Origin of the sequence: Leminorella grimontii ATCC 33999 = DSM 5078, assembly GCF_000439085.1 — a bacterium.
In the GTDB taxonomy this organism is placed as follows: domain Bacteria; phylum Pseudomonadota; class Gammaproteobacteria; order Enterobacterales; family Enterobacteriaceae; genus Leminorella; species Leminorella grimontii.
Genome location: NZ_AUUA01000021.1, coordinates 1 through 41,753 on the forward strand (window position 1 = coordinate 1; position 41,753 = coordinate 41,753).

The following is a 41,753-nucleotide window of genomic DNA, read 5'->3' on the forward strand; positions in this document are numbered from 1 at the left end:
AGTGTATCGGGCTTTATGGGATATCTGAAAGGTAAAAGCAGCCTGATGCTTTATGAGCAGTTTGGAGATCTAAAGTTCAAATATCGCAATCGAGAGTTTTGGTGCCGAGGGTACTATGTAGATACGGTGGGGAAAAATACATCCCGAATACAAGAGTACATAAAGCATCAATTGAAAGAGGATAAAATGGGGGAACAGTTATCGATCCCATATCCAGGCAGCCCGTTTACGGGCCGTAAGTAACCCATAGATGCAAATGTCAGATCGCGATGCGCCTGTTAGGGCGCGGCTGGTAGGAGAGCCTTATAGGCGCATATGAAAAACCTCCGGCTATGCCGGAGGATATTTATTTTTCCTTAAAATAGCGCCTGCCATTTATATAATTAGGAATGAAATAAACGGTAGGCCTGACTATTTACTCTTTGAATGAGAATGATTCTTCATTCTTTTTATTTTTTAGAAAATAGCCTATGCCTATAATAGGTACATACTATCTGAAAGATTTTTTATGAGTGCTATACTGTATGCATATTAAATAACACGCCAACGTTAAATGACAGCGAGGACACGGATAATGAGCACGGTTAAATCATTAAAATCAAAAGACTCCAAATTGGCATTCACTCGTAACGATGTGGCTGACAGCGTAAAAATTTCTTCAATCAAAGCGTTGAACCATATGGTTGCTCAGCTGGCCGATCTGGCGCTGGTTACCAAGCAGGCACACTGGAACATGAAGGGCGCTAACTTCATCAGCGTGCATGAGATGATCGACGGCTTCCGCGATACGCTGTTGGAGCATCAGGATACCTTTGCCGAGCGCGTCGTGCAGTTTGGCGGTACGGCCATGGGTACCCTGCAGGCGGTTGCGGTAGCGACCACGCTGAAGGCCTATCCGACCGATATCTATACCGTTGAAGAACACCTGAAGGCGCTGGCCGATCGCTACGCGGTCGTGGCTAATGAAATGCGCAAGGCGATCACCGAAGCGGAAGATGAGGACGTAGCGGACATGTTTACTGCGGCTTCGCGAGATCTTGATAAGTTCCTGTGGTTCCTTGAGGCACACCTGGCATAATAACCTGCTATCACCACATTGAAGGCTCCGACAATATTTTATTGCCGGAGCCTTTCTTTTATATGGGGCATCCAATCGATTCCTTAATCGTTTCCGTATTTTTTAGTTTTTCTTTTAATTTTGCGAAGTTAGGTAATATCGGCAGATATCTCAATTTATTTCTTTAGGGTAACTCCTTATTTCTTAATATTTGATCGCTTATTTCTCCCGTTATTTTGTAATGGCCTGATTTATTGTCTGATTTTTGCATATGGGATATTGTAGATCCACTATGCCTGTCGCCTATTTTCTTACGCTAACCTCCGATAAATAAGCTGCCTGAAAGCTTCATTTTCTTTTTACATTCATTTTTAATCCAAGAGAATAATATTATGGCCATATTCGATATTAAGGGGTACGACAGCGATACCTCTATTGACTTAATCAGACAGTCATTAATCATCAATAACTATACGTTTCGCAACCTGTATGAAGGGCTGCAGGAAGGCTATAGCCAGTACGGCATGACGCCTTCCGGGATTATACCGATGATATGGACCGGCGTTTTTGGCTCTCGCGATTCTCAAGGGCTGCTTACCTGGAGCGGTAAACCGGGCGCCGAAACCCGCAGCTATCAGGCCGTACAGGAGGCCGGATGGAAAAGAATTTCCGCCGACGACTTGCACTACTCAGGAAAAGAGGACAAGTGGAACGCCTTTGTCGGAGAGCATCCTCTATTTCGCGCCGCGCAGGCTGACGTGCTGGGGCAGTGGGATGCCGATGGCAATCTGACCAGGATTACCGTTGGGTTTCGCGGCGTCACCGGCGAGCGCGAAAATCTGATAGCCGACACGGTGATGGATATCGTCAACATCTATAACACCATTTTGAAAGATGACCCTGACTATATCCCCAAGGCGTTTGGCCAGCTTTTGGACGCCGTTGCGCAGTTTGCGAAAGAAAACGGGCTTGAAGGAAAAGACGTCACGTTTACCGGCCACAGCATGGGCGGTTCACTGGTCAGCAATATGGCCTCTCTGAGCGCTTCCGGCTGGGGCGGCTTTTTTAAGGACTCTCTGTATCTCGCCTCTGCGTCATCGCGCATTAACGATGAGGACAAGAGCGTGTTCAATATGGGGCTTGAAAACGACCCCGTCTATCGGGCGACGGACGGCGGCAGGCTGATGCTGTTTGATTCTCTGTTTGTGCACGATAAAGAATACGCTACCGCGATGGACAACGTCGTCAGCTTTCACGACCTCTATGCAGGCAAGGCGGGCCTGCTTAATCTGCTTCCATACAGCATTGCCAACTTTGCCCACTGGGTCGCGCATATGTCATTTTCCTATGAGGGGATGTTTAATGCGATCGTGAAATCCCGGTTCTATGACCTGACGGAGCAGGACTCCGTTATCGTCGTTTCCGCGCTGTCTAACGCAACGCGGGGCAACACGTGGGTAGAAGATCTTGCGGCAGCCTCTTCCAGCCATTACGGGCAAAGCGCGTTTATTCTGGGAAGTGAGTATAACGACCTGCTAAAAGGCGGCGCGTCCGGAGACAGGCTGGAGGGCTTTGGCGGCAACGATCGCATTCAGCCGGGCGAGGGCAACAACATCGTCGACGGCGGAGAGGGGCATGACGAAGTTATGCTGTCCTCTTCGCTGGCTTCCTACTCCGTGAGCCGGGACAGCGAAGGAACGGTCTATCTCTACGATGAAGAGCTGGGAACGATGAATACGCTGTATAACGTAGAGCTCTTGACCGACATGACGAGCGGTGACAGCTGGAAGGTAACCGGAAACGGACTGCTGAGCCAGGAAAAAGGGGCGAAGTTCAACTACTACGCCAATACGGCAAAGGGAACGGAGCAGGATGACGTCCTGACGCTGTCCGAAAAGGGGTGGATGTTTGGCGGTGATGGAAACGACAGGCTAACCGGCAGCAGCGAGGGCACGCTGTTCTACGGCGGCAAGGGAGATGACGAGATTTTCAGCCACGGTCACGATCGCTTCATATTTAATGAAGGCGACGGCAACGACGTCATTCATGGGTTTAGCGGAGGCGATCTCATTCAGCTGGTCGGTCTGAAGTCGGTGAAAAATGTCGATAGCCTGTTTGATAATGTGACCAGCGATGAACGCGGAGTGACGCTGCGCTACGGCGAAGGCAGTTCTCTGTTGTTAGTCAACGTGCAAAGCGATATGTTGATGCCGGAACAGTTCGTTTTTGTTTAACGAGCGCCGTATGGCGTAGCCTGTTGTTATCGGTGGCTTAAAGCCTCGGCGGCGGACGTGATGCCGGGGCTTTTTATAAGGAGAAACGTTGTGCAACAGCACTTTTATCGGCGGGCCAAGCCGCCGCATTTACGCCTGTCTATTCAGGAAGAGCGCGATGCGCCAGCCGTATTTGCCTTGGTTCAGGCCGAGCGGGAACGCTTGAGGAAAACGCTGCCGTGGCCTGATTCGGTGACGTCCGTCGAAGATTCTCTAAGAACCATCCGGCAAAACCGCATTCTGTTTGGTCAGCGGAAATCCGCCGTTTACCTGATCTTTTGGGATGACGAGCTGGCGGGCCTGGTATCGTTCAATACCATCGTTGGCAAAGAGGGCACGATAGGCTATTGGATAGCCTCGCCGTTTGAGGGCAGGAGCATAGCCTATGCCGCCGTTTCCTGCCTGATTGAATGGTACGCCGAGGCGGGCGCTATTGATTCGTTCATCATCCGCTGTTCGACGGAAAATGAGCGCAGCGCCAGGCTTGCCGAGAGGCTGGGCTTTCAGTTCCAAGACATCATGCCCAATGCGGAAAAGATCGGCGATCGCTGTCTGGACCACCGGGTATATCGTTTGCGCGTCGGCGCTGGGGTATAGCCAGAAAAGCGCTATTCCCCTTTAGCCAGCTTGGCTTCGACTTTAGCTATCAGATAGTCCTTAAACAGGGACAGGCGGGCGGGGTAGTGTTCGCGGCGTTTGTAAAACAGGTTAATGTCGAACGTGCTGGCCATATAGTTTTCCAACATGCTAACCAGCCGGCCCGAGGCGATATCTTCTGAAACCATTGACAGCGGCAGATAGGCGATGCCCGCGTGGTTGAGCGCCAGGCGCTTTAAGATTTCCGAGTTATCGCACTCAAAAAAGTTGGGGATGTTATAGATGCTCATCTTACCGTTAAAGAAAAACTGCCACTTGTTGCCGCCGACCAGGCTCTTTGAATATAGGCAGCGGTGGTTGAGCAGATCCTCGGGAGTATCCGGCTGAGGGTGCTTGCTAAGGTAGATTGGCGAAGCGACGGTAACCAGCGGTTCGCTGATAAGGCGTTTGCGCACGTCGGAAGAGTCGTGATCGATTTTTCCTTTATAGCTGGCGACGGCGCGAATGGAAAAGTCGACTTCGTCCACCAGGTTGACCGGGAACGGATTGATAAACAGCTTTACCTTTATTTTAGGATATTCGATCAAGAATTCGGAAATAATATCAACCAGATAGTCGGTAGCGAACAGCGGCGTAGAGGCAATGCGGATAAGCCCCACATAGTCGTTGCCGGTGCTGACGACCTCTTCAATCATTTCCCTGGCTTCGCGCGCCAGCGGTTCGAACTTTTCATACAGGTGCATCCCCGTCTGCGAGGGGGATACGCGTCGCGTTGAACGCTTGAGCAGGCTTACGCCCATCTCTTTTTCCAGTTCGGCCACCCAGCGGCTGGCAGCGGAAACGGAAATGTTGAACTCTTCGGCCGCCTTGCTTAATGAGCCGGATTTGACCACGGCGCAAAAGAAGATGATTTTATCGAACACGAAGGCTCTCCTATTTTATTGTTATTAGATGTATACACGTCACGTTTCCAAATTGCAGGCGCGTTGGCTGCGTTCGCTCACTTGAATTATTTAGTGTATAGATAGCGTTGCCGCCGAGTTATTAAGGGTACAAATTTTACATTCGATTTACTTTTAGTACATTTTGGTACATCACAAAATAAGGATAAAGGCCGATTGGCCAATGTCAATTGCGCAAAAAAACGGCCGCGTAGCGCGGCCGAAAGAACTAACGTTAAAGGTAATGTTTTGATCAGACGTTTTTAATAACGATTGCAACGCCCATGCCGCCGCCGATACACAGTGAAGCCAGGCCGAACTGATTGCCTCGGCGCTTCATCTCGTGGATCAGGCTAACGACGATGCGGCCGCCGCTGGCGCCCAGCGGGTGCCCCAGAGCGATGGCGCCGCCGTTAACGTTGGTATGCTCCATGATCTCTTCGATAGTGGTGTCGTGCTCAGCGGCCAGTTCGCGCAGAACGCCAAGAGACTGTGCTGCGAACGCTTCATTCAGCTCGATAAGCTCCATATCCTGCAGGCGCTTGCCGGCTTTCTTCAGCGCTTTAGAGATAGCCGGAACCGGGCCCAGACCCATCACTTTCGGATCGACGCCCGCCTGAGCATAGCCGACGATCTCGGCGATAGGCTTCAGGCCGTACTTCTCTACGGCTTCTTCGCTGGCGACGATAACTGCACAGGCGCTGTCGTTAAGGCCGGAAGCGTTGGCCGCCGTAACGGTGCCGCCCTCTTTCTTAAACGCCGGCTTCAGCCTTTCGATATCTTCAAGCGTCGTAAACGGCTTGATGTACTCGTCGGAATCAAACGTCACCGGGCCTTTGCGGGTTTCAAGCACGACCGGGACGATTTCGTCGCGGAACTTGCCCTGCTCCTGAGCGGCGGCGGCTTTTTGCTGGCTGGCCAGCGCAAAGGCATCCTGCTCCTGACGGCTGATAGAATGCTTTTCGGCAATGTTTTCAGCGGTCACGCCCATGTGGATGTGGTGAACGGAGTCGGTCAGGCCGTCAAGCAGCATGGAGTCTTCCATCATCATGCCGCCCATCTTCACGCCCTGGCGCACTTTGCTCGGCATCAGAAACGGCGCGGAGGACATGTTTTCCATGCCGGCCGCCATCACCATCTCGGCGTCGCCCGCTTTGATGTGTGAAGCCGCGTCCATAATGGTTTTCATACCGCTGCCGCACAGCATGTTAAGCGTGTAGGCAGGAACCTCATCGGGGATCCCGGCTCTGAGCGCCGCGTTGCGGCCCGGGCTTTGGCCCTGACCGGCCGTCAGTACGTTACCCACGATGGCTTCGTCCAGCCACTCAGGCTTGATGGCCGCTTTTTCCATGGTTTTACGCATGACCTGGCTTGCGATGTCGTAAGCCGGCATGGAAGACAGTGAGCCGCAGAAGTTACCGATAGCCGCCCGCTTGGCGGCAACGATGTATACTTTTCTCGTCATAAGTCACCTCGGTGTACGAATTACAGCGTCAGGCCGCCGTCGATTTTCAGGACTTGGCCAGTGATGAACTTGGCTTTTTCTGACGCCAGGAACAGTACGCCTTCGGCGATGTCTTCTGCTGTCGCCATGCGGCCCAGAGGCGTCTTCGCGTTGATGGCTTCCAGCACTTTTTCCGGCAGATCTTTAGTCATCGGGGTTTCGGTGAAGCCCGGCGCTACGCAGTTAGCGCGGATCTGTGCGCCCTTGCGAGCAAATTCTTTAGACCAGCCTTTGGTCATCGCGATAACGCCGCCCTTGGTTGCCGCGTAGTTGCTTTGGCCAACGTTGCCGTCGGTGCCGACCACAGAGGACATGGTGATGATGGAGCCTTTGCCGTTTTCAGTCATCAGCGCAACGATTGCCTGAGTCATGTTGAACACGCCCTTCAGGTTTACGTTGATAACGGCGTCCCAGTCTTCTTCGGTCATTTTGCCGATCATATTGTCGCGGGTGATGCCGGCGTTGTTAACCAGCACGTCGATGCGGCCGAACTCGGCTTTAACCTGTTCAACGAAGGCAGCGATGCCTGCGCGATCGCAGACGTTCAGCTTAGCCGGGCGCACGTTAGGGAATTGGCCTTCCAGATTTTTTAAATCCTGCTCGCTCATGTCGACGGCGAAAATCATGCCAGCGCCGGCTTCAGAGAACTTCTTGACGATTTCCAGACCAATGCCGCGGCCTGCGCCGGTAACCACACAAATTTTGTTTAACATCGCACTTCTCCTGTTAAAAATAAAAAGTAAGTCGGTTAGCGCCGCTTTCGCGATGGGCAAAAGCGGCGATTTCGGTTTATTTCAGCTGCAGGCCGATAGGACGGTCGTGGAACAGCGCTTCGTCCATCACTTTTAGATCAGGACTAATGGTGGGAACGAAATCCATCTTCGCCAGAACGTCGTTCTCGAGCGAAACGCCCGGAGCGATTTCAATCAGCTCTAGCCCCTGAGGGATAAGGCGGAATACCGCGCGCTCGGTAATGTACAGCACGGGCTTCTTGTTTTCGTTCGCCGTTTTGGCAGAGAAGGTGATCTGCTGAACCTTGTCGATAAACTTGTTGATTTCACCGTCTTTGTTGATAGAAAGCTTGCCGTCGGCAACCTGAATATCGAACTTGCCGGCGGTGAAGGTTCCGCAGAAGAACACCTCTTTGGCGTTCTGAGTAATATTGATAAAGCCGCCGCAGCCGGGGATTTTAGTGCCAAAGCGGGAGACGTTGAGGTCGCCGGTTTTGTCACATTCGGCCAAGCCTAAGAACGCCTGATCGATGCCGCCGCCGTCGTAGAAGTCAAACTGCTGGTCCTGAGTGACGATGGCTTCCGGATTGGCCGATGCGCCGAAGCTAAGGCCTCCAGCCGGCGTTCCGCCGATGGCGCCAGGCTCTACCGTCAGGTTCAGCTCGGAGGCAAGGCCTTCTTCCGCCACCACGGCAGAAATGTATTCCGGCAGGCCTATACCTAAGTTGAGGACGGCCCCGCGCTTAAGCTCTTGCGCAGCGCGGCGTGCAACCACCTTTTTAGCGTCCAGCTTGATAGGCTGAACTTCTTGTTCGACCTTCGGCGTCAGGCGGCAGTAAGCGTCATTTTGCTGTTCGGCAAAGGTCTGCATGTGGTCGGCTTCGTTTTCTACGACAACTACCATGTCTACCAAAATGCCAGGAATGCGTACGCTTTGCGGTTCCAGCGTACCGGCTTTAACTTTGCGCTTCACCTGAACGATGACGCGCCCGCCGTTGTTTTTCACCATTTGAGCGGCCGCCAGGTTCTCTACGAACAGGCATTCGTCTTCCATAGATATGTTGCCGTTTTCATCGGCGGTCGTGCCGCGAAGCAGGGCAACGTTGGCGTCCAGGCGCTTATAGAACAGATACTCTTTGCCGTGGATAGTGATAACTTCAACCCAGTCTTCTTTGGTTTCCTTGTTGATTTTCCCGCCTTCAATGCGCGGATCGACAAAGGTGCCCAAGCCTACGTGGCTAAGCGTTCCGGGCTTGCCGGCGGCGGTATCGCGCATCAGGTGTGCGATAACGCCCTGCGGCAGGTTATAACCGGTAATTTTCCCTTCGTTGGCCAGCTTTTGCAGCCTGGGGATCAGCCCCCAGTGGCCGCCGATGGCGAACGAGACTAAACCTTCTTCAGCCAGGTTGTTAACCGCTCTTTCAGCAGAGTCGCCTTGGCCGGCAGCAAAGTAGAGGGAAAGATTGCGTGGGTGGCCTTCGCTTCTAAAGCGGGAACCGATCGCCTTTTCCAATGCTTCCGGCACCACGGCGCCGATGAAGCCGCCGAGCACCAGCCGGTCACCGTCCTGAATGGAGCGGGAGAACTCGTCAAGTGAAACAAATTGAACTGCCATATCGTTATCCTTTTAGCCTTATGTCCTGAAAATCAAACCAGTCCGGTCATGTAGTAGACGGCGATGATGAAGAACACTGCCATCGTCTTGATGCAGGTAACGGCAAAGATGTCTTTATAAGATTCTTTGTGGGTCAAACCGGTAACGGCCAGCAGCGTGATAACCGCGCCGTTGTGCGGCAGGGTGTCCATACCGCCGGACGCCATGGCGACTACGCGGTGCAGCACTTCAGGGCTGATGCCTGCGGCGTGAGTGGCCGCCAGCAGCTGATCGCCCATTGCGGCAAGCGCGATGCTCATACCGCCGGAAGCGGAACCGGTGACGCCGGCCAGTGAGGTAACGGTAATTGCGGCGTTGACCAGCGGGTTCGGGATGCTGGTCAGCGCGTCGCGGATCAGCATAAAGCCAGGCAGCGCGGCGATAACGGCGCCGAAGCCGTATTCGGATGCGGTATTGACTGACGCCAGCATGGCGCCGCCGATAGCGGTCTTGGTGCCTTCAGCAAAGTTTTTCTTAACGACTTTAAACGCGGTGATCAGTACAAAAATGATGCCCAGGATCAGCGCGGCCTCAACGGCCCAGATGCCGACGACGGAAGGCACTTTTGTTACCAGCGGCTCTTTCAGACCGGGCAGATCGACAACGTGCTGAGCGCCGTACCACATCGGGATAAGCTTGGTAAACGCCATGTTGGCTACGCCGATAAGAATAAGCGGCGTGATGGCCAGCCATGGAGACGGCAGATCGCTGGTGTCGACCGGAGCGGGTTCGTTCAGCAGGTTGGTGCCGTAGCCTTCGCCTTTACGGATGGCAGTACGCAGACGCCAATTGAGGTAAAGCATACCGACGCAGAAAACGAACACCGCACCGAGGCAGCCCAGAATAGGCGCGGCCAGCGTAGTGGTACCGAAGAACGTGGTCGGGATAATGTTTTGAATCTGAGGCGTACCGGGCAGGGCGTCCATGGTGAATGAGAACGCGCCGAGGGCTACTGCGCCGGGGATCAGGCGCTTGGGCAGATTTCCCTGACGGAACATTTCTGCGGCAAACGGGTAAACGGCGAATACGACCACAAACAGCGATACGCCGCCGTAGGTCAGCAGGGCGCAGACGATAACGATAACCATGATGGCGCGTTCACGTCCAACCCACTTAATAACCGCGGCAACGATGGACTTGGAGAAGCCCGACAGCTCGATGACTTTACCGAAAACGGCGCCGAGCAGGAATACGGGGAAGTAAAGCTTGATAAAGCCGACCATCTTATCCATGAACAGGCCGGAGAATACCGGCGCTACGGCGGCGGGCTGGGTCAGTAAAACGGCGGCGAGGGCGGCAATGGGTGCAAACAGGATGACGCTATAACCGCGGTAGGCGGCAAACATCAAAAAGCACAGTGCGCCGAGAACAATGATGAACTCCATCGATACGTTTCTCCTCAAACAAAATAGGGTAAGGTTTTAAATTTTTTCTGACGAGAAGATGAGAAATAGAGGGATATTTCTTTCCGCTTGGCTTTATTTGTTCTTTCTTCGTCAGAAAGATAAATAGTCTTTTGACCTGTGTTAAATATTTTTCAGGGAAAAAGGTGACTCCCTGTGGATGCGGATATTAATCAGCGTTCTTCCATCAGTAAACAACCATTACTGCAATAAAGCTACAGAAAGGGTTTTGTTAACAATTAAAATAAATGTTAAATATCAATTGGTTGATTGTATTTTTGATAATGCTGAATCGTTTTTATTTTCCAGCTATGGAAAATCATTTTTGCATAAATGGAATTGCATAACTGGGAAATAGATTTTTGCCAACGAGCAAGAATCTAATATTTCAATGAGATAGATGAATTCATGTTATTTATCTATTTTATATTATTAATGGTGGAAAATAATAGCTTATAGAATTTAAATTTCTTTATTTTTTTATGGTTTTTATTTTTGGTTTTTTTATAGAGAAGTGAGCGTTTTTTTATATAACGGACATTATATGTGATCTTTATCACGTAAAAGTCATATTTAAGCGGCGAATTGAAGTCGGCGAAAGAGGCCGATGCGAGATGAACCCTGTTGATAAAAATAATGCGCCGCGGGCGCATTTCTGGCTTTACTCCTCTTGAATGAGAGGATTATAATTTTCCCGCTTCAGTAAGCCTACCTGCTGCGGGTGTAGTTCAATGGTAGAACGAGAGCTTCCCAAGCTCTATACGAGGGTTCGATTCCCTTCACCCGCTCCATAAAATATTCAATAAAATAAAATGATTATGTAACTTACTGGTTAAAAAATAACTAAAAAAAACACCGTGCATGCACCACAAATACGCTAAATGACACGTTTTTCGGCTCGTGACATTATCAAAAAGGTCGCGTGCCATTTTTTTTAGCAACTATAAAATAGTTAACTTTTTCTGAGTCTGGCCGTCTTACTCTTTCAGATAGCGGCCATAGTGTTTGAAAAGCATTTCGGGCACTATGGCCCGTTTGAGACGAAAGCCAAAACGGGTTTAGGCTGCGTTAATGTGCATAGTCGCGAACGTATGGCGGGTTTGGTATTGATTCCTAACCCATTATTCCATGGCACGCAATTGGATGAATAGTCGAAGGACATACTGAAGATCCTGTATGGGAACTCAATTTCATCAAGCCGCCTTGTCTCAAAATTATCGTTTATGATGTAGAACCGTTTTTCGCTGAGGTAGCCAAGTCTTCAGTACGTAAAGAGCTGTGGCAATCGCAAGAATACTTTGGCGAAATTGCATAACGTGGATGTATTTACTTAATGTTGAAAATATAAGGAGTTTTAGCGTGTTGATAAAGGGAAAAACAATAAGAACTGCGTTCCTCATGACTATAGTTGTTTCCGGTCTTTATGGGTGTACGAACGGCATACCAAATTATGCTTTTAGATCAAGATACGAAATCAAGGAAATAGAACAGAAGGATGTAGCCAATGCGGAGATCCAAGGGCGACTCGCTTTAAGTTATAAAAATTTGCCCGGAGAAGAATTACAAATAGATTCATTAAGGCTAACGCAAAAATTTGTGAATGGGGGAAATACAGCAATTTATGCATTTCCCGTAACGCTCACTAACGGCGAAACGATTATAAAGATACCTGTTTATAATGATTATACATTAGAGAGCATCTCCATAACATTTAACTATAGGAAAATAAAAGATAATTCTATCAATTCCGCGCAGGCCGACATTTATATTAAGAATGATTCGTCTTGTCAGAAACCGGGATGCACGGACATAACCTGGTGGAATAAGGATAAATTTCACAATAATGAAAAAATTATTTTCCAGAAAGGCCTGATCGCGAAAGCTAATTTTAAAAGGAAAGATACTTTTTTTATCAGGGCGTCCAGTGTGGGTGTTATAACCAAGTAATAGGATCATTTTTTTAACCGCCACTTTGCCGGCTTGATCATTAGGCGACGTTGGGGGTTGTAGATGAGTGATAGTGGCTCCGGTGATAATAGGCCATAGCTTCATAGAATTTCCTTTTATATGTGCGTGTTATATGTGTGTAGGAATTTAAGTGCAGCGTACTTGACTGACTCTTCGTTTAATAACGAAATACAGATAGATTCGTACTTATTGGGTGAGCTATTCGCGAGAGAATCTCCCCGCCCTCAAGGGCGGGGAGACGGTGAAATGCGGGCCGTCGTTAAACTTTCCGCCCTACAAGCTGGATTATATTGAAATAGTCACCGGCCCCGGCCTCCATAATGGGCACCATCATTTCCTGCGCCATTTCGCACTCCATAAACTCATCCCACGACTGTTGGCATGAATCCATTTCACGAAGTTCGATAAGCTCGATGCCGGTCTCTTTTTCCCACAGCGTTCTCCACCAGTCGCAGGAGTAGAAATACCAGTCCGGCGTCCAGAAGGGTTTAACCACTTCAGGCAGATTGCCCTCCGAGTAGTCTCCAATAAACCCCGGCACGGCGACGGATATCAGGCCGCCTTTCTTCACGAAGGGCAGCAGCTTTGCCAGCATCTCGTCGTTACCGCCAAAGTACTGATAGGCATCCACGCTGACAATCATGTCAAAGTACTCGTGGGCAAACGGGATCTCCTTGGTGGCGTCCACCAGCAGGGGAAAAATTTTCGTATCCAGCCCCAGGCCTGCGAATCTTTCCGCATTTTCCGTCGGAGAGATCCACAGGTCGGCGGCGAATACCGTAACGTCGTATTTTTCCGCCAGCATAATGGAAGAGATGCCCTTCCCACAGCCCAGATCCAGAATGCGCATGCCTGAGGTCATGGGGAGCCGGTTTGCCATTTCTTCCGCAATGCGCATGGCGTTCGGGCCCATCATTGTGTCCAGAAGAAAAGCTTTGTCATAGCCGTCGGTAAAAGGGGTACTGATAGTCATATTTATCACCTGCTCCTTAGCGGTTGTCCGGTTGGGCGCGAACGTTGTTCAGCCCGGTGGTATTGATGCGATACGGCTGGCCGTTGACGGACTTAATAAGCTTCTTGGTTTTGAGTTTTTTAAAAACGGCGAGCGTGCAGTCGCTGAGCAAGAGCCCCTCGCGGCTGTAGCACTCAACGGATGTGACGCGGCCTGAAGCGTCGCGAACGTGAACGATGCGTCCACCTTTGGCGAGAACGTGTAAGGTACGCTGTTCCTGACGGGATAAATTCATACTGGAAAACCTGTTAATCATCATGTGCAAAAACGTGCCAACGCCCGCAGGCGTTTGCGTAAGGTTTAAGCGCAGCGATAACCAGTCCGGCCTGAAAGGTCGGCAAACTGATTATCTGATGATTACATTTTCCAGCATCAAAGCCTCGATGAGGGTTGAAAGGGTTTTACGGGGCGCATGGTAACACACGTTTCTTATGGGGGAATAGTTAAAGCTGAAAAGTGTGATCTCACACGGAATGCGGGCAACAAAGGCCACTTGAAGGATGACGCCATATTGCGATCTCCTTTCTCAAGGGGCCTTATGTTTTTGGTCTATGGTTTTATTTGTTCATACAGCAGTAGCGTTGAAATGAATATCATCATTCCCCCCGACGTCATGCTGACTATCCGGGCGGCCTGAGGGCGCGTAGATAATACCGCTCTGGAACCGTAGCCAACGCATAAATAGACCAGTGTACAGGTTATCAGATGCATTAATCCGAGAGCGGCCATTTGTATCGTAACGGGCCATTTCCCGTTTGGATCGGTAAACTGCGGCAGCAGGGCAAGAAACAGGAGGAACACTTTAGGGTTCAGACCGCTAATACATAAACCTTTAACTGCCCATACGTTCCAATTGCCGCTCTGCTGTTTCGCCGCGGATACGCTTGCCGGATGGCGTAGCAGGCTGACGCCCAGCCACAGCAGGTAGGCCGCTCCCAGAAGCGTAATCGCCGACAGGAGCAACGGGTAGCCCGCGATCAGCACGCCAACGCCCGCGACGACGATAATTGTGGCAAGCAAATGCCCGGACATCAGCCCCATTACAGCAGGGATAATCGTTCGTCCATGGATCCCCGCGCTGATAGCGTAAGCCCAGTCGGCCCCCGGAGTAACGATCAGCAGGAAGGAAACGATCCAAAAGCCTGCTATGTAACTTACTTCCACTGTTATCGCCTCCTCTCGTTTTGCAGTCGCCGGTTCATGTGCTCTCTTTCTTGAAAAGTGAGTTTATTAGAACAGAAAGAATATCGTCACTACACCGAAATAGGTTTTCAATGTTATGCTTCAAGCCGTGTCTAAGAGAGAGAATTTTCCAAATGGACGGCTTTGATCGAAAAATTCTTGCACAGCTGCAGTCGGATGGCCGCCTTTCGATAACCGAATTGGCGGAGCGGGTGAATTTAAGCCTTTCGTCTTGCCATCGGCGCCTGCGTGCGCTGGAGCAGGATGGTGTGATTACCGGCTATCGTGCTAACCTGGATCCGGGGAAAATGGGGTTCAATTTTGTCGCTATCGTTTTTGCGACTCTGAAAGAGGGCGACAGGCGAGCGGTGAGCGCCTTTGAAGAGGCAGTTGAAGGCATTCCCCAGATTGTGCTTGCGCAGCGCCTGTTTGGCGATCCCGACTATTTGATGCACGTCGTGACGCGCGATCTTGATGCGTTTCAAAAGTTGTACGATCAAAAGCTATCGGCCATGCCCGGCGTTCAGCATCTTCGCTCTACGCTAGTGATGAAGACCGTTGTGCAGGATCGCCCGTTTCATCTGGATACATTAAAGTAGGCGCGCTTGGCGTTCACCGCCTTGCGTGACCTTTCGTTATGGGTTAGCCATATACTTATATCACCTACTGGGATAGGCTCTTAATAACCTCGGTTTCGTATAAGTCGAAAAATGCCTTATTTCTTTTATTCAATATCTAAAAAATAGGGAAAACTTATTTTAAATAAAGACGACCGTAAGCAATGGATTTGATGGTTAAGGCTATCTCTTATTAATTAATAAATAGAGATATAAAAAGTCTAATTTTTATAAAAACAACTTTATCATTTTTTATCTTTATATATTTTGAAATGGGAAATGAGTCTTCATTTCTTTTTGAAAATATACCTTAACTTAAGGACTAGAAAATGAGAGAGCTTTCCTCTAAAGAAATTGAGTGCGTCAACGGCGGAGGAGTTGTTACCGACGCTATATGGAGTGCGGTATATGCCGTCGTTGATTTTCCGTCTCGCTCAGCGGGTAAATTTATCGGTGATAAAATTGGCGGAGCGATTGGTTCAATTGTCGCTGCGCCTATCAACTGGATTTACTCCTTATTTAATAAATAGTGATTAATTAACCGACACTGAGGGTAAAAAAGTGAGAGAGTTAAGCTCAGCTGAAATCGAACAGGTTAACGGGGCCGGCTTCGTTCAGGACGCTTTTGCTTCCGTAGGTGAAGTTGCGGGAAGCGTTTTTGGCGGCGTCGGCTTAAGCGTGGTTCAGGGTATCGCCAACAAGTTTTCTCCTGCGTTAGGGGAAGGTATTAAGCTTCTCAGTTCCGCAGGCAGCGCATCGGGCTCAACGGTTGGTCGTTTAGCCGGCTATGCGTTGGGTGGCTTTGTTGAAGGGACTTTTTCTGGCCTGTTTTCGGGGTTTAAAAATCAGTTTACCTTTTGGAAATAATAACGAGCCGCTGGCGATATTATAGATAAAAGCGAGGAGCGGCTAAGGCTCCATCAGGCGGTTACCGGTTGCTGATTCTGGTAACCGCCCGACCGTGGCTTTGCCGTTGGCGCTTTCGATTTAGAGATCGGTCTGGCAGACCGCGCCAAATCGATAGCCCGGCGCATTATCGTAAATATGGCCGCTATAGAGGAACATATAGTAGCGCGAGTAACGCCCGGTTTCTGATGCCCAGACGGCCTGATAACTATTGCTGCTCTGCAGGCTGTCTGACCATTCGCTCCACAGGCTGCCGACCCGGGTTGTTCCGTAATCGGTGTAGTCCAACAGGTCTTTTGACGGCACCACCTGCCCTATACTGGAGCAATAGCCGTCGGCATCCGCTGGCGTCATCGTTCCGGCGCTGAACGTAAACCAGTGCGACGGGCTGAATGACCAGGTGAGCGTTCCCGTACCTATTTTCGGCACGGCAGTAATAGTCACGTTTTTCGTTCCCGACGTCGGCGTCCCTGAAAGCGTAACAACGCCGTCGCCGTTGACGGTTGCCCATCCCTGACTGCTGCTCCAGATATAGTCGCTGCCGGGCGTTGTTCCGCTATCGATCGTTAGCATGAATGAAGCGCCGATGAACCCCGTTTCCGGGAATCCGCTGTTCGGCTCGAAAACGCGGGGATATGCTTGCGTCGAATTCTTCACGTTAATATGAGTAATGCGGCTTTCTACGAACGTCAGCGTTACCGTTTTCCCCATGTCGACGTCGCTTTTCTGCGCTTTTGCCGTAATGGTGACGGTTTCCCCCATCCTGTCGGTGGCGGAAACTTGCGCCGTTCCGTTACTGTCGGTAGTGGCGGTTACGGAACTCAGCGTGGCGCTGCCGGTTACGCTAAACGTGACGGGCGTGTTCTTTACGGATTGTCCGCTGCTGGTCGTTACCGTGGCCGTTATGGTCGCGCTGTTAACGCCGTTGGCCTTCACGTTGTCCGTATTTACCGTCAGGTTGGTCACGCTAAAGGCAAGGAACGCCACTTCTGCCGTCGCCTGCTTGCCGCTACTGATGGCGGCGGTGACCGTTACCGTTTCTACAACGCTATCCGTCAGCGTGACGACAACCTGCCCGCTGCCGTTTGTGGTGCCGGAAGCGGCGGACAGCGCAGCGCTGCCGGTCACGGTAAGCGTGATCGGTTCTCCCACTATCGCTCTGCCCGCGTTGTCTTTCAACGTGACGGTAACCGTACTGGTAGAACTGCCGTCCGCCGGCGTGCCGGTGGTGGACTGTACGGTCAGCGTCGCGCTGTTCAGGTCGGCAATAAAGCTGCTGTCTTTCGTCATGCTGCTGCCGGAGGGGAGCTTGGCCGTCACTTGAACGGTCTCAGCCAGCGTGTCGGTCAGGGTTATCTGTGCCTGGCCGCTGCCGTTGGTACTTATGCTCGTTGCGCTTAATCTTGCGCTACCCGTTACGGTGAAGGTGACCGTCGCGTTTGCCAGAGGATTGCCGCTGGCGTCGGTGACGGTCACGGTGGCCGTATTGGCATCGCTTCCGTTAGCGGTTGCGCCGCTGGTGACGACAAAATCTTTTAGCCGAGCGGAATTTTGATCCGCCACGAACAGGCTGGAGGCCGTCGCGCTATTGCCGTTTGCCAGCGTCGCCGTAAGCGTTAATGATTCCGCTAACGTATCGGTATACGTTACGGTAGCTATCCCGCTGCTGTCGGTTACGGTCGACGGGCCGAAGGCGACCGTGGGTTTGTCGCGGCGCCAGGTGACGGCCTGGCCGCTCAGCGCGTTGCCGTTGATGTCGGTAACGGTCACCTGCGCCACGTTGGCCGTTGTTCCATCTGCCGGGCTGCCGTCTGTGGTTACCCTCAGATTAGCGATTTTCGCGCTGGCGATGTCTCCCGTGAAGTGCATCGTGCCGTTAGCGGTTTGGTTGCCGGCAGTGGCGCTGATGGCGATATCGCCGGCCGTCGTGGACGTCAGATGCACGGTGACCTTGCCGCTGCCGTCAGAAAGGCTTTGATCTTCCTTAACCGTGACGCCTTGAGGAACCTTCCACGTCACTTTCTGGCCGGTGACCGGGCGATTATTGCCGTCAGTCAGCGTCGCTAACGCCGCATTGGTGCTACTGCCGTCGGCGACGGCGTTATCCTCCGTAATCGAGAGAGCAATGTGGCTTACGGCCACGGCAATAAAATGGCTGTCCTGTGAGGCGCTGACGCCGCCGCTTTGCGCCGTAACCGGAACCGTCAGCGCCTTTGCGCTGGTCAGCGTGACGGTAGCCAGCCCGCTGCTATCGGTTTGAGCGGCAGACGCAGTCAGATTTACGCCGCTGTCCGTTGGGACGCTCCAGTTTATGGGCGCGTTGCCTACCGGTTGGCCGTCGCGGTTGGTCGCCAGCACCTGAAGCACGTTTTGAGTCGCGTCGTCGGCCGGGCTGTTATCCGTTACCACGGCAAGCGCCAGATGCGCTACGCCTTGCTCCGGCTTTTTGCGATACTGAAGCACAATTTCATTATTACGATCGACCAGGTCATAGCGGCTTCCCGCCAGCGTACGTGTGGTCTGCACGTTTTCTGGGTTGGTTTGCCAGCCCCAGCTGCTGCCAAAGCGCCAGCTAACGCCCAGCGCGAGCTGAGTATCGTGCTCGCCTTTTCCCTGCTTCTGGTTAACGCCCAGCGAAATCAGCGGTATTGGCGTGTATTCCAGCCCGACGGTTGCCGCATAGGGATTGCGCTGAAGATTGTCTTTGTTAAAGAGCGCGACCTGATTGCCGTAATACTGCTCCCAGCTCAGCTTGGCGCCCAGCTGCGGGTAGGCGGGGAGCCATCCTTCCGCCCGAATGTCGTATCCGTCGGCGGGCTTCTCCTGCCAGGTACCGTCAAAGTCGCGCGACTTATGCCAATCCGTAGTTCCCAGATAAATATTGGTAGACAGGCGCAGGTAGTCGCGCCACGCTTCCGCCCCCATGCCAACCCGGCGGTTGCCGCCGGTAAAGTCTTTGTCCATAAAGACGTTGCCGCCGTACATCCAGCCGTTTTGCCAGAAAGTGCGAACGCCGAATCCCAGGTTTCCCGTCAGGCGATCGGACGGGTTGCGCATGCCGCCCTGCACAAATAACAGGGACTTCTTGTTGTCGTAAATGGGGGCCAGCAGATCCGCGCTGCTGCTGCTCCAACTGCCGTGCCTGTCCATATTCAGCTGGATGCGGGCCGTGCCGAACTGGCTAAACCACTGCTGTAGTTCTCCCGATGCGGCGCCGACCGCAAGAGAGCGGGCCGAATCAGAGGCGTTACCGGATGCCAGCATGCGAGCCGCCTGGCCCATTTCAGCCGCGTAAGGGAGCATTGCGGCATCGTTAGCGCTTTGGCGAGCAGCGGCAAGCGATGACTGCGGCGCTACGTTTTGTTCGCTGCGTTTTTCAGAATGCTGAACGTTACTGGCGGTAGATGAGGCGAAAGCACCGTTTTCCATACGGGTACAGCCAGAAATAGGCAAAAAAGCCTGTAGCAGGATCTGTGACCAAATCACTCCTGAAATATACTTTTTCATTTGGTTAACTTTAGAAAAGAAAGAGTGTTACAAAAAAGCAGAATATCCATGTTCTGAGATCCTATTGCTTCCAATAGCCACTAAATAGCCTCGGATCAACCGCGGCGAGTTGCTGGCTCTCTACACCACCGTTACCAGCGACAATGGCCATTTCTGGGGGGCGGATGTGAGTTTTCTTGAGGATTAAACGAAGCGATGTTTGCTAAGTAAATGTTTATTTATATAGTTTATTAATTATGTTGCTAATATATATTAAATATTCGCTTAATCGTGTTTATGGTTTGAATGATACCAGAGTCTTAATGAGGGGTGTTATTAAGAAATATTGGTGAATTGCCTATTTTTTGTAAAGGTTTGCTTCTTTTGAAAATTTAGTTATAAGGTCATTTCTTAGTTTGAGAATGATGAATTTTCCCTTGATTGGGCTATTTTTCTCGGTGGCTACGTTCCCTCCAATGGCAACTGCTGCGCTAGAGGATGCCGTTGGATATTGATGACTTGTCCTGCCTGCCGCACGGGGAGTTTTCCCCGTGCGGAACGTTAAATTACGCGTTGCGGCCCGCCATTACGCCGCCGTCGACGTCCCAAACTGCGCCGGTGACCCAGCTGGCCCTATCGGAAAGTAAAAAAGCTACTGCCTGTGCGACGTCTGTCGGCGCGCCTACGCGGCCAATCGGGTGGAAAGCGTCGAAGCTGTTCATCACATTTTTAACTTCATCTTTCGGAATAAACCCTTCATAGATAGGCGTATGGACGACCGCAGGAGAAACGGCGTTAACGCGAATACCCTTTGAACCCAGCTCAATGGCCAGATTTTTGGTCAGCGCGTGAAGGCCGGCCTTGGCCATGGAATAGGCGGAGGAGGGCGTAGCGCCAATAGCCTGCTGCGCCCACATCGAGCCGATATTGACGATAGCGCCTTTGATTCCCGCAGCGGTCATATTGCGCACCACGTCTCGGGTAATGAAGAAGGCGGCCCGGTTGAGGTTCATATAAAGATCGTAGTCGGCTTCTTCATGCTCGATAAACGCTTTGGGGAAAAACACGCCGGCGGCGTTAACCAGCAGGCTGATGTCTTTATGCTCTGCGTTGACGTTATCCATCGCGCTTTTCATCCCTTGGGCCGTCGTCAGGTCCGCAACGATAACGGAGACCTGACCGTGAGCAGCCAGCGCCTGGCGGGCGCTTTCGGCCTTGTCTTTGCGGTTGCCGACCAGCACGACGCTGCCGCCGCCGTCGAGAACCATTTTGGCAGTTTCAAATCCCATGCCGCTGGTGCCGCCGACGACTAATAATTTTTTTCCTGTAAACAGAGCGCCCATTTTTCCACCTCTTTAACGTAATGAATTTTATGAGGCCCGTCTCCCCGGAAACCCCATTGCATAGGCGCATAGTGTCATCCAGAGAGGGCGTTGACGACTCAGAAGAAATAGCGATACGAGAAAGAAAATCTTTCTCGTGATGGGTATACTGTACGCAACGTGCGGAAAGTAGGAGGCAGTGACGGGTGCGATCGCTCAACAGATTAAAATGGCTTCATGCCTTTGAGGCTACGGCGCGCCACGGCAGCTTTACCGGCGCGGCCAGAGAGCTGGACGTCACGCCCGCGGCCGTAGGGCAGCTGGTCAGGGCGCTGGAGGACTGGGTAGGGCATCCTCTTTTTCAGCGCAGCCGCTCGGGCAGGGCGCGCCTGACGTTGGTTAGCGACGCTCGGGATGCGCTTGAGGACATCACTCAGGGGCTGGACGACCTGGAGGCCGGATTGAACAAGCTTCGTGGACGAAGAGCGCGCTCCGTCGTCGTGCTGACGGCGTCTCAGGTTCTTGTCATGAACTGGCTCATGGAGCGCCTTAACCGCTTTGCCGAAGCTTATGAAAATATCGATCTGCGCCTGAACGTCACCGAAAGGCTGATGGACGTCTCTCACGGAGAGGCCGATCTGGGGATCCGCTGCGGTAACGGGAACTGGCCCAACCTGGATAAAACCTGGCTGATGGATGAAGAGGCGGTGCTGGTGTGCAGCCCGCTGCTTCTGCCGCCGGAGCAAGAGAGCTGCGCGGAGTGGTTGTCTTCGCAAAAGCTCATCCACGATGATACGCCGCATCCGGGAGCGAATTTTCCCTCATGGGATGACGTGCTGGCGTCGATCGGCGCGCCAAAGGCGAAAGAACGCGGGCTGCACATCAACTCGACGTCGGCCGTTATTCTGGCGGCGCTCAGCGGGCGCGGCGTGGCCATCGTGCGAAGGGCGCTGGTCAAGCAGGCGATTGAGTTAGGCCAGCTTCGGCAGCTTCACCCCGACCGCCGCTGGCTGCTGTCGTGGTCTTACTATATCGTTACGCCGCAGCAGTCCAGAATGCGACCGGAGGTAAAGCTGTTTCACGACTGGCTGGTGCAGGACGTTTTGTCGTCGACTCTTCAGAAAGACCTTTGATAGCGCTTTTTAGACAGCGCGCGGGCATTTTGCTTTATGATTGGTTCGCCTTTTGAGAAGAAATAAATAATGGAGATAGCTAATGAATAAGTTAGGGAAGACGTTTTTTTCTCTTTTTTGCCTTTGTCTTATTCCGCTCCTGTCTGCCTGTGGTGTGATAGAAAATTCGCACAACGTTCAGATAGTTCAGATTAAAGATTTTTACCCTATCCGCAGTCATTCAGAAAGGAACGGCCCTGACGTTTATAACGTTGTGGATCTATCGGTAAAAACCAAATGCGGCCCCGCTCGCGCCATGCTGTCCCCCGCCTCTTTAGGCATCACCGAAGGCGAATTCGACAAAAAGTGGTTGGAACTTCGTAAGAATACCGGCCAGGAGTGGTTTTATAAGTTTACCTACGGCGAGTGCGTCGACGATGGCGTGTTTGTCACTAAGATTGTCGACTGTGCAGAAGGCGCCTGCGGCAAAGACTATAAGACCGACACGGGCAAGCTGTGGCTTAACACCTGGGCCTGGGCCGGTGACGACATACCGATGACCCGCAATGGTCAATATACGTCGGCAAGCGAAAAAAGTCTGGCGCAGTACTTTATAGAGGTACCGCTGAAGGAGGTTCCGGAAAAAGGAGCCTGGAAAGCGGAAATCCGCTATGCCGAAAATCCGGACGTTATCGCAATGGACGCCTACGTCGATAGTCCGGACTTTCTGCTGGGGAAGTTTATTCTTGACTATAAGGCGCGCTATCTCAGCGGCAACCTCTATAGGGAAGGCGCTTTCGACCGGCAGGGTAAGGAGCAGGGAAAGGTCGTTCATTACTATGATTCGCCCGAGAAAATCAGCAGCGTAAGCCACTACCTGAACGGCAGGCTGGACGGAGAGTACGTCTCCTACAATAAAAACGGCATTCTGGCGGAGAAGAGCCTGTTTCAGGATGGCAAGGACGTCACTAAAAACGGCGTGGTTTACGGCCCAAATGGCGAAGTTCTTAAGCGATATAACTATAACGACAAGGGCAATAAGGATGGCCCGCAGGTTAGCTATTATCCAGACGGAAAGGTTAAATCGCGGGAAAACTATGTCGACGGTTCGGCCGCAGGGCAAGAACACTATTGGCCCAACGGTAAAATCAAGCTGAGAGAGGCCTATAAAAACGGCCACCGAATAGCAGAAGAAAACTGGTATGAAAGCGGCCAGAAAGAATCGGAATCTTTTTATAACGAACGCTATCAAAGCATCGGGACGCACAAAAAGTGGTATGAAAACGGTAAGCAGAACAGCGAATCCCGTTACCGTGCCAACGGCGTCAGAGTAACTATGACGCATTGGAATAAGGACGGGAACCTCTCATACCGTGAAACGTACGATAGCAAAGGCAGACAGCTCAGCAGTGAAAACTGGTTTGACAACGGCAAGCGGAAGAGCCGGAAAACGTATAACGGCGGACAGAAGGCCAAAGAGGAAACCTGGTACGACAATGGAAAACTGAGGGAAAGGGCGACTTTTGTCAACGACAGCTGGAAAGAGCGTGAGACGTGGCGCCAGAACGGCACGCGAGAAGAGCGGGTTGTTTATACCAACGGCGGCGATATTTCTCTCATTGAGAAGTTTGATAAAACCGGAAAATTGGAAAAAAGGTACAGCTACAGGCGCTGACCCTCATGCATTTGCAATGCCGACGTATTCGCCCGCGCCTTAGCGCGGGCCTTTCCCACCGCTACTGCGCCAGCTCTCTCATCACTTTAATCAGATCTGATTTGCCCTCAAAGCCGATGCCGGGCAGCTCCGGCATGACGATGTGCCCGTCCTCAACCTTCACCGAATCGGGGAAGCCGCCGTAGGGCTGGAACAGGTCCGGATAGCTTTCGTTGCCGCCTAGCCCCAAGCCCGCCGCGATGTTCAGCGACATCTGATGCCCGCCGTGGGGAATACAGCGCGACGGCGACCAGCCGAACTGTTCAAGAACGTCCAGCGTGCGCAGGTACTCCACCAGGCCGTAGGAGAGCGCGCAGTCAAACTGAAGATAGTCGCGGTCCGGTCGCATGCCGCCGTAGCGCAGCAGGTTGCGGGCGTCCTGATGGGAGAACAGGTTTTCCCCGGTCGCCATCGGCCCCGGATAGAATTCGGACAGCGACGCCTGCAGGGCGTAGTCCAGCGGATCGCCGACTTCCTCGTACCAAAACAGCGGGTATTCACGCAGCATTTTGGCGTAGGCGATGGCGGTTTCCAGATTAAAGCGACCGTTGGCATCCACTGCCAGCCGGGCTTCTCCGCCAATTTCGTCCAGCACCGCTTCGATGCGCCGCTGGTCTTCCTCAAGCGTCGCGCCGCCAATCTTCATTTTTACCACGTTATAGCCGCGATCCAGATAGCTGCGCATCTCTTTGCGCAGCGCGCCGAGGTCCTTTCCGGGGTAGTAATAGCCGCCCGCCGCATAGACGAAAACGCGCGGGTTGGCTTCAATGCCCTTCATGTCGGCCAGCAGGCGAAACAGCGGCTTGCCTGCGATTTTCGCCACCGCGTCCCAAATCGCCATATCCAGCGTGCCGACGGCCACCGAGCGCTCGCCGTGGCCTCCGGGCTTTTCGTTAGACATCATGACGTCCCAGATGCGGTGGGGATCGAGGTTGTCGCCGCGATCGTTTTGCAGGCGTTCAGGATCTGCCTGGAGAATGCGGTCGCGAAAGCGCTCGCGGATAAGCCCGCCCTGGCCGTAGCGGCCGTTGGAGTTGAAGCCGTAGCCCACGACGCGCTTACCGTCGACCACTACGTCGGTCACGACGGCCACCAGGCTGGTGGTCATCTTGCTAAAGTCGATATAGGCGTTTCTGATGGGTGAGGCGATGGGTTTAGTAATTTCGAGTACGTCAACGATGCGCATGGTTATCTCCTGTTATGCCGTTTTCTTTGGTAACGACAGCGTTGAAAAGTTTTATAGAGCCTTGCTAACCCCCACTCTATGCGTTTAAAGTTTGTTCATCTAATGCCAATGCGGATTGCTGTAATGCAAGATATGCATCGTTTCGAACTGACGTGGCTTGAGGACTGCGTTGCGCTTGCGGACACGCTCAACTTCTCCAAGGCGGCGGCGCTGCGTTATGTGACGCAGCCCGCGTTTAGTCGACGCATTCAGTCGCTGGAGGAGTGGGTGGGAACGGCGCTGTTTGCCAGAAATCGCCGGGGCGTTCAGCTGACGGACGCGGGCCAGCTGTTTTGTAAGCAGGCGCCGGACTTGCTAAGAACGCTGTTCGCCCTGAGAGACGAAGCGCGGGACGCCGCAGGAAAAGGGCAGTCCAGCGTTGTCTTTTGCGCCACTCATGCGCTGTCATTTTCTTTCTTCCCCCAGCTTATGAGGCGCAATGAACACATCGCCAGGTTCGGCGCCTTCCGCCTGCTGTCGGACACCATGCGGGCGTGCGAAAGAATGCTGATGCAGGGAGAGGCGCAGTTTCTGCTTTGCCATCGCCACGCCCACATGCACAGCGAACTCGATCCCGAACGCTTTACCAGCATACGCATGGGGCAGGACGTGCTTATCCCCTACAGCGCCGCACGGCCCGGCTCAATCGAGCCCGTTTGGCCGCTCGACGGCAAAACCAGGTTTCCCTACCTGTCGTTCAGCAATGCGTCGGGGCTGGGGCGCATTATCGCCAACAGCCCGGCGGTTAGCCGCCTGCGAAAAAGCATGGACGTCGCCTTCACTTCGGATTTAGCCGCCACGCTGCTCGCTATGGTCAGAGCCGGAGACGGTGTCGCCTGGCTGCCGCAAACGCTGGCCGAGCCGGACGCCGAAAGCGGCAAAATTGTCGCTGCGGCCGGGCAGGAAAGCGGGCTGTGGATCCCGGTTGAGATTCACCTGTATCGGCCAGTAAATAAGATGTCTTTAGCGGTGGAGGGGCTGTGGGGGAGTTTTGTCGATGAGAACGATTGACCGGCGAGGCCTTTTCTCTCATTGCTTCAGTATTTTCGTACCGCTAAGGCCCTGTGGGGGAAACATTATTAACGCATTCAATAATAAAGAATTACATTTTTACATTTCCCCCCGCCCGCGGCATCTTTTACGATGCCTCAAGAGCACCATCGTAAAGCGCAGCTTTTGGCGTTAAACAATAGGGATAACGATTGGCTACTTCAATGGAAAATCGCGCCGTGGGCGCGCCCGTCGCGGCGATAAAGATCGTTGCGACCGGCATCGCTCTGCCGGGCGAAAAGATTGTCTCTTCCGAGCTGGATGCAAGGCTCGGCAAGCCGCAGGGCTACGTTGAAAGACGTTCCGGCATTGCCTGGCGCTACCACGCGGCGCACGACGCCAGCCAGGCAGAGCTGGCCGCTGGGGCGTTGCATGATGCGCTAAAGGCGGGCGCGCTCTCGCCGTCTTCCATCGACCTCCTGATTTGCGCTTCGGCTATTGCCGTACAGGCTCTGCCGTGCAGCGCGGTCCACATTCTTAAAGCGGCGAAGATGCCCGCCGGCGTGGCCGGTTTTGATATCAACAGCAGCTGCGTAAGCTTTATCTCCGCGCTGGAAGTGGCCGCCGGGCTGCTCAGTACCGGCGCTTATCGGCGTATCGCCATCGTTTCGGCGGACATCGCGTCGCGCGGCATCGACTGGAACCACGAAGAGTCGTCGCTGATTTTCGGCGACGGCGCGGCGTGCGCCATCGTTGAGCGGGGCGACGGCAAAAGCGGCATTCTGGCAAGCCTGATAGAGATGTACCCCGACGGCAGCGAGCTGTGCGAGATCCGCGCGGGCGGAACCCGCCGCAACCCCAGAGCGGGCATGAACGACAGCGACTTCCTGTTCCACATGCAGGGAAAACCGCTGTTTCGCTACGCCTCCTCTCTGATAGAGGACTACTTTGCCCGCCTGCTAAAAAAAAGCGGCCTGCGGCTTGCGGATATCGGCACGGTGGTGCCGCATCAGGCCAGCCATCTCTCGCTTGAACACATGCGAAAGCGCCTGCGGGTGCCGGAGTCGGCGCTGATTGACGTTTATCGCCATTACGGCAACCAGGTGGCGGCGTCTATTCCGACCGCGCTGCACGAAGCGGTCATCAGCGGCCGGTTCACGCCGGAAAAGCCCGCGATGCTTATCGGCACCGCCGCAGGCTTAACGCTGGCCGGCATGGTGCTTTTGCCATGAAGATCCTGGTGACGGGCGCGACCAGCGGCCTTGGGCGCAACGCCGCCCAACGCCTTCTGGAGTGCGGATTTGACGTAGTCGCCACCGGCCGCAATCGGGCGGAAGGGGTGCGGCTAAAAAACGCGGGCGCGGCCTTTATTCCTCTCGATTTGGCCGAGGCGACCCTTGACGACTGCGTCAGGCTGATGGACGGGTGCGATGCGGTGTGGCACTGCGCCGCGAAGTCTTCCCCATGGGGAGATAGAGCGTCGTTCTGGCGGGCTAACGTCAAGGCGACGCAGACGCTGGCTCTGGCGGCCGGCAGCGCCGGGATACCGCGCTTTGTTCATATCTCGACCCCTGCGGTCTATTTTGACTTTCAACACCACTATGATCTGCCGGAAACCTATCTGGCGCGGGCGTTCTCCAGCCATTACGCCAGCAGTAAGCATGAGGCCGAACGGGCGATTGCCGACGCGGTTGCCCGCTTTGATTCAACGACCTTCGTTATGCTACGCCCGCGCGGGCTGTTCGGCCCGCACGATAACGTCATCATCCCCCGCCTGATGCAGCAGCTTCATCGAGACGGCGGCGTGCTACGCCTGCCGCGCGGCGGCGAAGCGCTGCTGGATCTGACCTTCGTGCAAAACGTGGTCTACGCGATGGAACTGGCGACGTACGGTAAAGGGCTGCGTTCCGGCAGCGTTTATAACGTGACCAACCACCAGCCGCAGCGGCTGGCCGACATGCTCGACGCGCTGCTGCGTCAACAGCTGGGGCTGAGCTATAAAATCAGGTCTGTCCCTTGGTCTGTGCTGTCGCTGGCGGCGCGCGGCATGGAGCTTGTGGGCAAGTGCGTTGGTAAGGAACCGCCGGTCACTCGCTACAGTGCGGGGACGGTCTGCTTTGACATGACGTTAAGCGCCAAAAGGGCCGTTGAGGAGCTGGGCTACAGCCCTCGTTTCTCCATGGAGGAAGGGATTGCGCTGACGGGAGAATGGCTGAGGGCAAATGGCAAAGATCACCGCGTTTGAAGTAGGGTACTGTACCCATATCGGCTGCATGGCGCTTAAGGGGTCTGGGCTTAGGGTGTGTAAGTTTCCTTCCCGAGCCTATTTGTTGGAAGCCGGCTCCCGAAAGTGGCTGTGGGACACCGGCTATTCCTCCTGGTTTGAGCACTATACGCGCTCCGGCATTTTTCGCCTCTATCGTCAGGTGACGCCGGTTTATTTTAATCCGAAGGCGTCTCTAGCGCAGCAGCTATATGCCCAAGGACTGGCCGGCGGCGACGTCAGCGCCATCATCCTGTCCCATTTTCACGCTGACCACGTAGCCGGGCTGCGCGACTTCCCGAACGTCGCCTGCATTTGCTCAGGCGTTGGCTGGCGGCAGGTGAGACGGCTTCGAGGGTTTGCCGCTCTGCGCCAGGCGTTTGTGCCGGGGCTAATCCCGCCGGACTTTGAGTCTTCACTGCGCTTTATTGAAAACTTTGAACCGCTGACGCTGCCCGAGGCGCTGGCGCCGTTTGAGTGGGGCTACGTGCTGCCTGAAAGCCAAGGAGAAATCATCTTGGTCCCGCTTCCTGGCCACGCGGTCGGGCACATCGGCGCGTTCGTGCTGACGGACGACGGCTGGACGCTGCTGGCGGCGGATGCCGCCTGGTCGCCGGACAACTACCGCGAGCTGCGCGGCCCATCCCGCTTAGCTCATCTGGTGATGTCGGAACCCGCCGCCTATTACCGTACCCTTGAACGGCTCAACCGGCTCTGGCAAAAGGGCGAAGTGGACATTCGCCTGTGCCATGAGGGGGACCTGTGAATCCGTTGACGCTGCTCTGGCGCTATTTTTCCACCCGGAGGCGGCGCTTTACCGATCGCGAAGCCCTTGAAAACTGGCAGGCCAAAAGGCTGCACGCCTTTAGGCAGAACGTATTGTCTAAAAGCCCGTGGTTTCGGCGCTACCTTTCGCTGCCGTTCAACCAGTGGCCAACGATGGACAAGGCGCTGATGATGGCGCACTTCGACGAGATGAATACCGAAGGCCTCAAGCGCGACGCGCTGATGGCCTGTGCGCTGCAAAGCGAGCAAAGCCGGGACTTCAAGCCAAAAGTAGGGCGATTCAGCGTCGGCCTGTCGTCCGGCACTTCCGGCAGGCGGGGACTGTTTGTCGTCAGCCCGCAGGAACAGCAGATTTGGGCCGCTGGCGTGCTGGCCAAGGCATTGCCGGACGGCCTGTTCGCCAGGGAGCGGGTGGCGCTGTTTCTTCGAGCGGACAACAACCTTTATCAGAGCGTCAACAGCCGCTGGCTGAGCCTGGACTTTTACGACCTGCTCGCGCCGTTTCAGGAACAGATAGCGCGGCTGGAACAGTTCTCCCCGACGATTATCGTCGCCCCGGCGCAGGTGCTGCGCGCGCTGGCGTTGGCTGCAGAGGCGGGCAAGCTGACGCTCTGCGTCAAAAAGGTTATCTCGGTGGCGGAAGTGCTCGAAGCGCAGGACCGGGATCTGCTGGACCGCGTTTTCGGCAACGTCGGGGAAATCTATCAGGCGACGGAGGGCTTTTTGGCCTCGACCTGCGCCTGCGGTACGCTGCACCTGAACGAAGAGTTTATTCACGTTGAGCCGCAGTGGCTCGACGAGCGGCGCTTTATTCCAATTATTACCGACTTTACCCGCAGTACGCAGCCCATCGTTCGCTACCGCCTCGACGACGTGCTGGTGGCAAGCGCTCGCCCTTGCCCCTGCGGCAGCGCGGCGCGCGCGATTGAGCGCATCGAGGGGCGCCAGGACGATCAGCTGCTGCTGCCCGGTGAGTCGGGCAAGGCTCAGGTCATTTTTGCCGATCCCTGTAGCCGCGTGCTGGCGATGACGCTGCCGCTCACGGCAGACTATCGGCTGGTGCAAACGCAGGCCGACAGCCTGTTGCTGACGGCCGACTGCGACTCGGCGACGCTTAAGAGATGCCGCGACGCGCTCAATGGCCTGTTTGGCCAACAGGGAATAGATACGTCGCAGCTGGTATGGACGCTGGAGTCGCAGGCTTTATCGCCGAACTTCGACGCCAAGCGCCGACGTATCGTACGCCGGTGGGGAAGAGAATGAGCGAGCTGCTGCAGCGTTTTTTTGAACGCATGGACGATCGCCCCGAGCGTACGGAGGAGGCGCGGTGAACGTGCTGATTACCGGCGCGTCCGGCTTTATCGGCGGCGCTTTTTTGCGGCGTTTCGCGGCCCTGGAGGGCGTTTCTCTGTGCGGCGTAGGGCGACGCGAGCATGTCGATTTTCCCTCGTCAGTGCGCTATTGCGCGTTGGCGCTCGACAGGCTGGACGAGCTGGATTTCACGCCCGACGTCGTTATCCACGCGGCGGGCAGGGCGTCGCCCTGGGGAACGAAACGGGACTACTACCGGGACAACGTCGAGACGACTCGGCAGGTGATTGATTTTTGTCGCCGCCGTGGGTTTCCCAGGCTGATATTTATTTCAAGCGCGGCGGTCTATTACCGCTTTGAGCACAGGCTTGGCCTGCGGGAGAGCGATCCCATCGGCCCGGTATTTACCGGCGAATACGGACGAAGCAAGCGGCGGGCAGAGCTGCTGGTGGAGGACTACTGCGGCGAAAAAACGATTTTTCGCCCGTGCGCGGCCTTTGGCGATGGCGACCGACTGCTGTTTCCTCCGCTGTTGGCTGCTGCCAAAAAGGGGAAGCTGGTAAAGCTGCTTGCCGAGGGCGTAAAGGCGCAGGCCGATATTATGCACGTCGACGCGCTGTGCGATTATCTTATGCGTGCGGCGACCTATCCGAAGCTCAGAGCGTGCTATAACATCTCCGCCGATCGTCCCGTAGAGACGGAAGGGCTGCTCTGCGAAGCGTTGCAGCAGCTCGGCCTGCCTCAGCCGGAAAAAACGGTGCGGCTGCGTTCGGCCCTGCGCTTTGCCGGCGCGCTGGAGCTGCTTTGGCGATGGCTGCCGCTTTCGGGGGAACCGCCGATTACCCGCTTCGGCGTTGCGGTGTTCGGCTATGCCTCCACCCTTGACGTTACCCCCATGCTGGACGACTTCGGCCCGCCATCGGTGGATTTCACTCTTAGCCTGCGGGCGTTTTTACAACAATATAGGGAGGCGCGCTGATGGTAGCCATTGTCTTGCTCTGGTTGGCAATCCTGCTGTTTAAGGTGCATTTTGCCCTCAGGATCCTGCGTGCCCCCGGAACCCAAACTCACGGCAGCTTTGACGACGTTACGATTATGCAGCCGATACTCAGCGGCGATCCCGCGCTGGAGTCGGTTTTAGCCTCTAACCTGCGGAATCTTTGCGGGGCGAAGTTTCTTTGGCTGATAGACGACGATGACGCGCAGGCCGCGAGGGTGACGCGGCGCCTGCTGCGATGCTATCCGCAGAGCGACGTTCGCGTGTGTTCTTATCCTCAGGCGCCGGAAGGGATCAACCCAAAGCTGTTTAAGCTTGAGCAGGGAAGGGCGCTGGTCGACACGCGGAGCGTTCTGATACTGGATGATGACGCTGCCCTGACCGCGTCATCGCTTCAAACGATGCTCGGCGAGCTTGGCGATAATGCGCTGGTCACCGCCTTACCCTGGTATCGAGCGGCGGAAAACGCGCCGTCGCGCCTGTTGGCGCAGTTTGTTAACGACAACTCGGCGTTGACCTATTTGCCGCTGCTGCCCTTTGCCAAGCCTCTGACGCTAAACGGCATGTGCTACGCCCTGCGCCTGAGCTCGCTTGAGCGCGTCGGCGGATTTTTGCCGATTATGCATCACCTGACGGACGATCTCGCTCTGGCGACGCTGTTGACCCATGAAGGCGTGGAGATTGTGCAGTCTGCCGCAACGGTGGGCGTGCAGACCAGCGTGCCGGACGTCAGGCGCTATTTCCGCCAGATGCACCGCTGGTTCCTGTTTGCCACGCTGCTAATGCGCGAGAAGAGCATCGCAACGAATCTGGCTATTTTTGTTCTTCAGGGGCTTCATCCGCTGCTGCTTTGGGCGATGATCGCGCTGGCGTTCGGCGGTGCGGCTAACGCCGGCGTACTGGCGGTGGTGCTGCTAATTCGCCACTTCGCGCTGCGTCGGGTTCAGCGTGCGGTATCGGCGGACATTCCCGCCCGCCCGGCGCTTTCCGTGCTGTCAGAGCTGCTGCAGCCGCTGCACTTACTGAACGCGCTGCTTAACCGCACCATTTACTGGCGTTCGCGGCGCTATCGCATTTTCAGTAATGACCGATTTACTTCACTATGACCGAATTTCGCCTGAACGTTGCCTTTATCACCGGCAGAAGCCGACCCGATAACCCGGCGCTAAGCCCGGCACAGCGGGGTTTTCTCGAGAGCCTGTCGGTGGAGGGGGGAAGCCCGGTGGCGGTAAATTTTCCCTGGTCGCCTCAGTCAGGGCCCTGGCGGGAAACAGGGCTGCTGCGCGCCAGCGTGAACAACGCGTTGGAGTACCTTAACTCCCGCAGGCCGAGGTTCGTAGCGCGCTATCGGGAGTCCGCCATTGCGCTGCTTGAGTCGGCGGACCACACGCTGTTGCTTTCCGGCAGCTGCGGGCTGGAGCTGTTCAACAATCTGCGGCTGCCCGCATCGCTTATGCCGCGCGTCAGCGTTTTTGCCTACGGCCCCGTCGCCCGCCGTCGTCCGGACTGTCACCACCTGCTGGTGCAGGGGCGGCAGGATCGGATTTCTCGCCTTTGGTTCGCCCGTCCGGATGCGTGCATACCGTGCGGCCATATGGACTATCTCCCGCGTCCTGAACTACTTGAGCTGTGCCAGCGGTTTATCAGTCAGATACGGGAGAGAAATTCCTAGATGCAGCGTTTACTCGACCTTATTCCGCCGAACGTGACCCGCATTGACCTGCTGGCGCCACCGTTTTCCGGCCACCTGCATCCGGTGCTGGCGATGGGCAGGGCGCTTTCCGCCTGTTATCAGGTGCGGATTATCAGCACCTGTGGAGCCCGCGCCCGCATTGAGGCCGCCGGCCTGGAGTGCCTGACGCTGAAAGGGGATTACGACACGCCGCTGCTGTCGGTAGTGAACCCGAAGTACGCGGTGAAGTCCCATCCCGTGAGGCTCTATCGGCAGTTTCGCGCCGTCGTCAGACTGCTGGCAGGTTTTGCAGACGAACTGGAGCTGACGTGGCGAAGCGAGGGGAAGCCGGATTTAGCGATCGCCGACTTTACTCTCCCGGTGGTGGGGGAAGTTTGCCGCAGGCTTGACGTTCTCTGGTGGAGCAGCCTGCCTTCGCCCTGCGTGCTTGAAGCGCCGGACGGCGCGCCCGCCTATTGCGGCGGGCTGATGCCGGCAACGGGGCGCGGCGAGCGCTTATGGCACCTTATCCATCGCAAAAAGGTGCGGCTATTTAAACGCGCGGCGTTCTGGCTGTTTCGAGACGTCATTCGCCAAACGGGGATCGCCAGGCTTTATCGGCCTGACGGCAGCGAAGCCGCTTACTCGCCCACCCGTATTCTCGCCCTTGGCGAAGAGGCGTTTGAATTTCCGCGCACCTGGCCTGCCTCCGTCACGTTTATCGGCCCCGCGCTGTATACGCCGCCGACCAGAGGAGAGGCTCCGCCCTTTATCGAGGGGAAACGCCACGTGCTGGTGACGCTGGGTACGCACCTCGACTGGCACAAAGACGCCGTCGCAAAGGCGGTGATTTCTCTCGCTCGCGGGCTTCCGGACTGGGAGTTTCACTTTACCGACGGCAACCCGGCGGGTGAGCAAAGCCTGAGGCAGAATAACTTCAGCCGCGTCGCCTGGATTGATTACGACCTCTGGCTGCCCCGCTATGACGCGGTTATTCACCACGGCGGCGCGGGGATTATGTGGCACTGCCTGAAGAAGAACGTTCCCGCGCTGGTTTACCCGGTCGATTACGACCAGTTTGATCACGCGGCCAGGCTAGAGTACAGCGGCAAGGGCGTCTGGATCCGAGGAGGGCTGAAGGCGTTGGCGAACGCCGGGCCGATGTTGGTGAAGTTGGTGGCGGATGGCAAACGGGAGCCGGAGAATTAACGGCGCTTTGGCAACGCGCCGCTCCCGCACCGGCGCTACGCGCTCTTTTTCAACCCTGCAAACGTCTCTCGAATCGCCCTTTCCGGCAGCTGAACGCCGATAAACACCAGCGTGCTTTGGCGCGCTTCCTGCGTTTCCCACTCTCTGTCCCAGTCGGCGCTGTAAAGGCGCTGAACGCCCTGAAACAACAGGCGTTTGGGTTGCCCCTCGATCCACAGTATGCCCTTGTAGCGCAGCAGCCTGTCGGCAAAGCCCAACAGCAGGTTTTCCATCACCTTGGACACTTCTTCCAGCGCTACAGGGTAGTCGAGATTGACGACGATGGACGAAACGTCATTTTGTTTATCGGGAATAAAGTGGAAGCGCGGCTTTTGCGGCAGCACGTTTTCTTCCAGCATAAAGCCGTTGGTGTTAAACAGCTGCGCCAGGTCGATATCGCCGTGAATAACCTTATAGATTGGCGCTCGAGCATTGATGCGCTGCAGGCGCTCGATAAGCTCGTCGTTGTCTTTGGCGACGTCGGTTTTCGTTAGCAGAAGCCTGTCGGCGTAGCCTATTTGCGACTGGGCGATGGTGAACTGGTCCATCTGCTGCCAGGCGTGTACGGCGTCGACCAGCGCGATAACGCCGTCGAGCAGGTAGCGCTGGCAGATGACCTCGTGGGAGAAGAACGCCTGAATAATCGGGCCGGGATCCGCCATGCCGGTGCATTCGATGATCAGCCTGTCGAAGGCAACGGAGCCTTTGTCCAGCCCGTCGAGCAGGTCCAGCAGTGCGTCTTCCAGCTCTTTTGAGCGGGTGCAGCAAATGCAGCCGTTGGTCAGCGTTTTAATCTGGGTGGCGCGGTCGCCGATGATTTCGGCGTCAACGGGAGCGTCGCCGAATTCGTTTTCAATCACGGCGATCTTATAGCCGTGCCGTTCGTTGAGAATATGGCGCAGCAGGGTGGTTTTTCCTGCGCCGAGAAAGCCGGTGAGTAGGGTTACTGCTATGGGTTTCATTCGATGTCTCCTGTACCGACAGGCTACGCGGCCTAACAGCAGCGCATGCCGCCTTTCCCGTCTCCGCCGTAGCGCGCCTGTTGGCGCTCGCGAAAGAATTCGGCGTAGGTCATTACGGGTTGGTCGGGGTGGGTAGTTTTCACGTGCTGAACGTAGGTATCGTAGTCCGGTATGCCTATCAGCATGCGGGCCGCCTGACCGAGATACTTTGTTGCTTCGCCTAATTGACCGAACATGGGAGATTTCCTGATAAGAATTAGCCCGTTAGATGTGGACGAGCACTGATGGCAAACCTATTAAATCGACCTCAGTGGATATTCCGACCGTAAGGACAATGTGCCTATATAACCACAGTGCTCGGTCGGAAGAGCGCTTGTATTAGCTTTAGGAGCGCGTCGGGCATAGCCTTCCTAGGGGCACTTCGTTGGCTTGCGCCAAGTCGACCCCAACGGAAGACTCTCCCTCCGATTGGATTTCGTAGGTCAAATTTATCTAAGACCTACGGAACCAAACTGAACCTAGTGTCCCATAGAGGTTTTAACGCCTCCCTCGGGGACTGGGACGTACGGCGTTTCCTTGTCGGTGCGCTCGGTGCCGTTGCGCGCCTTCATCCAGGTACGAATGCCGTAGAAGATGATGCTGTACACCACCACCAGGAACAGGATGCTCAGGCCGGCGTTGGTGTAGTTGTTGATCACGATGTGGTTCATGTTGGCAATCTGCTGCGCCGTCAGCTCGCCGCCGGCAGCAATGCGCGCCTTGTATTCGCTGGCCATGTAGAAGAAGCCTTCGAGCTGCGGGTTGGTGCTAAACAGCTTCATGCCCAGCGCCCAGGTGGTGCAGATAAGCAGCCAGACTGCCGGTACAACGGTGACCCAGACGTACTTGGTGCGCTTCATCTTCACCAGTATCACGGTGCACAGCACCAGCGCCACGGCGGCCAGCATCTGGTTGGAGATGCCGAACAGCGGCCACAGGCTCTTAACGCCGCCCAGCGGGTCGACCACGCCTTGGTACAGCAGGTAGCCCCACAGGCCCACGCAGCCTGCGGTGCCGATGATGCCGGCGACCAGAGAGTCGGTTTTCTTCAGGAACGGAATGAAGTTGCCCAGCAGGTCTTGCAGCATGAAGCGGCCTGAACGGGTGCCCGCGTCCAGCGCGGTCAGGATGAACAGCGCTTCAAACAGAATGCCGAAGTGGTACCAGAAGCCCATGTCGGCCATCGGCATGATCTTGTGGAACACGTGGGCGATACCGACGGCCAGCGTCGGCGCGCCGCCTGCGCGGTTCAGTACCGACGGTTCGCCGATGTCCTTCGCCGTTTGCAGGATCTGCTCCGGAGAAATAACGAAGCCCCAGGAGCTGACGGTAGCCGCCGCCTGTGAAGTGACGTCTTTCAACTGAGCCATAATCATCGGCGCGTTGTCGCCGCCCAGCTCGTGCAGGTTAGGCATGGTGATGCCCAGCGCGGCCGGTGGGGTGTTCATGGCGAAGTACAGGCCCGGTTCGATGATAGAAGCGGCAACCAGCGCCATGATGGCGACGAAAGATTCCATCAACATGGCGCCGTAGCCGATGAAGCGGGCGTCGGTTTCGTTCGCCAATAATTTCGGCGTAGTGCCTGAAGAAATCAGCGCGTGGAAGCCGGAAACGGCGCCACAGGCGATGGTGATGAACAGGAACGGGAACAGCGCGCCCTTCCACAGCGGGCCGGTGCCATCAATGTACTGCGTGACCGCCGGCATTTTCAGATCCGGGTTGAGGATAACGATCCCCAGCGCCAGGCCGACGATAACGCCGATCTTCAGGAAGGTCGCCAGATAGTCGCGCGGCGCCAGAATAAGCCATACCGGCAGCAGGGCAGACACGAAAGCGTAGCCGATAAGCGTGAAGGTGATAGTGGTGTCTTTAAAGGTCAGCGCCGGGCCCCAGTACGGGTCATGCGCGATAACGCCGCCAAAGTAGATGGAGGCGACCAGCAGCACGATGCCGATAACGGAAACTTCACCCACCCGACCAGGGCGGATAAATCGCATGTAGATACCCATAAACAGCGCGATCGGTACCGTTGAACAAACGGTGAAGACGCCCCAGGGGCTTTCCGCCAGCGCTTTTACCACAATCAGCGCCAGTACGGCGAGGATGATTATCATGATAAGGAAGCAGCCGAACAGCGCGATGGTGCCGGGTACAGAGCCCATCTCTTCTTTTACCATCTCGCCCAGAGACGCGCCGTTGCGGCGAGAAGATATAAACAGCACCATGAAGTCCTGCACTGCGCCCGCCAGCACGACGCCGGCCAGCAGCCACAGCGTACCGGGCAGATAGCCCATCTGCGCCGCCAGCACCGGGCCTACCAGCGGGCCAGCGCCTGCGATGGCCGCAAAGTGGTGGCCGAACAGCACGTAGCGGTTGGTAGGAACGTAGTTAAGGCCGTCGTTGTTGATAACGGCGGGAGTCGCGCGGGTGGAGTCCAGCTTCATCACCTTTTGGGCGATGTAGAGGCTGTAGTAGCGGTAGGCGACCAGATAAACGGAAACGGAAGCGACGACGATCCACAGCGCGCTTACGTGTTCCCCTCTGCGCAAGGCGACGACCGCCAGGCAGAAAGCGCCGATGATCCCGAGGACCACCCACGGTATATGCTTAAGAAAGCTGTTTTTGTTCATAAAAGACCTACTTGTCAGACAAACGCAAACGGCCGAAGCCGCATCGATGTAGTCGTTATATTTGGGAATTTTTTTGCGATTTTTTGGAAATTCAGGACACAGTCTAAAAACTACGACCACGGTAGCTATGATGGCGGAATCGCACTACGGGAGGAGGAGGAATTGGTTGAGCGGTTGTATAACGGGTTAAGCGGTTATTTGGAACATCGAACGGTTTTTCTACGACTAAAGTCGGCCAAGTTTTGTGATGAATATCACTAAATTACGGTGAAAGAAGAAAACGTACGGTCTGCACGGCGGGCCTTTTTATCGCCTCTCCTTCAGTTCGTCATTAGTTTTTCTGACGCTTTTCTTTTTAGTTCATTTTTATCATAAAAATCAGTTGGTAGAGTTATATTCGTTATGACAAAATCGCCCGCCGCTCTGGGGCGATTATTCGAATAATTTTTATAATTTATTAAGGTTTTTCCGTTTTGCTTCCGCCCTTACTATCCATAAGGGACGGCGCATATCTAAAACGTGGGACTATCGCGAATGCGAGAAAACCGGCGCCGGGATGGATTAGACAGAGAAGGAGTCAGTCATGCAGTACTTAAGTGAGATGCCCATTGATATAAGGGAAACGCTGGTAAAGCTTTTGAATGAAGAGTCGTTAAACTTTCACCTGGAGTGGTTTGAAGATGGCAGCGTTGTATTCTCTACTGCCGATTCCTGCGGCGCCTATAAAGTGACCGTCGAAAAAAGCGCCAAGACCTGGAAGGACGTGCGAGGCGCCAGCGCAGCCTAACGCACGGAAAGCGGGGGCAAATCGTCGTTATCCCAGTACACTTAGTGCAATAGCCCAGTGAGAGGAAATGACGATGCCCAGCTATAAGTACCGTATCACGGTAGAACCTCTGGCCGAAGGCGGGGAGGCGGTGAAAGCGCCAGTGGCGTTTGAGGTCGAAAATCATGACGATATCCTTAAGATAGTCGAAACGCTTAAAGGCAGAAAAGACATCGGCTTTGACGAACGAACGACGTTAGAGTTTATCGTCGGGTTAAAACTGTTTTCCGAAGTCATGATGAGAAACCGTAAGCACTGGCTGTTTGAGCCCCTGAGAGACGGCTTTAAGTCGTTTATGCTAAGGCTGAAAAAGGGTGCAAGCTAATAAGCGCAAGGTTAATTTTGATGCAGAAGAGAAGGAGCCGTTGGACAAGGCTCTTTTTTCTTATTGTGTAACGGACGGGCATGCCTAAAGCGTACGTTGCGTAGCGCTATTTTTAACAATTTCTTATCTAAAATATGAACTATCAATTCAATTTTTTTGTTTTTTCTGTGAAATTTATAACCTTTGATAATTATTTTTATACGAATAAACACTCTTTTATTTTTTAATAAAAATTGATAATAAACACATTGTCCAAAAATGGATGTTAGTTTTTTTGTTTTTTTAATTTCATATATTGGCTTTAAATTCTATGAAATATAAAATTTCAGATCTTTTATATGTTAATTTTGATGTATTTAGGTTTAAAAATTATTAAATCTATTTAAATTCAGCGACTAATATCCACTATAACGATCTATAAAACTTAAAAACACTTATTTGATGTTATTTTATTTTTATGTATCCTGTTTTTTACAAGATTTTTATCCAAAAACTTCTGATAACGGACTGTAATTATACAGTATGGATACCTTATGAATAAGATAAGCCTGCTCTCTTTTAGCATATGCCTCGCGTTGAGCGGCGCGGCCTATGCGGCTCCCGCGACGACCAGCGTTGCCGACTTGGCTACTTTGACTTCCCATGGCGGAGAGGTTGACGTTGTCGATCAATGGGGAATAACTTTGCTTGATAACAACGCATTTAATTATTCAGGTGATGTTAGCGTTAAATATAAAACGACCGGCTCTGGTCGTGGTATTGGTATTAGCGTATTCAACAGTTTAATGACGCTGGGAAAAACGACGGTGGTTGTTGACGTAGACAGCGCGCCGAATGCTAACGCCGACGCCGTTACTGCCGTTCGATTAAAGAACGGTTCGGTTACGGTTGGCCCTGCGGGCAATGACAAAGTCACCGCTGAATTTGGCGCAGGTTCGTCTTTTACCGTCAATGGAAACGGCAGTACCGAAATCACCGGTCTGGATATTGAGGCTGGCCCCTATACCTCAGCCTATCTGATCCCTGAGATGACGATAACGCTAAATGAGAATACCACCGTCACGCTTAACAGAGCGGGTAACTATTCCGTTGGCCTATATGCCTATATCTCGGGCGCGAAATTTATTACTAAAGACGGGCTGTCTATCAATCTGAATTCCGACAGCGCGGCGACCATGTATGGCATCCGGGCACAGGGGATTATTCCCAGCAGCAGCGCTCCTGTATCAAGCCTGCCTGGCGCAGAAGTTGAACTAAACGGCACGACCGAAATTCACATGCTAAACGGCGGTACCGGCACGGCGGGGATCCTCGCGCACGTGACGGGCTCGAAAGTTTCGGCGCAAAAGGCAGTAACCGTTACTAACGTCACCAACAACGCTACGGCGAATTTGTACGGCCTCTATGCCAGCGGTGGTGCAATTGATTTCGCCGATACGGCTAATCTGACGATTAGCGGGGGCAGTGCAAGTTCGGCGGCAGTGATTGCCTCTGCCGGGGGCTCTGTTGCGCTGACCGGCGCCAATATTGACGTTGACGCCGGGCGTGCTTTTTATGCGAGCGGCGTAGACAGCACCATTACTGGCAGAGCGGCGCAGTATACGATTGACGGCAATATGCTGGCGGCTAACGGCGGCGCTATTAACGTCAGCATGGCGGACGGCTCTCGCTTTAACGGCATCACCAGCCTGGGGGCGACGCCGGGAACGATCGATTTGGCTATGGACGGCAGCCAGAGCGTCTGGAATATGAGCGGCGATTCGGTGCTGTCGACGCTGTCGTTAAATAACGGCGCGACGCTGGCCTATGCGCCGGTAGCGGCGGGCGGCGCGTTTACGCCCAAAACGTTGACCGTGGAAGGCAACTACGCGGGCAACGGCGGCGTGCTGACGTTGAATACCGTTTTGGGCGGTGACGGTTCCTTAACGGACAGGCTTATTGTAAACGGCGACGTTGAGGCCGGTACGACCAAGGTAGCCGTTGTGAACGTCGGCGGAACCGGCGAGCAGACCGTTGACGGGATAAAAATCGTCGAAGTGCAGGGCACGTCCATCGGTACGTTTGAGCAGCAAAACCGCATCGTGGCGGGGGCTTACGACTATTCTGTGGTGAAGGGCGCGTCTGACGAAAACTGGTATTTGACCAGTAAAGTGACGCCGATCGACCCCGAAGGTCCGGAGGGACCTGAAGGACCTGAACAACCCGGCGGCGAAAGTGCGCTGCGTCCTGAATTCGGCAGCTATCTGGCCAACAACTATGCGGCTAACACCATGTTCCTAACGCGCCTGCACGATCGCCTGGGCGAGACCCAGTACACCGACGTGCTGACCGGCGAGCAGAAGGTGACCAGCATGTGGATGCGCAACGTCGGCGGACACACGCGCTTCAGGGACAGCAGCGAGCAGCTGAGAACCAAGAGCAACCGCTACGTGCTGCAGCTCGGCGGCGATTTGGCCCAGTGGAGCAGCGACGGCCTTGACCGCTGGCACCTCGGCGCCATGGTCGGCTACGGCAACGATCGCAGCAAGACGGTGTCCAGCGTTAACTCGCGCGATTCCAAGGGCCAGACCACCGGCTACAGTGCGGGCCTGTACGGCACCTGGTACGCCAATCAGGCGGATAAGTCGGGCGCCTATCTGGACAGCTGGGTGATGTACAGCCGGTTTGACAACAAGGTGATGGGCGAAGAGCGCGAGACGGAGAAATACAAGTCACGCGGCGTTACCGCTTCCGTCGAGGGAGGCTACAGCTTTAAGGTGGGAGAAAACGAGCACAAGAGCTACTGGATCCAACCGAAAGCTCAGGTGGTCTGGATGGGCGTGAACGCGAAGGATCACTATGAGGCGGCAGGCGTTGACGGCAGCCGAGTGAAGGTAAGCGATGACACCGACGGCAACCTGATGACCCGATTGGGCGTGCGGGCCTACATGAAGGGGCACAGCGCTATCGATGAGGGCAAAGACCGCGAGTTCCAGCCGTTTATCGAAGCTAACTGGATCC

Annotated in this window: 36 protein-coding genes and 1 tRNA gene; 22 read left to right on the top strand and 15 right to left on the bottom strand. The window is 54.5% G+C overall.

All coding sequences use genetic code 11. The features are described 5' to 3' along the window. The 4 genes from G544_RS0116530 to G544_RS0116545 form a co-directional block, all read left to right on the top strand. Positions 1 to 243, top strand: a 243-nt coding sequence (locus G544_RS0116530) for an IS200/IS605 family transposase (protein WP_027274778.1), incomplete at its 5' end; no start/stop codon positions are given. 331 nt (positions 244 to 574) lie between these two features. Continuing rightward, positions 575 to 1,078: a DNA starvation/stationary phase protection protein Dps gene (dps, locus tag G544_RS0116535; RefSeq protein ID WP_027275625.1), complete on the top strand. Its 504-nt coding sequence runs from the start codon at positions 575 to 577 to the stop codon at positions 1,076 to 1,078. A gap of 371 nt (positions 1,079 to 1,449) precedes the next feature. Next, positions 1,450 to 3,291, top strand: a complete 1,842-nt coding sequence (locus tag G544_RS20855; RefSeq protein WP_051155806.1) for a polyurethane esterase — start codon at positions 1,450 to 1,452, stop codon at positions 3,289 to 3,291. Positions 3,292 to 3,381: 90 nt separating this feature from the next. After that, positions 3,382 to 3,927: a GNAT family N-acetyltransferase gene (locus tag G544_RS0116545; protein ID WP_027275626.1), complete on the top strand. Its 546-nt coding sequence runs from the start codon at positions 3,382 to 3,384 to the stop codon at positions 3,925 to 3,927. An 11-nt stretch (positions 3,928 to 3,938) separates the two neighbouring features. Here G544_RS0116545 and G544_RS0116550 read toward each other — a convergent pair whose 3' ends face one another. The 5 genes from G544_RS0116550 to G544_RS0116570 form a co-directional block, all read right to left on the bottom strand. Next, complete coding sequence (locus tag G544_RS0116550) at positions 3,939 to 4,850, bottom strand: LysR family transcriptional regulator (RefSeq protein WP_027275627.1); 912 nt, start codon at positions 4,848 to 4,850, stop codon at positions 3,939 to 3,941. Between the two features lie 271 nt (positions 4,851 to 5,121). After that, complete coding sequence (locus G544_RS0116555; RefSeq protein WP_027275628.1) at positions 5,122 to 6,333, bottom strand: acetyl-CoA C-acetyltransferase; 1,212 nt, start codon at positions 6,331 to 6,333, stop codon at positions 5,122 to 5,124. A gap of 20 nt (positions 6,334 to 6,353) precedes the next feature. Next, entirely contained in the window at positions 6,354 to 7,085 is a 732-nt protein-coding gene (fabG, locus tag G544_RS0116560) for a 3-oxoacyl-ACP reductase FabG (protein WP_027275629.1), read from the bottom strand. A gap of 76 nt (positions 7,086 to 7,161) precedes the next feature. Then, positions 7,162 to 8,718, bottom strand: coding sequence for an acyl CoA:acetate/3-ketoacid CoA transferase (locus G544_RS0116565; protein ID WP_027275630.1), 1,557 nt, complete (start codon positions 8,716 to 8,718; stop codon positions 7,162 to 7,164). Between the two features lie 32 nt (positions 8,719 to 8,750). Next, the gene (locus tag G544_RS0116570; protein WP_027275631.1) at positions 8,751 to 10,142 is read right to left on the bottom strand and encodes a GntP family permease; all 1,392 of its coding nucleotides are present in this window, start codon (positions 10,140 to 10,142) and stop codon (positions 8,751 to 8,753) included. A gap of 735 nt (positions 10,143 to 10,877) precedes the next feature. Between G544_RS0116570 and G544_RS0116580 the strand changes: the two genes are divergently transcribed. After that, positions 10,878 to 10,951: transfer RNA gene (locus tag G544_RS0116580), tRNA-Gly, on the top strand. 898 nt (positions 10,952 to 11,849) lie between these two features. Here G544_RS0116580 and G544_RS22235 read toward each other — a convergent pair. The 4 genes from G544_RS22235 to G544_RS0116605 all read right to left on the bottom strand — a co-directional run bounded on the left by G544_RS22235 (position 11,850) and on the right by G544_RS0116605 (position 14,304). Further along, entirely contained in the window at positions 11,850 to 12,212 is a 363-nt protein-coding gene (locus tag G544_RS22235; RefSeq protein ID WP_134388964.1) for a hypothetical protein, read from the bottom strand. 175 nt (positions 12,213 to 12,387) lie between these two features. Beyond that, complete coding sequence (locus tag G544_RS0116590; RefSeq protein WP_036024393.1) at positions 12,388 to 13,101, bottom strand: SAM-dependent methyltransferase; 714 nt, start codon at positions 13,099 to 13,101, stop codon at positions 12,388 to 12,390. Positions 13,102 to 13,117: 16 nt separating this feature from the next. Beyond that, the gene (locus tag G544_RS0116595; protein WP_027275635.1) at positions 13,118 to 13,375 is read right to left on the bottom strand and encodes a YjhX family toxin; all 258 of its coding nucleotides are present in this window, start codon (positions 13,373 to 13,375) and stop codon (positions 13,118 to 13,120) included. A 314-nt stretch (positions 13,376 to 13,689) separates the two neighbouring features. Next, positions 13,690 to 14,304 carry a LysE family translocator gene (locus G544_RS0116605; RefSeq protein ID WP_027275636.1) on the bottom strand — a complete coding sequence of 205 codons (615 nt, stop codon included), beginning with the start codon at positions 14,302 to 14,304 and terminating at the stop codon, positions 13,690 to 13,692. A gap of 152 nt (positions 14,305 to 14,456) precedes the next feature. Here G544_RS0116605 and G544_RS0116610 point away from each other — a divergent pair, with 152 nt between their 5' ends. The 3 genes from G544_RS0116610 to G544_RS0116620 all read left to right on the top strand — a co-directional run bounded on the left by G544_RS0116610 (position 14,457) and on the right by G544_RS0116620 (position 15,806). After that, entirely contained in the window at positions 14,457 to 14,921 is a 465-nt protein-coding gene (locus G544_RS0116610) for an Lrp/AsnC family transcriptional regulator (protein WP_027275637.1), read from the top strand. A 347-nt stretch (positions 14,922 to 15,268) separates the two neighbouring features. Continuing rightward, complete coding sequence (locus G544_RS0116615) at positions 15,269 to 15,469, top strand: hypothetical protein (RefSeq protein WP_027275638.1); 201 nt, start codon at positions 15,269 to 15,271, stop codon at positions 15,467 to 15,469. A gap of 31 nt (positions 15,470 to 15,500) precedes the next feature. Continuing rightward, positions 15,501 to 15,806, top strand: a complete 306-nt coding sequence (locus G544_RS0116620; protein WP_027275639.1) for a hypothetical protein — start codon at positions 15,501 to 15,503, stop codon at positions 15,804 to 15,806. A 120-nt stretch (positions 15,807 to 15,926) separates the two neighbouring features. On the opposite strand, the gene G544_RS20865 is transcribed toward G544_RS0116620, so the two are convergent. Then, on the bottom strand, positions 15,927 to 19,352 hold the full coding sequence (locus tag G544_RS20865) for an Ig-like domain-containing protein (protein ID WP_051155807.1): 3,426 nt from the start codon (positions 19,350 to 19,352) through the stop codon (positions 15,927 to 15,929). 545 nt (positions 19,353 to 19,897) lie between these two features. Next, a complete protein-coding gene (locus G544_RS0116630; RefSeq protein ID WP_027275640.1) occupies positions 19,898 to 20,674 on the bottom strand; it encodes an SDR family NAD(P)-dependent oxidoreductase in 777 nt (258 codons plus the stop codon). Positions 20,675 to 20,859: 185 nt separating this feature from the next. Between G544_RS0116630 and G544_RS0116635 the strand changes: the two genes are divergently transcribed. After that, a complete protein-coding gene (locus G544_RS0116635) occupies positions 20,860 to 21,786 on the top strand; it encodes a LysR substrate-binding domain-containing protein (protein ID WP_027275641.1) in 927 nt (308 codons plus the stop codon). Between the two features lie 82 nt (positions 21,787 to 21,868). Then, positions 21,869 to 23,440, top strand: a complete 1,572-nt coding sequence (locus G544_RS0116640; RefSeq protein WP_027275642.1) for a toxin-antitoxin system YwqK family antitoxin — start codon at positions 21,869 to 21,871, stop codon at positions 23,438 to 23,440. 61 nt (positions 23,441 to 23,501) lie between these two features. On the opposite strand, the gene G544_RS0116645 is transcribed toward G544_RS0116640, so the two are convergent. Beyond that, a complete protein-coding gene (locus tag G544_RS0116645; RefSeq protein WP_027275643.1) occupies positions 23,502 to 24,665 on the bottom strand; it encodes a mandelate racemase/muconate lactonizing enzyme family protein in 1,164 nt (387 codons plus the stop codon). 123 nt (positions 24,666 to 24,788) lie between these two features. Between G544_RS0116645 and G544_RS0116650 the strand changes: the two genes are divergently transcribed. The 9 genes from G544_RS0116650 to G544_RS0116690 all read left to right on the top strand — a co-directional run bounded on the left by G544_RS0116650 (position 24,789) and on the right by G544_RS0116690 (position 33,932). Next, entirely contained in the window at positions 24,789 to 25,715 is a 927-nt protein-coding gene (locus G544_RS0116650; RefSeq protein WP_036024396.1) for a LysR family transcriptional regulator, read from the top strand. Positions 25,716 to 25,918: 203 nt separating this feature from the next. After that, positions 25,919 to 26,926, top strand: a complete 1,008-nt coding sequence (locus G544_RS0116655; RefSeq protein WP_051155808.1) for a 3-oxoacyl-[acyl-carrier-protein] synthase III C-terminal domain-containing protein — start codon at positions 25,919 to 25,921, stop codon at positions 26,924 to 26,926. Next, the gene (locus tag G544_RS0116660; RefSeq protein ID WP_027275646.1) at positions 26,923 to 27,939 is read left to right on the top strand and encodes an NAD-dependent epimerase/dehydratase family protein; all 1,017 of its coding nucleotides are present in this window, start codon (positions 26,923 to 26,925) and stop codon (positions 27,937 to 27,939) included. The genes G544_RS0116655 and G544_RS0116660 overlap by 4 nt, the downstream gene beginning before the upstream one ends. Continuing rightward, a complete protein-coding gene (locus G544_RS0116665; protein ID WP_027275647.1) occupies positions 27,917 to 28,723 on the top strand; it encodes an MBL fold metallo-hydrolase in 807 nt (268 codons plus the stop codon). The genes G544_RS0116660 and G544_RS0116665 overlap by 23 nt, the downstream gene beginning before the upstream one ends. Next, positions 28,720 to 30,006 (top strand): F390 synthetase-related protein, encoded by a 1,287-nt coding sequence (locus G544_RS0116670; protein ID WP_027275648.1) that lies wholly within the window; start codon positions 28,720 to 28,722, stop codon positions 30,004 to 30,006. The genes G544_RS0116665 and G544_RS0116670 overlap by 4 nt, the downstream gene beginning before the upstream one ends. Positions 30,007 to 30,070: 64 nt before the next feature. Continuing rightward, the gene (locus G544_RS0116675) at positions 30,071 to 31,033 is read left to right on the top strand and encodes an NAD-dependent epimerase/dehydratase family protein (protein WP_027275649.1); all 963 of its coding nucleotides are present in this window, start codon (positions 30,071 to 30,073) and stop codon (positions 31,031 to 31,033) included. Further along, entirely contained in the window at positions 31,033 to 32,157 is a 1,125-nt protein-coding gene (locus G544_RS0116680) for a glycosyltransferase family 2 protein (protein ID WP_027275650.1), read from the top strand. The genes G544_RS0116675 and G544_RS0116680 overlap by 1 nt, the downstream gene beginning before the upstream one ends. Next, positions 32,154 to 32,723, top strand: coding sequence for a hypothetical protein (locus G544_RS0116685; protein WP_027275651.1), 570 nt, complete (start codon positions 32,154 to 32,156; stop codon positions 32,721 to 32,723). The genes G544_RS0116680 and G544_RS0116685 overlap by 4 nt, the downstream gene beginning before the upstream one ends. Further along, complete coding sequence (locus G544_RS0116690; RefSeq protein WP_027275652.1) at positions 32,724 to 33,932, top strand: glycosyltransferase; 1,209 nt, start codon at positions 32,724 to 32,726, stop codon at positions 33,930 to 33,932. Positions 33,933 to 33,967: 35 nt separating this feature from the next. On the opposite strand, the gene yjiA is transcribed toward G544_RS0116690, so the two are convergent. The 3 genes from yjiA to G544_RS0116705 all read right to left on the bottom strand — a co-directional run bounded on the left by yjiA (position 33,968) and on the right by G544_RS0116705 (position 37,602). After that, on the bottom strand, positions 33,968 to 34,933 hold the full coding sequence (gene yjiA, locus G544_RS0116695; protein WP_027275653.1) for a GTPase: 966 nt from the start codon (positions 34,931 to 34,933) through the stop codon (positions 33,968 to 33,970). A 32-nt stretch (positions 34,934 to 34,965) separates the two neighbouring features. After that, positions 34,966 to 35,169 carry a YbdD/YjiX family protein gene (locus G544_RS0116700; protein WP_027275654.1) on the bottom strand — a complete coding sequence of 68 codons (204 nt, stop codon included), beginning with the start codon at positions 35,167 to 35,169 and terminating at the stop codon, positions 34,966 to 34,968. A gap of 282 nt (positions 35,170 to 35,451) precedes the next feature. Further along, positions 35,452 to 37,602, bottom strand: a complete 2,151-nt coding sequence (locus G544_RS0116705) for a carbon starvation CstA family protein (protein ID WP_027275655.1) — start codon at positions 37,600 to 37,602, stop codon at positions 35,452 to 35,454. 583 nt (positions 37,603 to 38,185) lie between these two features. On the opposite strand from G544_RS0116705, the gene G544_RS0116710 reads away from it, so the two are divergent. The 3 genes from G544_RS0116710 to G544_RS20870 form a co-directional block, all read left to right on the top strand. After that, positions 38,186 to 38,389: a hypothetical protein gene (locus G544_RS0116710; protein ID WP_027275656.1), complete on the top strand. Its 204-nt coding sequence runs from the start codon at positions 38,186 to 38,188 to the stop codon at positions 38,387 to 38,389. Positions 38,390 to 38,462: 73 nt separating this feature from the next. Further along, positions 38,463 to 38,753, top strand: coding sequence for a DUF3861 domain-containing protein (locus G544_RS0116715; RefSeq protein ID WP_027275657.1), 291 nt, complete (start codon positions 38,463 to 38,465; stop codon positions 38,751 to 38,753). Positions 38,754 to 39,286: 533 nt separating this feature from the next. Further along, a partial coding sequence (locus G544_RS20870; RefSeq protein ID WP_036024400.1) for an autotransporter outer membrane beta-barrel domain-containing protein occupies positions 39,287 to 41,753 on the top strand: 2,467 nt, incomplete at its 3' end.

What these genes read in the sequence shown, in the direction of transcription:
- G544_RS0116700 (WP_027275654.1), bottom strand. Translation starts at nt 35,169, where the DNA reads ATGTTCGGTCAATTAGGCGAAGCAACAAAGTATCTCGGTCAGGCGGCC.
- G544_RS0116595 (WP_027275635.1), bottom strand. Translation starts at nt 13,375, where the DNA reads ATGAATTTATCCCGTCAGGAACAGCGTACCTTACACGTTCTCGCCAAA.
- fabG (WP_027275629.1), bottom strand. Translation starts at nt 7,085, where the DNA reads ATGTTAAACAAAATTTGTGTGGTTACCGGCGCAGGCCGCGGCATTGGT.
- G544_RS0116615 (WP_027275638.1), top strand. Translation starts at nt 15,269, where the DNA reads ATGAGAGAGCTTTCCTCTAAAGAAATTGAGTGCGTCAACGGCGGAGGA.
- G544_RS0116555 (WP_027275628.1), bottom strand. Translation starts at nt 6,333, where the DNA reads ATGACGAGAAAAGTATACATCGTTGCCGCCAAGCGGGCGGCTATCGGT.
- G544_RS0116645 (WP_027275643.1), bottom strand. Translation starts at nt 24,665, where the DNA reads ATGCGCATCGTTGACGTACTCGAAATTACTAAACCCATCGCCTCACCC.
- G544_RS0116570 (WP_027275631.1), bottom strand. Translation starts at nt 10,142, where the DNA reads ATGGAGTTCATCATTGTTCTCGGCGCACTGTGCTTTTTGATGTTTGCC.
- G544_RS0116650 (WP_036024396.1), top strand. Translation starts at nt 24,789, where the DNA reads ATGCAAGATATGCATCGTTTCGAACTGACGTGGCTTGAGGACTGCGTT.
- G544_RS20855 (WP_051155806.1), top strand. Translation starts at nt 1,450, where the DNA reads ATGGCCATATTCGATATTAAGGGGTACGACAGCGATACCTCTATTGAC.
- G544_RS0116705 (WP_027275655.1), bottom strand. Translation starts at nt 37,602, where the DNA reads ATGAACAAAAACAGCTTTCTTAAGCATATACCGTGGGTGGTCCTCGGG.
- G544_RS0116565 (WP_027275630.1), bottom strand. Translation starts at nt 8,718, where the DNA reads ATGGCAGTTCAATTTGTTTCACTTGACGAGTTCTCCCGCTCCATTCAG.
- G544_RS0116655 (WP_051155808.1), top strand. Translation starts at nt 25,919, where the DNA reads ATGGAAAATCGCGCCGTGGGCGCGCCCGTCGCGGCGATAAAGATCGTT.
- G544_RS0116665 (WP_027275647.1), top strand. Translation starts at nt 27,917, where the DNA reads ATGGCAAAGATCACCGCGTTTGAAGTAGGGTACTGTACCCATATCGGC.
- G544_RS0116685 (WP_027275651.1), top strand. Translation starts at nt 32,154, where the DNA reads ATGACCGAATTTCGCCTGAACGTTGCCTTTATCACCGGCAGAAGCCGA.
- G544_RS0116690 (WP_027275652.1), top strand. Translation starts at nt 32,724, where the DNA reads ATGCAGCGTTTACTCGACCTTATTCCGCCGAACGTGACCCGCATTGAC.
- dps (WP_027275625.1), top strand. Translation starts at nt 575, where the DNA reads ATGAGCACGGTTAAATCATTAAAATCAAAAGACTCCAAATTGGCATTC.
- G544_RS0116715 (WP_027275657.1), top strand. Translation starts at nt 38,463, where the DNA reads ATGCCCAGCTATAAGTACCGTATCACGGTAGAACCTCTGGCCGAAGGC.
- G544_RS0116640 (WP_027275642.1), top strand. Translation starts at nt 21,869, where the DNA reads ATGAATAAGTTAGGGAAGACGTTTTTTTCTCTTTTTTGCCTTTGTCTT.
- G544_RS0116710 (WP_027275656.1), top strand. Translation starts at nt 38,186, where the DNA reads ATGCAGTACTTAAGTGAGATGCCCATTGATATAAGGGAAACGCTGGTA.
- G544_RS0116680 (WP_027275650.1), top strand. Translation starts at nt 31,033, where the DNA reads ATGGTAGCCATTGTCTTGCTCTGGTTGGCAATCCTGCTGTTTAAGGTG.
- G544_RS0116630 (WP_027275640.1), bottom strand. Translation starts at nt 20,674, where the DNA reads ATGGGCGCTCTGTTTACAGGAAAAAAATTATTAGTCGTCGGCGGCACC.
- G544_RS0116660 (WP_027275646.1), top strand. Translation starts at nt 26,923, where the DNA reads ATGAAGATCCTGGTGACGGGCGCGACCAGCGGCCTTGGGCGCAACGCC.
- yjiA (WP_027275653.1), bottom strand. Translation starts at nt 34,933, where the DNA reads ATGAAACCCATAGCAGTAACCCTACTCACCGGCTTTCTCGGCGCAGGA.
- G544_RS0116590 (WP_036024393.1), bottom strand. Translation starts at nt 13,101, where the DNA reads ATGACTATCAGTACCCCTTTTACCGACGGCTATGACAAAGCTTTTCTT.
- G544_RS0116610 (WP_027275637.1), top strand. Translation starts at nt 14,457, where the DNA reads ATGGACGGCTTTGATCGAAAAATTCTTGCACAGCTGCAGTCGGATGGC.
- G544_RS22235 (WP_134388964.1), bottom strand. Translation starts at nt 12,212, where the DNA reads ATGAAGCTATGGCCTATTATCACCGGAGCCACTATCACTCATCTACAA.
- G544_RS20865 (WP_051155807.1), bottom strand. Translation starts at nt 19,352, where the DNA reads ATGAAAAAGTATATTTCAGGAGTGATTTGGTCACAGATCCTGCTACAG.